Origin of the sequence: Bacillus sp. HSf4 (assembly GCF_029537375.1) — a bacterium.
Taxonomy (GTDB): Bacteria; Bacillota; Bacilli; order Bacillales; family Bacillaceae; genus Bacillus; species Bacillus sonorensis_A.
The window spans coordinates 4,011,403-4,068,868 of sequence record NZ_CP120679.1 but is presented as its reverse complement, the minus strand read 5'-3'; the positions used below and the strand labels follow the sequence as shown (position 1 = coordinate 4,068,868).

General features: G+C 45.9%; 59 protein-coding genes (2 of these 59 running past the window's edge). 40 read left to right on the top strand and 19 right to left on the bottom strand.

The genetic code is table 11. The features are described from left to right. On the top strand, nt 1-934 hold the 3' portion of the coding sequence (putP, locus tag P3X63_RS21020) for a sodium/proline symporter PutP (protein WP_277691900.1). 530 nt of this gene lie to the left of the window's left edge; 934 of the gene's 1,464 nt are visible here — the last part of the coding sequence; its start codon lies off the left edge, out of view; its stop codon occupies nt 932-934. A 160-nt stretch (nt 935-1,094) separates the two neighbouring features. On the opposite strand, the gene P3X63_RS21015 is transcribed toward putP, so the two are convergent. Continuing rightward, on the bottom strand, nt 1,095-1,778 hold the full coding sequence (locus tag P3X63_RS21015; RefSeq protein ID WP_277691899.1) for a CidB/LrgB family autolysis modulator: 684 nt from the start codon (nt 1,776-1,778) through the stop codon (nt 1,095-1,097). Beyond that, the gene (locus tag P3X63_RS21010; RefSeq protein ID WP_026589192.1) at nt 1,760-2,146 is read right to left on the bottom strand and encodes a CidA/LrgA family holin-like protein; all 387 of its coding nucleotides are present in this window, start codon (nt 2,144-2,146) and stop codon (nt 1,760-1,762) included. Before P3X63_RS21010 ends, P3X63_RS21015 begins: the two co-directional genes overlap by 19 nt. Nucleotides 2,147-2,614: 468 nt before the next feature. On the opposite strand from P3X63_RS21010, the gene P3X63_RS21005 reads away from it, so the two are divergent. The 5 genes from P3X63_RS21005 to thiE all read left to right on the top strand — a co-directional run bounded on the left by P3X63_RS21005 (nt 2,615) and on the right by thiE (nt 5,844). After that, nucleotides 2,615-3,043, top strand: a complete 429-nt coding sequence (locus tag P3X63_RS21005; RefSeq protein ID WP_026589191.1) for a YwqH-like family protein — start codon at nt 2,615-2,617, stop codon at nt 3,041-3,043. Next, the gene (locus tag P3X63_RS21000; protein WP_277691898.1) at nt 3,040-3,309 is read left to right on the top strand and encodes a YwqI/YxiC family protein; all 270 of its coding nucleotides are present in this window, start codon (nt 3,040-3,042) and stop codon (nt 3,307-3,309) included. The genes P3X63_RS21005 and P3X63_RS21000 overlap by 4 nt, the downstream gene beginning before the upstream one ends. Before the next feature lie 137 nt (nt 3,310-3,446). Beyond that, nucleotides 3,447-4,361, top strand: coding sequence for a cidABC operon transcriptional activator CidR (cidR, locus tag P3X63_RS20995; RefSeq protein WP_026589189.1), 915 nt, complete (start codon nt 3,447-3,449; stop codon nt 4,359-4,361). After that, complete coding sequence (gene thiM / locus P3X63_RS20990; protein ID WP_077736006.1) at nt 4,358-5,170, top strand: hydroxyethylthiazole kinase; 813 nt, start codon at nt 4,358-4,360, stop codon at nt 5,168-5,170. Before cidR ends, thiM begins: the two co-directional genes overlap by 4 nt. Next, nucleotides 5,170-5,844, top strand: a complete 675-nt coding sequence (gene thiE / locus P3X63_RS20985) for a thiamine phosphate synthase (RefSeq protein WP_026589187.1) — start codon at nt 5,170-5,172, stop codon at nt 5,842-5,844. The genes thiM and thiE overlap by 1 nt, the downstream gene beginning before the upstream one ends. 43 nt (nt 5,845-5,887) lie before the next feature. On the opposite strand, the gene P3X63_RS20980 is transcribed toward thiE, so the two are convergent. Next, nucleotides 5,888-7,042 (bottom strand): ROK family transcriptional regulator, encoded by a 1,155-nt coding sequence (locus P3X63_RS20980; protein ID WP_026589186.1) that lies wholly within the window; start codon nt 7,040-7,042, stop codon nt 5,888-5,890. 183 nt (nt 7,043-7,225) lie between these two features. Here P3X63_RS20980 and xylA point away from each other — a divergent pair, with 183 nt between their 5' ends. Both xylA and xylB read left to right on the top strand, forming a co-directional pair. Continuing rightward, nucleotides 7,226-8,572: a xylose isomerase gene (xylA, locus tag P3X63_RS20975; RefSeq protein WP_277691897.1), complete on the top strand. Its 1,347-nt coding sequence runs from the start codon at nt 7,226-7,228 to the stop codon at nt 8,570-8,572. Then, complete coding sequence (gene xylB, locus P3X63_RS20970) at nt 8,572-10,071, top strand: xylulokinase (RefSeq protein ID WP_277691896.1); 1,500 nt, start codon at nt 8,572-8,574, stop codon at nt 10,069-10,071. Before xylA ends, xylB begins: the two co-directional genes overlap by 1 nt. Nucleotides 10,072-10,102: 31 nt before the next feature. Here xylB and P3X63_RS20965 read toward each other — a convergent pair whose 3' ends face one another. The 4 genes from P3X63_RS20965 to P3X63_RS20950 form a co-directional block, all read right to left on the bottom strand. Beyond that, nucleotides 10,103-11,641 (bottom strand): solute symporter family protein, encoded by a 1,539-nt coding sequence (locus P3X63_RS20965; RefSeq protein ID WP_026589183.1) that lies wholly within the window; start codon nt 11,639-11,641, stop codon nt 10,103-10,105. Further along, entirely contained in the window at nt 11,638-11,952 is a 315-nt protein-coding gene (locus P3X63_RS20960; protein WP_026589182.1) for a DUF485 domain-containing protein, read from the bottom strand. The genes P3X63_RS20965 and P3X63_RS20960 overlap by 4 nt, the downstream gene beginning before the upstream one ends. A 171-nt stretch (nt 11,953-12,123) precedes the next feature. After that, nucleotides 12,124-12,687: a flavodoxin family protein gene (locus tag P3X63_RS20955; RefSeq protein WP_277691895.1), complete on the bottom strand. Its 564-nt coding sequence runs from the start codon at nt 12,685-12,687 to the stop codon at nt 12,124-12,126. Between the two features lie 505 nt (nt 12,688-13,192). After that, nucleotides 13,193-13,342: an anti-repressor SinI family protein gene (locus P3X63_RS20950; protein ID WP_035428549.1), complete on the bottom strand. Its 150-nt coding sequence runs from the start codon at nt 13,340-13,342 to the stop codon at nt 13,193-13,195. A gap of 830 nt (nt 13,343-14,172) precedes the next feature. Here P3X63_RS20950 and galE point away from each other — a divergent pair. The 5 genes from galE (at nt 14,173) to qoxD (ending at nt 19,608) form a co-directional block, all read left to right on the top strand. Then, on the top strand, nt 14,173-15,189 hold the full coding sequence (galE, locus tag P3X63_RS20945; protein WP_026589180.1) for a UDP-glucose 4-epimerase GalE: 1,017 nt from the start codon (nt 14,173-14,175) through the stop codon (nt 15,187-15,189). A 486-nt stretch (nt 15,190-15,675) separates the two neighbouring features. Continuing rightward, nucleotides 15,676-16,647 carry a cytochrome aa3 quinol oxidase subunit II gene (qoxA, locus tag P3X63_RS20940; protein WP_277692955.1) on the top strand — a complete coding sequence of 324 codons (972 nt, stop codon included), beginning with the start codon at nt 15,676-15,678 and terminating at the stop codon, nt 16,645-16,647. A gap of 17 nt (nt 16,648-16,664) precedes the next feature. Further along, nucleotides 16,665-18,614 (top strand): cytochrome aa3 quinol oxidase subunit I, encoded by a 1,950-nt coding sequence (qoxB, locus tag P3X63_RS20935; protein ID WP_026589178.1) that lies wholly within the window; start codon nt 16,665-16,667, stop codon nt 18,612-18,614. A gap of 14 nt (nt 18,615-18,628) precedes the next feature. Beyond that, on the top strand, nt 18,629-19,243 hold the full coding sequence (qoxC, locus tag P3X63_RS20930; RefSeq protein WP_026589177.1) for a cytochrome aa3 quinol oxidase subunit III: 615 nt from the start codon (nt 18,629-18,631) through the stop codon (nt 19,241-19,243). Beyond that, the gene (qoxD, locus tag P3X63_RS20925; protein WP_077736010.1) at nt 19,243-19,608 is read left to right on the top strand and encodes a cytochrome aa3 quinol oxidase subunit IV; all 366 of its coding nucleotides are present in this window, start codon (nt 19,243-19,245) and stop codon (nt 19,606-19,608) included. Before qoxC ends, qoxD begins: the two co-directional genes overlap by 1 nt. Before the next feature lie 45 nt (nt 19,609-19,653). On the opposite strand, the gene ywcE is transcribed toward qoxD, so the two are convergent. Next, nucleotides 19,654-19,914, bottom strand: coding sequence for a spore morphogenesis/germination protein YwcE (gene ywcE / locus P3X63_RS20920; RefSeq protein WP_277691890.1), 261 nt, complete (start codon nt 19,912-19,914; stop codon nt 19,654-19,656). Between the two features lie 247 nt (nt 19,915-20,161). Between ywcE and P3X63_RS20915 the strand changes: the two genes are divergently transcribed. After that, entirely contained in the window at nt 20,162-21,328 is a 1,167-nt protein-coding gene (locus P3X63_RS20915; RefSeq protein WP_277691888.1) for a GNAT family N-acetyltransferase, read from the top strand. Between the two features lie 40 nt (nt 21,329-21,368). Here P3X63_RS20915 and P3X63_RS20910 read toward each other — a convergent pair whose 3' ends face one another. Beyond that, on the bottom strand, nt 21,369-22,724 hold the full coding sequence (locus P3X63_RS20910; RefSeq protein ID WP_277691886.1) for a YjiH family protein: 1,356 nt from the start codon (nt 22,722-22,724) through the stop codon (nt 21,369-21,371). A gap of 281 nt (nt 22,725-23,005) precedes the next feature. On the opposite strand from P3X63_RS20910, the gene P3X63_RS20905 reads away from it, so the two are divergent. From P3X63_RS20905 to nfsA, 3 genes are all read left to right on the top strand, one after another. Then, nucleotides 23,006-24,190, top strand: coding sequence for an FtsW/RodA/SpoVE family cell cycle protein (locus tag P3X63_RS20905; protein ID WP_026589172.1), 1,185 nt, complete (start codon nt 23,006-23,008; stop codon nt 24,188-24,190). 118 nt (nt 24,191-24,308) lie between these two features. After that, nucleotides 24,309-25,478 carry an FtsW/RodA/SpoVE family cell cycle protein gene (locus P3X63_RS20900; RefSeq protein ID WP_277691884.1) on the top strand — a complete coding sequence of 390 codons (1,170 nt, stop codon included), beginning with the start codon at nt 24,309-24,311 and terminating at the stop codon, nt 25,476-25,478. Between the two features lie 242 nt (nt 25,479-25,720). Then, nucleotides 25,721-26,470 carry an oxygen-insensitive NADPH nitroreductase gene (gene nfsA / locus P3X63_RS20895; protein ID WP_026589170.1) on the top strand — a complete coding sequence of 250 codons (750 nt, stop codon included), beginning with the start codon at nt 25,721-25,723 and terminating at the stop codon, nt 26,468-26,470. Between the two features lie 35 nt (nt 26,471-26,505). On the opposite strand, the gene P3X63_RS20890 is transcribed toward nfsA, so the two are convergent. Continuing rightward, nucleotides 26,506-26,652 (bottom strand): hypothetical protein, encoded by a 147-nt coding sequence (locus tag P3X63_RS20890; RefSeq protein ID WP_277692961.1) that lies wholly within the window; start codon nt 26,650-26,652, stop codon nt 26,506-26,508. 83 nt (nt 26,653-26,735) lie between these two features. Here P3X63_RS20890 and P3X63_RS20885 point away from each other — a divergent pair, with 83 nt between their 5' ends. Further along, the gene (locus tag P3X63_RS20885) at nt 26,736-27,752 is read left to right on the top strand and encodes an LLM class flavin-dependent oxidoreductase (RefSeq protein WP_026589169.1); all 1,017 of its coding nucleotides are present in this window, start codon (nt 26,736-26,738) and stop codon (nt 27,750-27,752) included. On the opposite strand, the gene P3X63_RS20880 is transcribed toward P3X63_RS20885, so the two are convergent. Continuing rightward, nucleotides 27,737-27,985, bottom strand: a complete 249-nt coding sequence (locus tag P3X63_RS20880; RefSeq protein WP_026589168.1) for a hypothetical protein — start codon at nt 27,983-27,985, stop codon at nt 27,737-27,739. The genes P3X63_RS20885 and P3X63_RS20880 overlap by 16 nt on opposite strands. 133 nt (nt 27,986-28,118) lie before the next feature. Continuing rightward, nucleotides 28,119-30,524, bottom strand: coding sequence for a S8 family serine peptidase (locus tag P3X63_RS20875; protein WP_481748582.1), 2,406 nt, complete (start codon nt 30,522-30,524; stop codon nt 28,119-28,121). A 485-nt stretch (nt 30,525-31,009) separates the two neighbouring features. On the opposite strand from P3X63_RS20875, the gene P3X63_RS20870 reads away from it, so the two are divergent. The 5 genes from P3X63_RS20870 (at nt 31,010) to P3X63_RS20850 (ending at nt 35,595) form a co-directional block, all read left to right on the top strand. Then, nucleotides 31,010-31,297 carry a hypothetical protein gene (locus P3X63_RS20870; protein ID WP_026589166.1) on the top strand — a complete coding sequence of 96 codons (288 nt, stop codon included), beginning with the start codon at nt 31,010-31,012 and terminating at the stop codon, nt 31,295-31,297. Nucleotides 31,298-31,339: 42 nt separating this feature from the next. Then, nucleotides 31,340-32,170, top strand: a complete 831-nt coding sequence (locus P3X63_RS20865; protein WP_026589165.1) for a PRD domain-containing protein — start codon at nt 31,340-31,342, stop codon at nt 32,168-32,170. A gap of 245 nt (nt 32,171-32,415) precedes the next feature. Next, the gene (locus tag P3X63_RS20860) at nt 32,416-33,798 is read left to right on the top strand and encodes a sucrose-specific PTS transporter subunit IIBC (protein WP_026589164.1); all 1,383 of its coding nucleotides are present in this window, start codon (nt 32,416-32,418) and stop codon (nt 33,796-33,798) included. A gap of 12 nt (nt 33,799-33,810) precedes the next feature. Beyond that, entirely contained in the window at nt 33,811-35,250 is a 1,440-nt protein-coding gene (locus P3X63_RS20855) for a sucrose-6-phosphate hydrolase (RefSeq protein ID WP_277691878.1), read from the top strand. Between the two features lie 72 nt (nt 35,251-35,322). Continuing rightward, nucleotides 35,323-35,595: a hypothetical protein gene (locus P3X63_RS20850; protein WP_077736015.1), complete on the top strand. Its 273-nt coding sequence runs from the start codon at nt 35,323-35,325 to the stop codon at nt 35,593-35,595. 46 nt (nt 35,596-35,641) lie between these two features. Here P3X63_RS20850 and P3X63_RS20845 read toward each other — a convergent pair whose 3' ends face one another. Further along, nucleotides 35,642-36,454 (bottom strand): bifunctional hydroxymethylpyrimidine kinase/phosphomethylpyrimidine kinase, encoded by an 813-nt coding sequence (locus P3X63_RS20845; protein WP_077736016.1) that lies wholly within the window; start codon nt 36,452-36,454, stop codon nt 35,642-35,644. A gap of 146 nt (nt 36,455-36,600) precedes the next feature. Continuing rightward, complete coding sequence (locus P3X63_RS20840; RefSeq protein ID WP_026589160.1) at nt 36,601-37,281, bottom strand: DUF421 domain-containing protein; 681 nt, start codon at nt 37,279-37,281, stop codon at nt 36,601-36,603. A gap of 235 nt (nt 37,282-37,516) precedes the next feature. On the opposite strand from P3X63_RS20840, the gene P3X63_RS20835 reads away from it, so the two are divergent. The 10 genes from P3X63_RS20835 (at nt 37,517) to P3X63_RS20790 (ending at nt 46,624) form a co-directional block, all read left to right on the top strand. Beyond that, nucleotides 37,517-38,335, top strand: a complete 819-nt coding sequence (locus P3X63_RS20835; RefSeq protein ID WP_077736017.1) for a glycosyltransferase family 2 protein — start codon at nt 37,517-37,519, stop codon at nt 38,333-38,335. 14 nt (nt 38,336-38,349) lie between these two features. Further along, nucleotides 38,350-39,045: a uracil-DNA glycosylase gene (locus tag P3X63_RS20830; protein ID WP_026589158.1), complete on the top strand. Its 696-nt coding sequence runs from the start codon at nt 38,350-38,352 to the stop codon at nt 39,043-39,045. A 260-nt stretch (nt 39,046-39,305) separates the two neighbouring features. Continuing rightward, nucleotides 39,306-39,611: a YwdI family protein gene (locus P3X63_RS20825; protein ID WP_026589157.1), complete on the top strand. Its 306-nt coding sequence runs from the start codon at nt 39,306-39,308 to the stop codon at nt 39,609-39,611. Nucleotides 39,612-39,649: 38 nt separating this feature from the next. Further along, entirely contained in the window at nt 39,650-40,951 is a 1,302-nt protein-coding gene (locus P3X63_RS20820; RefSeq protein ID WP_077736019.1) for a purine/pyrimidine permease, read from the top strand. Between the two features lie 66 nt (nt 40,952-41,017). Beyond that, nucleotides 41,018-41,389 carry a DUF423 domain-containing protein gene (locus P3X63_RS20815; protein WP_026589155.1) on the top strand — a complete coding sequence of 124 codons (372 nt, stop codon included), beginning with the start codon at nt 41,018-41,020 and terminating at the stop codon, nt 41,387-41,389. A 153-nt stretch (nt 41,390-41,542) separates the two neighbouring features. Then, the gene (locus tag P3X63_RS20810; protein ID WP_026589154.1) at nt 41,543-42,187 is read left to right on the top strand and encodes a response regulator transcription factor; all 645 of its coding nucleotides are present in this window, start codon (nt 41,543-41,545) and stop codon (nt 42,185-42,187) included. A 9-nt stretch (nt 42,188-42,196) separates the two neighbouring features. Continuing rightward, complete coding sequence (locus P3X63_RS20805; RefSeq protein WP_026589153.1) at nt 42,197-43,300, top strand: sensor histidine kinase; 1,104 nt, start codon at nt 42,197-42,199, stop codon at nt 43,298-43,300. A gap of 110 nt (nt 43,301-43,410) precedes the next feature. After that, complete coding sequence (locus tag P3X63_RS20800) at nt 43,411-44,349, top strand: ABC transporter ATP-binding protein (protein WP_026589152.1); 939 nt, start codon at nt 43,411-43,413, stop codon at nt 44,347-44,349. A 13-nt stretch (nt 44,350-44,362) separates the two neighbouring features. Next, nucleotides 44,363-45,484 carry an ABC transporter permease gene (locus P3X63_RS20795; protein ID WP_277691868.1) on the top strand — a complete coding sequence of 374 codons (1,122 nt, stop codon included), beginning with the start codon at nt 44,363-44,365 and terminating at the stop codon, nt 45,482-45,484. After that, the gene (locus P3X63_RS20790) at nt 45,485-46,624 is read left to right on the top strand and encodes an ABC transporter permease (RefSeq protein ID WP_026589150.1); all 1,140 of its coding nucleotides are present in this window, start codon (nt 45,485-45,487) and stop codon (nt 46,622-46,624) included. It abuts the gene before it with no gap. A gap of 45 nt (nt 46,625-46,669) precedes the next feature. Here P3X63_RS20790 and gerQ read toward each other — a convergent pair whose 3' ends face one another. Beyond that, the gene (gerQ, locus tag P3X63_RS20785) at nt 46,670-47,197 is read right to left on the bottom strand and encodes a spore coat protein GerQ (RefSeq protein ID WP_026589149.1); all 528 of its coding nucleotides are present in this window, start codon (nt 47,195-47,197) and stop codon (nt 46,670-46,672) included. 179 nt (nt 47,198-47,376) lie between these two features. Next, nucleotides 47,377-48,726 carry a TrkH family potassium uptake protein gene (locus P3X63_RS20780; protein ID WP_277691864.1) on the bottom strand — a complete coding sequence of 450 codons (1,350 nt, stop codon included), beginning with the start codon at nt 48,724-48,726 and terminating at the stop codon, nt 47,377-47,379. 385 nt (nt 48,727-49,111) lie between these two features. Here P3X63_RS20780 and bslA point away from each other — a divergent pair, with 385 nt between their 5' ends. After that, nucleotides 49,112-49,654, top strand: coding sequence for a biofilm surface layer hydrophobin BslA (bslA, locus tag P3X63_RS20775; protein ID WP_026589147.1), 543 nt, complete (start codon nt 49,112-49,114; stop codon nt 49,652-49,654). Nucleotides 49,655-49,694: 40 nt separating this feature from the next. On the opposite strand, the gene hemQ is transcribed toward bslA, so the two are convergent. Beyond that, entirely contained in the window at nt 49,695-50,459 is a 765-nt protein-coding gene (gene hemQ, locus P3X63_RS20770; protein WP_277691862.1) for a hydrogen peroxide-dependent heme synthase, read from the bottom strand. Nucleotides 50,460-50,795: 336 nt separating this feature from the next. Between hemQ and pta the strand changes: the two genes are divergently transcribed. Beyond that, the gene (gene pta / locus P3X63_RS20765; RefSeq protein ID WP_026589145.1) at nt 50,796-51,767 is read left to right on the top strand and encodes a phosphate acetyltransferase; all 972 of its coding nucleotides are present in this window, start codon (nt 50,796-50,798) and stop codon (nt 51,765-51,767) included. A gap of 40 nt (nt 51,768-51,807) precedes the next feature. Here pta and P3X63_RS20760 read toward each other — a convergent pair whose 3' ends face one another. Both P3X63_RS20760 and P3X63_RS20755 read right to left on the bottom strand, forming a co-directional pair. Further along, nucleotides 51,808-52,758 carry an amidohydrolase family protein gene (locus P3X63_RS20760; RefSeq protein WP_026589144.1) on the bottom strand — a complete coding sequence of 317 codons (951 nt, stop codon included), beginning with the start codon at nt 52,756-52,758 and terminating at the stop codon, nt 51,808-51,810. Between the two features lie 25 nt (nt 52,759-52,783). Beyond that, nucleotides 52,784-53,557, bottom strand: a complete 774-nt coding sequence (locus tag P3X63_RS20755; protein WP_277692954.1) for an IclR family transcriptional regulator — start codon at nt 53,555-53,557, stop codon at nt 52,784-52,786. 198 nt (nt 53,558-53,755) lie between these two features. Here P3X63_RS20755 and P3X63_RS20750 point away from each other — a divergent pair, with 198 nt between their 5' ends. The 5 genes in view from P3X63_RS20750 to P3X63_RS20730 are tightly spaced (at most 29 nt apart) and all read left to right on the top strand, a layout consistent with a single transcriptional unit that may run on beyond the window. Next, entirely contained in the window at nt 53,756-55,231 is a 1,476-nt protein-coding gene (locus P3X63_RS20750; RefSeq protein ID WP_026589142.1) for an aldehyde dehydrogenase, read from the top strand. A 15-nt stretch (nt 55,232-55,246) separates the two neighbouring features. Then, nucleotides 55,247-56,029 (top strand): 2-keto-4-pentenoate hydratase, encoded by a 783-nt coding sequence (locus P3X63_RS20745; protein ID WP_026589141.1) that lies wholly within the window; start codon nt 55,247-55,249, stop codon nt 56,027-56,029. Between the two features lie 17 nt (nt 56,030-56,046). After that, nucleotides 56,047-56,238: a 4-oxalocrotonate tautomerase gene (locus tag P3X63_RS20740; RefSeq protein ID WP_026589140.1), complete on the top strand. Its 192-nt coding sequence runs from the start codon at nt 56,047-56,049 to the stop codon at nt 56,236-56,238. 24 nt (nt 56,239-56,262) lie between these two features. Continuing rightward, nucleotides 56,263-57,114 carry a DODA-type extradiol aromatic ring-opening family dioxygenase gene (locus tag P3X63_RS20735; RefSeq protein WP_026589139.1) on the top strand — a complete coding sequence of 284 codons (852 nt, stop codon included), beginning with the start codon at nt 56,263-56,265 and terminating at the stop codon, nt 57,112-57,114. A 29-nt stretch (nt 57,115-57,143) separates the two neighbouring features. After that, on the top strand, nt 57,144-57,466 hold the beginning of the coding sequence (locus tag P3X63_RS20730) for an MFS transporter (protein WP_026589138.1). It continues 1,048 nt past the right edge of the window; only the first 323 of its 1,371 coding nucleotides appear in the window; its start codon is at nt 57,144-57,146; its stop codon lies beyond the right edge, outside the window.

The following is a 57,466-nucleotide window of genomic DNA, read 5'->3' as shown; positions in this document are numbered from 1 at the left end:
TTTTTTGGCGGTCAGTTGGACGGATTTTGTCCAAGGAACCATTATGTTTATCGCGCTCATCTTAATGCCGATTGTCGTTTTTGTTCAATTGGGCGGAGTCGCACCCGCGTTTTCGGAAGTTCGTTCTGTGGACCCCGGCCTGCTGCAGCCGTTCAAGGGAACGACCGCGGTCGGGATCCTGTCGCTGTTGGCATGGGGGCTCGGTTATTTCGGACAGCCCCATATCATTGTCAGGTTCATGGCGATTTCAAGTGTGAAAGAGATGAAAAGAGCGCGGAGAATCGGGATGGGCTGGATGATATTTTCAATCTGCGGAGCGATGTTTACGGGACTCGTCGGCATCGCTTATTTCAGTGCGAACCATTTAACATTAAAGAATCCCGAAACGATCTTTATCGTACTTTCCGAGCTTTTGTTTCCTTCAATGATCACCGGGTTTTTGCTGGCATCGATTTTGGCGGCCGTCATGAGCACGATTTCATCACAGCTTCTTGTGACATCAAGCGCCCTGACAGAAGACTTCTATAAAGCATTTATCCGGAAAGGTGCATCTGATAAAGAACTCGTTCTTGTCGGAAGGCTGTCTGTTCTCGCGATTTCGCTGATCGCCCTCATTATGGCGCTCAACCCGAATGAAACGATACTGAACCTTGTCGGCTATGCATGGGCCGGCTTCGGCGCTGCATTCGGTCCGGTCGTCCTGTTGAGCCTGTATTGGAAGAGGATGACAAAATGGGGCGCGCTTCTAGGAATGCTCTCCGGCGCGCTGACCGTGATCGCCTGGGAACAAGTGGACGCTTTTGCCCCTGTCTATGAAATGATTCCAGGGTTCATTGTTTGTACGGCGGTCATTATTGCCGTCAGCCTGTTGACGAAAAAACCGGCGGCAGTGATTGAAGAAGAGTTTGATAGGGCAGTTAGAAAAGTTAAATAGTAATCAAAAAAGCCATTTCAAACAATAAAATGGCTTTTTACTAGTAAATTGGGTGAAAACTGAAATGATTTTCACCCAATTTACGATTTAACGATCTGGAAAAATATTTATGATATTTTGTCTTCGATAAACAATTCCCCTAAATTGATATTTGACGGGTTCAAACTGTAATAAGCGAAATCAAAAACGGTGCCGCGCAAAGCGTAATGATCGCCGCCAAAATCATGGATACGCTGGAGATGGTTCCGGACACTGAACTCAGCTCAAACGCTTTTGACGTGCCGGCTCCGTGGGCGCTTGTTCCAAGGAGAACGCCTCTTGCGATTTCATTGTCGATCCGGAAATAGCGGATGACCATCGGTCCGATCACTGAGCCGAACAAAGCGGTCAAAATGACAAATACGGCGGTGACCGGAGGCATGCCGCCGATCATTTCCGACACGCTCATCGCGATCGGAGTCGTCACCGATCTTGGCACGAGGCTCTCGATCAGGTCTCCATTCAGCTTGAACAGCTTTGCGATGAAGGCTGTTGACAGGATCGCGATGCAGCAGCCGATGGTTACATTAATCATGATTTCAACAGCGTATTTTTTTAGGATCGGAAAGTATTTGTAGAGCGGAATCGCAAAAGCCACGGTAGCAGGCTGCAGCATATCGGTCAACAGCCGTCCGCCGGCGTTGTATGCTTCAAAAGGTACATTAATCAAAAGCAGAAGGCCGACCAAGATCAGCGGCGTGATCAATAAAGGTGAAGCATATACCTTTGGATGCCGGGTATATATCGCCTTCGCCCCCATATAAATCAAGACTGTAGCAATCAGGCTTATGCATCCGATGAGCATGTTTTTTTCCTTTCCTTTCTTTTAGCAATCATTTGGGTCAGCATTCCTGTCGATACCATGACGACAAAAGTGCTGAGAAGAACGACGAGCATAATGCTTGTTCCAAATTCCTTGAGAATATCTCCGTAATTTATGATCCCCACAGCGGAAGGGACAAAGAACAGAAGAAGCTCCGCAAGAAGCCACAATGCGCCGATTTCAATCCATTCGAGCTTAATAACCTTGAAATGGAGAAGCGCAAAGATCACGACGATACCAATTATACTTCCGGGTATTTTTATATGAAGAACCTCGACAATCAGATTCATCAAACGCGCAAATAAAAATAAAAGAGCGACCTGACCTAATCCTTTAATGAATGTTTTCATGTCATTATCCCCCTTTCTAAACAAGAGTGTACAGGAGAATGAGGTATAGGTAAAATACATATACAGAATAGTCATTATTCATTTTGTCTATATGAAAAAAGCAAAAACCAGGGCGAAAGAAACAGTTTATTTACTAAAATTAGAAAACGACTGTCTGAATGGACCGGGATGATTTCTGTGACAATCAAACCTCTCAGTCCCCATGCCATTGGACTTGTCCCGACAAGCGGAGCCCTCTGATTGACTCAGGAAAGAACGGTCATAATCCATTGAATCCTCAAAAGGGTGGGCGAGATGCTGTGTACAAATCCCTAAAAACAGTATTTAAAGCCTATTCAACATCCATGCTTTTCGACTTAAACTATAAATATTGGAAATGTGCGCAAAGTCAAGTAAAAGATGTGAATCTATGTAAAAGATGGTTTAACAGCCCGAAAATCAATACTGCAATTTCAGAGGTGACAAACAATGGACTACTCAGGCACGCTGGAAAAAATACACGGTGTCCTCTCGCATAAAGCGGCCGAGCTGGAAGAACAAATTTCCCGGCTTAAGAAGGCAAAGCGGGAAGTTGAAAAGGAACAAAACCTCGGCATTGAAGAAATCAGACAGATTTTGCGTCCGAGCCTTGACAAATCGTGGACCGGAAGCCGGGCAGCCGATTTCGATGAAGCACGTCATGAAGCGCACACGGTGATGTACAGAATATTTAACGATGATTATGAACGGTATATTCATAAAATCGATTTAAAGATATTTGCTTTGGACGCTGAAAAAGGAGCGGTTGATGCCGCGAGCTGGTCGGCGGACCGGGCGGACTTTCTGCTTGAAAAGGGAGAGGAAGCCGTCGATGCGCTGCACAGTACAATCAATGGTTTAAAAGGGTGGTTGAAATGAGTAAGACAATTAAACTGAATCATGCAGCGGTCATGAAACAGCTGGATCAAGTGAAAAGCGCGCTTGACTCCCTTTCTCTAAAAGGCCCGTCAGCCGGGGATCTCGGCCAAAACAACCTTGACTTTACAAAAAAATGGCTTGAACGGGAAGGCACCATACACGACATGGTCAAGCAATACAAAGAAGCTGTTGATAAAAATATTGAAGACACCCGCTCAAATGTGGATAGCTTGAAGGAACAAGATCAAGCGATTGCCAGAAAATAAGCGCTGCCGGTTTGCCGGCGGCGTTTTTTTATATGGCAGTGGCAAGGGGACGGGGGTGCAGAAAATATGAAATTTGGTTTAAAATATGAGATAAATGAAAAACAAGCATCGAAAAGCTCTGAAAGGATGTCAAACGAATGGACATACGCCACCTAACCTACTTTTTAGAGGTCGCCCGTCTGAAAAGCTTTACAAAAGCCGCTCAGTCCTTATACATCTCACAGCCGACGATTTCAAAAATGATCAAAAATCTTGAAGAAGAGCTCGGAATTGAGCTGTTTTACAGGCGCGGACGGCAGATCGAACTGACGGATGCCGGCCAAAGCATGTATGTGCAGGCCCAGGAGATCACCAAGTCGTTTCAAAATTTAACTTCAGAGCTGAATGATTTAATGGATGTCAAAAAAGGACATGTGCGAATCGGGTTGCCGCCGATGATCGGCTCCGGTTTTTTCCCGAAAGTCATCGGGGATTTCAGAGACAAATATCCGAATGTCACCTTTCAGCTTGTCGAGCACGGGTCTGTGAAAGTGCAGGAAGGTGTGGAAGATGGCTCGCTTGACATCGGCGTCGTTGTCCTGCCGGCAAAGGAAGAAATTTTTCATTCATTTACAATTGTAAAAGAAAACCTGATGCTGATCGTTCATCCTTCACACCGTTTTGCTGATGCAAAAGAAATCGAGCTTCAACAATTGAGCGAAGAACCGTTTATTTTTTTTCGGGAAGACTTTGTCCTTCACGAACGGATCATTACAGCATGTTTGAAAGCGGGCTTTCAGCCGAATGTGATTTATGAAACATCACAATGGGATTTTATCAGTGAAATGGTCTCGGCGAATCTTGGAATCGGGCTTCTGCCTGAAAGAATCTGCCGGGATCTTGATCCGGAAAGGGTGAAGATCATTCCCCTGATCAGGCCTTCCATTCCGTGGCACGTCGCTGTCATCTGGAGAAAGGACCGCTACCTTTCATTCGCGGCCAGGGCTTGGATTGACCATACAAAATCGTATATATGGAGTCATTCAGAAGCAGAAAGGGATGAAGCAAAATGAATCAACAAGATGCCGCAAAAGGAATAGAACGAGTCAGAAAACAAAAGCCGCTCGTTCACAACATGACCAACAATGTCGTCACAAACTTTACAGCAAACGGCCTGCTGTCTCTCGGCGCCTCACCGGTGATGGCTTATGCGAGGGAAGAGGCGGCGGACATGGCGAAGATCGCCGGCGCTCTTGTGCTGAATATCGGTACGCTCAGCCTGGAGTCTGTCGAATCGATGATCATTGCGGGCCAATCTGCAAATGAACATGGGGTTCCCGTCATTCTTGATCCTGTCGGAGCGGGGGCGACGCCGTTCCGAACGTCATCTGCTCAGCGGATCATGCGCAAGGTAAACGTTTCTCTCATCAGGGGCAACGCTGCGGAAATCGCCAATACACTTGGTGAAGACTGGGCGATAAAAGGAGTGGACGCCGGAGAAGATGGCGGCGACAGGATCGGCCTGGCAAAAAAGGCGGCTAAAGCCTGGAACACGGTCGTAGTCATGACCGGTGCGGAGGATGTCGTGACCGACGGGGCAAGGGTCTATACAGTGGGCAATGGCCATGAGCTTCTGACAAAGGTAACAGGAACAGGGTGTCTGTTCACCTCTGTCATTGGTGCCTTTTGCGCGGTTGAAAAGGATCATTGCAAGGCCGCTGTAGCAGCTGCCGCTTTCTATGGCCTGGCCGCGGAGTTGGCGGCGGAAAAAACCGCTCATCAAGGGCCGGGAAGCTTCCAGATTGAATTTTTAAACCAGCTTGCTGCTGTAGTCTCGAAAGACATCGAGCAGCGGGCGATCATCAGAGAGGTGAAATCGTGATGGCACAAGTGGCAAGGCAAACGATGAAAGATCTTCTTTCTGTCTATTTTATAATGGGCTCCAATAATACGGAGAAGGACCCTTTAACAGTGATCGAATCTGCTTTAAAAGGCGGGGCCACTCTTTTTCAATTTCGAGAAAAAGGAAAAGGAGCGCTGCAAGGCGAAGATCGAAAGGCTTTTGCCCGACAAGTCCAGGCGATTTGCCGCAAGGCCGGCGTCCCGTTTATCATCAACGATGATGTCGATCTCGCCCTTGAGCTTGGTGCCGATGGTGTGCACATCGGCCAGGATGACGAAAAGGCCGCCGACGTCCGCGCCCGCATCGGGGACAAAATTCTCGGCGTGTCCGCTCATACCATCGAAGAAGTCATCAAAGCCGAACAAGACGGCGCCGATTACATCGGTGCAGGGCCGGTTTATCAGACGGAAACGAAGCTTGACGCCAAAGCCGTTCAGGGCGTCAAGCTGATCAGCGAAATCCAGAGACAAGGCATTGAAATTCCTGTGGTCGCTATCGGCGGCATCACGATAGAAAACTGTGCACCAGTTATAGAAGCCGGCGCCGACGGCATCAGCATCATCAGCGCCATCAGCAAGGCCGCCGATCCAAAAGCGGCTGCCGAAGCGTTGCATGCAAAAGTGAAATCCGTCAAAAAAAGCGCAAATTCCTAGCCGGGGATTTGCGCTTTTTGCATGAAGCCGCCGTCAAAAGCTTTCATTCATAAACCGTTTCCAGAAAGCGTTCGATGACAATCGATGATACGCCCAGGGAGGAGGCGATGCGGCCGAGTGAGGAGATTTGTAAGCGATAGCCGGTCAGCGCCTCTTTTTTGCTTCGAGATGAAATGGTTTTCTTAATCGAGTCGACAATCTCCGGATGGGATTCAACAATCGTATTTCGCAAAATAATGGTGTCGGGATTCAGCGTTTTGATGATATTGAGCAGTCCCACACCGATATAGAACCCGAAGGTTTCGAACGTCTTCAGGATGTTCGGGTCCCGGCGCCCGGCGAGCTCTTTGACCGTTTGATAGAGCGGTGTCTCTCCATTTTTGAGGTAGGGTGAAAAAACGGCTTTTTCTGACGCGTATAACTCCCAGCAGCCTTTGTTTCCACATCGGCACGCCGGACCATTAAAGTCGATCGACATGTGCCCCGCTTCTCCGGAAAACCCTTCAACACCTCGAAAGAGCCTGCCGTTCATCAAAATCCCCAGCCCGATGCCGGCATTGATACTCACAAAAATCGCATGTTTCAAATCTCCTGCTTCACCATACTCTTTTTCACCAACGGCTCCCGCGTTTGCTTCATTTTCGATCAAAACAGGAACATCGAAATGTTCTTCCAGCAGCCTCTTCAATTCAATCAGATGTATCGGTTTATTTGGCGTGAACACCACACGCTCGTCATTGTCAACCAAGCCGGGAACACAGACGCCGATCCCCGTCAGGCCGTATGGGGAGGGCGGCATCTTGTCAATGGCCAAACCGATCAGTTCGATCAGCGCCTGTTCTGTCGCCGTTATGTCTTCTTCATCGAGAACCCGTTCATACTGTTCGATAATGTTACCTTCAAGGTCAGTTAATACGACGATGATGTAGTCCGTGCCGATATCGACGCCGACCGCAAACCCCGCTTTGCGGTTGAATTTCAGCATCACAGGCCGTCTGCCGCCGCTCGATTCTCCGCGGCCGGTTTCAAAAATGATGTCCTTTTGCAGCAGGGAAGATACCTGGGAGGAAACGGTTGCCTTATTTAACCCCGTTATTTCCGAAAGCTTTGCCCTTGAAATGGGGGCATTGGCGATGATCTGTTCAAGAATCAGCGCTTTATTCATTTTTTTGACAAGGGCTTGGTCCGCGGTATTCAATGACGATCACTCTCTTTTGCAATGGTATGTATCTTTTTTATTATAGTATAACAAATTTTAAAAACTCAATTTTTTCTAACATTACCAATTGAAAGCGTTTAATTTATCTTGTAAGATAAAAGTGTAAAAGTTAGTTTAATGGGTAAACAAACTTCCGGAGGAAAAATAAGGGGGAGATCGGACATGTTTTTTAAAGAGGTAGGCAAGGTCAAATATGAAGGCGCAGATTCGGAGCATCCATACGCGTATAAGTATTACAATCCTGAAGAACGTGTCGGCGGCAAAACGATGGAAGAACATCTCCGTTTTGCTGTTGCCTATTGGCATACGTTTGCTGCGGACGGGAAGGACCCTTTCGGCGATGCGACGATGAGCCGTTCGTGGAACCGGCTGACACATCCTTTAGATAAAGCAAAGGCCCGGGCTGAAGCGGCTTTTGAATTTTTTGAGAAGCTCGGCGTTCCCTATTTCTGTTTTCATGATGTGGATGTCGTTGATGAAGGCGATTCCTTGCGGGAAACGTTTATATACTTGGATAAAATGACTTCCTTTTTAAAAGAAATGATGGAGTCAACCGGTGTTAAATTGTTGTGGAATACAGCCAATATGTTTACACATCCAAGGTATGTCCATGGCGCGGCAACCTCCTGCAATGCGGATGTTTATGCACGCGCCGCGGCAATGGTGAAAAAAGGGCTGGAGATCGCCAAAGAGCTCGGCGCGGAAAATTATGTGTTCTGGGGCGGCAGGGAAGGCTATGAAACATTGCTCAATACAGATATGAAGCGTGAGCTGGATCATTTGGCGCACTTTTACAGAATGGCGGTTGATTATGCTGAAGAAATCGGTTTTAACGGCCAATTTTTGATTGAGCCAAAGCCGAAAGAGCCGACAAAGCATCAATACGATTTTGACGCGGCAACATCGATTGCTTTTCTGGAAACGTATGATTTAAAAGACCATTTCAAATTGAATTTGGAAGCGAATCACGCCACATTGGCAGGACATACGTTTGAGCATGAGCTCAGAGTGGCTGCGCTTCACGACATGTTCGGCTCGATTGATGCGAATCAGGGGGATCTGCTTTTGGGCTGGGATACTGATGAATTCCCGACGGATTTGTACTCTGCTGTTTTGGCGATGTATGAAATACTGAAAGCGGGAGGCTTCAAAACAGGGGGCATCAATTTTGACGCCAAGGTAAGGCGGGCCTCATTTGCGGATGAAGATCTATTTCTCGGCCACATTGCCGGGATGGATACGTATGCGATCGGACTGAAAGTCGCTCACCGGCTTTTGGAGGACAAAGTTCTCGAACGGATGGTCGAAAAGCGCTACAACAGTTATACGGATGGCATCGGTCTGGACATTGCAGAAGGACGGGCCGATCTAAAAAAGCTTGCCGCATATGCGCTTGAGAATGATCGGATTGAAAACCTATCCGGCCGCCAGGAACATTTGAAAGCGACAGTTAACCGCTATTTATTAAACGTTTTGCGCGAAACGCCGGCAGGAAAGGAGAAACAGTAGTGGAATATGTCATCGGGGCCGATCTTGGCACAAGCGCGGTAAAAGTCATACTTGTCAATCAAATCGGAGAATTGTGTGGAGAGGCCTCAAGGCCGTTTTCAATCATACAGCCGCATTCAGGCTGCTCTGAACAGGACCCAAACGAATGGACGGAAAAAACGAAGGAAGCCATTAAGGAATTGGTCGAAAAGTCCAGCGTTGAAGCAGAGCAGATTAAAGGCATCAGCTTTTCCGGACAGATGCACGGTTTGGTCCTTTTAAACCGGGAAGGAAAAGTATTGCGAAACGCGATTTTATGGAATGACACCCGGACGACAGAGCAATGCCGGCAGATTGAAGATGTGATCGGAAAAGAGCGGCTGCTGAAGCTTGTCAAAAATCCGGCCCTTGAAGGATTCACCCTTCCGAAGCTCTTGTGGGTAAAGGAACACGAAAAGGAACTGTTTGAAAAGGCAGCCGTCTTTTTGTTGCCGAAGGATTATGTCAGATTCAGAATGACGGGCCGCATTCACAGCGAATATTCAGATGCTGCCGGGACGCTTCTGCTTGATGTAAAGCATAAAACATGGAGCAAAGAGATTTGCAGCGGGCTTGGAATACCCGAATCCATTTGTCCCGAGCTGGTGGAATCGGGCGCCTTCGTCGGCTGTCTCACTCCTGAATTTGCAGCGGAGACCGGGCTTTCAAGCCATACTAAAGTGTTCGCCGGCGGGGCGGACAATGCCTGCGGAGCCGTTGGCGCCGGAATTTTAAAGGAAGGTGATGCTTTGTGCAGCATCGGCACATCAGGGGTCGTCCTCACCTATGAAAGTGACCCGGTGCAAGAGTTTAACGGGAATATACACTTTTTTAATCACGCTGCTCCCAAGGCGTATTATTCAATGGGAGTGACGCTTTCAGCCGGTCAGAGCCTCAGCTGGTTCAAGGATGTATTCGCTGAACACCTGTCATTTGATTCCTTAATCAGCGAACTGGATGACTCACAACCGGGAGCAGGGGGACTGTTGTTTACGCCATATCTTTCCGGAGAAAGAACTCCTCATGCAGACGCTGATATTCGCGCCAGCTTCATCGGGATGGACAGTTCTCATAAGAGGGCAGATTTTGTCAGGGCCGTCATTGAAGGGATTACATTTTCCCTCCATGAGAGCATTGAGCAATTTCGTGCAGGCGGTAAAGAAATCAGCCGCATCATTTCCATCGGCGGAGGCGCGAAAAGCGAAAAATGGCTGCAAATTCAAGCCGACATTTTTAATGCCGAGATCATCAGACTGACAAGCGAACAAGGACCGGCTTTTGGGGCGGCGATGCTCGCCGCGGTCGGGTGCGGCTGGTTTCCGACACTTGAATCATGCGCCGGACAATTTGTTCATGTCAAAGAGACGTTTACCCCCCGCAGAGCATTCAGCGGGCGGTATCAGGAGCTGTTTCAAATTTACCGGGATGTCTATCGAAAGACAAAATCATTGAATGAGCGGCTGGCGCGCTTTCGGATGTAGCCGAAAACCTGCGGCCGGGCCGCTCAAATGTTTACGACCGGTCCATATGGATACCAGTATGCGCTTTAACCTTGATCTCTTCAAATGCATCCTGATCAGAGGCTTTGGAAGATAAAACGGTTCCGAGATAAGCTCCTAAAAAGCCGAGCGGAATCGAGATAATTCCCGGATTTGAAATCGGGATCAGCGGGTCGCCGATAAAGATGGCATTTCCGGCCGGATCCCAAACACTCGGGCTGATGGAGACGAGAATCAGCGCGCTCAGAAGACCGGTCAAACTTCCAGTTAAAGCACCGGCCGTATTGAATCGCTTCCAGAAAACAGTGAAAACAATCAGCGGGAGGTTGGCGCTTGCCGCCACCGCGAACGCCAGTGATACAAGAAACGCGACATTCAGCGACTGAGCAAAGACAGCCAGCAGGATCGAAAGCACAGATACACCGATGGAGGCCCACCTTGCGGCGATCATTTGCTCTTTTTCCGTCGCTGCCCCTTTTCTAATAATCTGGCTGTAGATATCATGGGCAAAGGCGGACGCCGCCGAAAGCACCAATCCTGTGACAACCGCTAAAATCGTGGCGAAGGCGATCGCTGAGATAAAGGCGAACAAGAAATCTCCTCCAAGCGCCTGAGCCAAGAGCGGCGCAGCCATATTCCCCGCTTTATCCGCAGCTAAAATGTTTTCAAAACCGACAAATGCGGCAGCACCAAAACCGAGAAACACCGTCATAATATAAAATATACCGATAATCCATGTAGCGGAAATAACCGATTTTCTTGCCGTTTTGGCATCTTTCACCGTATAAAACCGGATGAGGATGTGGGGAAGCCCCGCCGTGCCGAGAACGAGCGCCAAGTTGAGAGAAAGCGTTTCAAGAGGAACCTTGTATTTATTCCCCGGATTTAAGAAATCCGCACCGAGCGGCGTGGCCGTTTTCATGTGCTCAAACATGTTTGTGAGGCTGAATCCGAATTTTGAGAAAACGAGTATCGATATGATGAGTGTTCCGGCCATTAAAAGGACCGCTTTAATGATCTGCACCCAGCTTGTCGCGATCATTCCTCCGAATACAACGTATATCGTCATTAAAACGCCGACAATGCAGACGGCAAGCGTATAGTCGATGCCAAGCAGAAGCTTGATGAGTGCTCCGGCGCCGACAAGCTGTGCGATCATATAGAATGTTGAGATGGCAATCGTGTTCAATGCTGCGACACCCCGGATTTTCTTTTGCTTGAACCGGGAGGCGATCATATCAGCCATCGTAAATTTCCCGAGGTTTCTAAGTGGCTCGGCCACGATATAAAGAACAACTAGATAAGCGACAAGAAATCCGATGCTGTAAAAAAATCCGTCAAAGCCGTTCAGCGCAATCATTCCCGCGATTCCAAGAAAAGAAGCCGCCGACATATAATCTCCAGCAATGGCCAGTCCGTTTTGAAGACCGGTCAGTCCCCCTCCTGCTGTATAAAACTCATTTGCCGTTTTGGTCCGCTTCGCCGCAAAATATGTGATGACAAGGGTGAGACCTACAATCGCAAGAAACAAAATAAAGGCCGTGCTGCTCATGATTCAACTCCTCCAAATTCCTTTTTAAAGTCTTCAGCCATCTTGTCAAACCGATCGGCTTTTTTCATGTAGAGAGTACAGAGCGTCCAGGTCATGGCAAACTGGGCAATCGCAAACACCCACGCCCAGGTAATGGCACCCACCGCAGGACGATTCAAAAATGTAAAATAGGATGTCATGATCGGCAGAAGAAAATAAAAGAGCAGAAAGAAAATCGTCATCGGCACGATAAAAGCCCGCTTTTGCTTTAACAGCTGCTGGAACGCGGGAGAAGCCGCAGCTCTGCTGTAATCTATTTCGGCTTTTTTCATTGTTGCATCCTCCTTCATAATTGTCTGAAAAGATACAACAAAGGTATGTAACAAGCTCTGGTTTTATTCTTCGAATTTCACATGCCCCTTATTTATATAAGATGAAAGACCTGACGATTTCCATGAAATATTTCCTCCATAAAGCGCTGCGGCTCTTCGGTTGTTCTCTTTTCATTCCATCTCCCTCTTTGTTGTTTCCATCAGCTTTTGCCGAAGCTCGTTTGCGGAAAAAAGTGCGGCAGAATCGTTCAAAACGGCGCCGGGGCGATTTCCTTTGCCGATGATATAACCGCCAAATGCCATGCCCATAAAATCAAAAATATATTGAAATTGCTGAATGAGAGGAAGCCCTTTGATGTGAGGCTCATCATCACCGACAGCAATGACATATGCCGTTTTCGCCGACATTTGCTGTTTGAACTGATCTCTTCCCATTTCAATTAATGTTTGTGACCAGCGGTCAATGAAATATTTCATCCGCCCTGACATGCCGAACCAGTAGATTGGAGTGGCGAAAACGACGATGTCATTTTCCAAAACTTTGTTGATCAGCTCTCTGTAGTCGTCGTCAGGATAAAACGGCCGCGCTTCAACATGCCTGTAATCCTGTACACTCTCGATATGGTAGTCGTGCAAACAGATCTTGTCGGCATCAAGGCCGTCTATTAACAGATCAACAAGCGCTTCGGTATTTCCGCCTTTACGCGAACTTCCGCAGATGACTGCAATCCCCATATAAACTTACCTCCTGTTGTGAATTCTATTTCAGTTTATAATGAGGACTTACAATCAGTAAAATTGATATTTTAGATTTTTATCATCGAAAAATCCGATTTTAATGTGTGATTAAGGATTTCTCCAAAACTCTGGGTCCGGTTTAGGGAGATTGCTTTTTCGGCAATGTGGAGAATACAATCGGTGAGGTGCAGCAAGAGCGGGCATGCCGCATGTTACAGAGGGCAGTAAGAGCTGCGGCCTCCCGGCATCCCTTTAGAATGGAGAGGGCCAGCATTGACAGTGAGTGCCCTTTGAGGCGTACTATCAATGCTTTAATGAAGTGCAGCTGAAAAAGCCAGCTGTTCTTTTTTATATCAAATACAAACTGATGCACATGCATCAGTTGTGCTTGTAAACATACGTCGTTATCAAATTTTTAAACACTCTTTGAAAACAGCCGGCTGGATCATCTCGAAAATTTCAAGATTCTACAGAACCGCCTGTTTTGTGGATTGGTAAAGCCCTACTGTCTCAGCTTTCTGTCAGCTTCTCCTTGTTTGCGCTGAGCGCGAAGAAAATCTTTAACATCTTCGACATGCAGCCCCAGTTTTTTCGCCTCCTTCATCAAAATCACCCAATCTTTGTCCAGCTTGTGTTTCGTTTGAGTATTCATAGATTCCTCCAATATGATAAGACGTTGTTCATCCCAAGGAAAACCTTATTTTTGCCTTGAGATGTATCAAAGTTATAAAACAACACCCATGTGAAAACAATGACAAATTTCATAAAAAGTTCACAAAGGCAGATCGATTCAACCTACCTATTCCCTAAATAACTGACTAAAAAAACCAAAAAATCTTAGATTCTTACTTATAATAATAAACAATCAATTACTGACTGGATAGTATTCAAATAAAAATGATTACTTTTCCCTATTAAGAATTTCTCAATTGCAGCCGAGTATCCTTTGAATATTCAAAAAATAATAGTGAAAAAAGAGCTGAAAAAGATCAATTTAATAGAGGTAAATCCACAAGCAGCAAGGGATTAAGAGATTCAGGCAGCGATTTGGCGAAAGGGTTCTTTTTGCTTATATGAGAAGTGGGATCAAAAGAGGGTAATCCGATCATACTACTTTAAATGATCATTAAGTGGAAAAAAAGAACTTTGTTTTCAAAACGAGAGAGAAAAGTATAGAATTTGGACAAAAACAAGCTTCTTTTCCAAGGGTGTTACTCGATTTTGGAGGAAAATCCGAACTATTCTAACAGAGTAATAAATTGGAACCAGCGAAGACGGGTGTTGTTTTCTGTGAAAATATTTTGACAACAAAGGCTGGAAAAGCTGGAAAATGGTAAAATGAAGTCGCCTGGTTTTTAACGATATGTATATGTTTGCTTGGAAATCGAATTCTCTGAAAATGAAGTGTTTGATCTATTGCGGGGAGAATCATAGGCATGCCATATTTAAGACAAAGTTTGAACTGAAAAGGAGAGAGAGAAGTTGGCAATTTTAGTATGCGGAGGTGCGGGCTACATCGGCAGTCATGCTGTGGCAGAGCTGTTGGAGCGCGGTGAGGAAGTCGTCATTATCGATAATCTGCAAACAGGGCATGAGGAGGCGGCGCTTTCCGGAGCCGCTTTTTATAAAGGAGATTTGCGTGATAAAGCGTTTCTGAAAAACGTGTTTCAGGAAAACGAGATCGAAGCGGTCATGCATTTTGCCGCCGACTCATTGGTTGGGGAAAGCGTGACAGAACCGCTCAAATATTACGATAACAATGTTTACGGAGCTGTCTGCCTGCTTGAGGTGATGAGGGCGTTTGATGTGAAGAAAATCGTCTTTTCATCAACTGCCGCTACATACGGGGAGCCTGACCGGGTTCCCATTATGGAGACGGACGTGACAGATCCGACAAATCCGTATGGAGAAACAAAGCTCGCCATTGAAAAAATGCTCAAGTGGTCGGAAAAAGCGTACGGCATCCGTCATGTTGTACTGCGCTATTTCAACGTAGCCGGGGCCCATCTCAAGGGGCTGATTGGAGAAGACCATCAGCCTGAAACACACCTCATCCCGATCATTCTTCAGGTTGCACTGGGCAAACGGGACAAAATCATGATCTTCGGGGACGACTATCCGACGCCGGACGGGACGTGTATCAGGGATTATATCCATGTGATGGATTTGGTCGATGCGCATATCCTTGCGGTGGAAAGGCTCCGTGACGGCGGCGAAAGCGCTGTTTACAACCTGGGAAACGGCACGGGCTTTTCGGTCAAAGAAGTCGTCGAGACGGCCCGCAAAGTAACAGGCTGCCGGATTCCGGCCGAGATTGCCGAACGGCGCGCTGGCGATCCGGCACAGCTTATCGCCTCTTCAGAGAAAGCGATGGACGAACTTGAGTGGAAGCCGAAGTACGCCGATTTGGAAACGATTATTGAAAGCGCGTGGAATTGGTTTAAAGAACACCCCGACGGCTACCGGTCCAAAAAAGAAGCGGTGTCGGACGGCAAGTAAGCGGTTTTTAAATCTAGGGCAAAAAGCGCTCTGCAATTCTCGCATTTGTTGAAGAGTCAATCAGTTTTAAGAGCTTTCAAACTTGAAAGCTCTTTTTTGTTTGTGGAAATGAACATGCGGGAATGTGAAAGAAGGATGGTCATGAATCCAGAAATGGTTTAACATGATTAAATCAATGATAAACCAAACTTTTTTATTTTGATAAACCTAAATTTGACAGATCGCCCCCGTTGGAAACCAATTACCAATGCTTGCTTTCTATGTAAAAAGAACTAAAAAATTACCAACAAATTTCCTCCGTTATTCATATTATTATGGACAAAATTTGACGATTTTATGACATTTGGGTGAAAAAAAGGTGAACTTTCGAAAAAAATAAGGCTAATTGGTGAAGATTTTGATAGCATAGCAAGGTAGAAGAAAAAGTTTCAGAATCCTTTTATTTAGATATTCTGACCAAATTTTATGCATCATTAAGGAAGGATGGTGATCCTCTTGTTCAGAGCATTCAAGCCACTGATTCTGCTTGCACTGCTTTCATCTGTATTTTTATTGGGTGGCTGCAGTCAAATTGCGGTATTAGATCCTAAGGGGCCGGTTGCTTCACAGCAAAGAGATCTTATTTTATTATCGATTGGATTTATGCTGTTTATCGTAGCGGTCGTTTTTGTCCTTTTTACGGTCATGATCGTCAAATACCGTGAACGCAAAGACCGAAAGTCACCATACAGTCCGGAAGTGGAAGGCAATACGTTTTTAGAAATTGTCTGGACAGTGGTTCCGATTTTAATTGTCATTGCGCTGTCTGTGCCGACAGTTCAAACAATTTATTCTCTAGAAGAGGCTCCAAAAGCATCAAAGGATAAAGAACCTTTGGTTGTTTATGCTACATCTGTCGATTGGAAATGGGTATTCAGCTATCCTGAACAGGATATTGAAACGGTCAACTACTTGAATATCCCGACAGACCGACCGATTTTGTTTAAAATTTCATCTGCCGATTCTATGGCATCACTATGGATTCCGCAGCTTGGCGGACAGAAATATGCGATGTCCGGAATGGAAATGGAGCAATACCTGCAGGCAGATCATGAAGGAACATATAAAGGCCGCAACGCAAACTTCACAGGCGAAGGGTTTGCGGAACAGACATTTGACGTCAAAGCGGTATCTCAAAGCGACTTCAATGAGTGGGTGCAGAAAACGCAAAAAGAAGCTCCAAAGCTGACGAAGAGCAAGTATGATGAACTGATGCTTCCTCAGAATGTGGATGAGATGACGTTTTCATCTACGCATCTGAAATACGTCAATCATGGAAATGATGCGGAATACGCCGTAAAAGCACGCGAAAGATTAGGCTGGGAGCCGAAATCTCCGCACTCCAAATCAGATCCGTTTGAAAATGTGAAGACAGAAGACAATCAAAAACAATCTGAGCACTTTAATGATTCTCACTAGGAAAGGAGGAAGCTTGCATGCATTTGAAATGGGACGAATTCATAATTACAGGTGACCCATTAATTCTCGGCGCGCAGATTTCCATTTTGCTAACATCTCTTGCAATCGTATTTGTGCTGACATATTTTAAAAAGTGGAAATGGCTTTGGAGAGAATGGATTACCACCGTCGACCATAAACGACTAGGGATTATGTACATTCTTGCCGCAGTGATTATGTTTTTCCGCGGCGGTGTCGATGGATTAATGATGCGTGCCCAGCTCACGCTTCCTAATAACAGCTTTTTAGATTCAAATCACTACAATGAAGTATTTACGACTCACGGTACGATCATGATCATCTTCATGGCGATGCCGTTTCTTATTGGATTAATGAACGTTGTCGTACCTCTTCAAATCGGTGCACGCGATGTTGCATTTCCGTATTTGAACAACTTAAGCTTCTGGACCTTCATGGTCGGAGCGATGCTGTTTAATATTTCGTTCGTGATCGGCGGATCACCGAATGCAGGATGGACCGCATACATGCCTCTTGCAGGCAATGAACTGAGTCCTGGACCTGGGCAGAACTATTACTTGCTCGGTCTTCAGATCGCCGGTATCGGTACGCTGCTCACCGGGATCAACTTTATGGTCACCATCCTGAAAATGCGCACAAAAGGCATGACCCTCTGGCGGATGCCGATGTTCACTTGGACAACGCTGATCACTTGTGTAATTATCATTTTCGCCTTCCCTGTCTTGACAGTGGCTTTGGCGCTGATGACATTTGACCGCTTGTTCGGAACAGCCTTTTTCACGTTGGCAAACGGCGGTATGCCGATGCTTTGGGCGAACCTTTTCTGGATTTGGGGACACCCTGAGGTTTATATCGTTATTTTGCCCGCTTTCGGTATTTTTTCAGAAATTATTGCGACATTTGCAAGAAAGCAGCTGTTCGGCTATAAAGCAATGGTTTATTCGATTGTTGCCATTTCGGTTCTCAGCTTCGTCGTTTGGCTGCACCACTTTTTCACAATGGGCAACAGCGCGGCGGTCAACTCGTTCTTCTCGATTACGACGATGGCGATATCCGTACCGACCGGTGTTAAAATCTTTAACTGGCTGTTGACGCTGCATCGAGGCAGAATCAAAATCACAACTCCGATGCTGTGGTCGCTCGCATTTATTCCTAACTTCGTCATCGGCGGGGTTACGGGCGTTATGCTGGCGATGGCTGCTGCGGATTATCAATATCACAACACATACTTCCTCGTATCGCACTTTCACTATGTGCTGATTGCGGGTACTGTGTTTGCTTGTTTTGCCGGATTTATCTTCTGGTATCCGAAAATGTTCGGCCACAAACTGAACGAACGCATCGGAAAATGGTTCTTCTGGCTGTTTATGACCGGCTTTAACATCTGTTTCTTCCCGATGTATTTCCTGGGATTGCAGGGAATGCCGCGCCGTATTTACACATACGGAGCAGAAGACGGCTGGACTGCATTGAACATGATTGCGACATTTGGCGCATTGCTGATGGCCGCAGGGTTCATCGTTCTCTGCTACAACATTTTCTACAGCTTCCGTCATGCAAAACGCGAGGAATCAGGAGATGCTTGGGGAATGGGTCGTACGCTTGAATGGGCTACGTCATCTGCGATCCCGCCGCACTACAACTTTGCGGTTCTGCCTGAAGTTACATCACCTGATGCTTTTGCGCAAATGAAGGAAGACAAAGTCGATATTCATCCTGAAAGCAAGTTTAAAAAGATTCATATGCCGAGCAATTCAGGACGTCCGTTTATCATGTCGCTATGCTTCGGTTTTGCAGGATTCGGACTTGTCTTTGAATGGTATTGGATGGGAATCGTCGGTCTGATCGGTGTATTCCTCTGTATGATTCTTCGTTCATTTGAATATGACGACGGCTACTATGTAAGTGTTGAGGAAATAAAAGAGACTGAACGAAAGAATGCCAAGTAAAGGAGGCGTGACTGATGGAACATGCAGAACATAGCAATTCAAACGCTCCTATGGAATATCGGTCTGAGATAGGAAGATTGAACATCCTTGGCTTTTGGATCTTTCTTGGAGCGGAAATTGCGTTATTCTCTACGCTGTTTTCGACCTATGCTGTTCTTCATAACCGGACAGCAGGAGGCGTATTGCCGGCAGAGCTGTTTGACGCCAAGCTTGTCTTAATCATGACGTTCCTGCTGTTAACGAGCAGTTTTACATGCGGTATTGCCGTTCATGAAATGAGACGCGGAAGCTTAAAAGGTGTGATGATTTGGATGATCATTACACTCCTGCTTGGTGCAGGCTTTGTATTCTATGAGATTACGGAGTTCACACATTATGTGCATGAAGGTGCCACTTTATCAACAAGTGCTTTCTGGTCGGCGTTCTTCGTCCTGCTTGGAACGCACGGACTGCACGTGTCGATCGGTATCTTCTGGATCATCGGTATTTTACTGCAGACGAAAAAGCGCGGTCTGACGCCGCAAACTTCTGCTAAATTGTTTATTTCAAGCTTATATTGGCACTTTTTAGACGTGGTATGGATCTTCATCTTTACCGGAGTCTATTTGATAGGGTTGGTGAATGTATAATGGCGGCAAAACAATCGGCTGAACACAGCCACTTTCCTTGGAAGCATATTGTCGGGTTCGTAATGTCCATTGTGCTCACCTTATTGGCCCTATGGGTGATCTATACCGATTTAAGCATGACTGCAAAGCTGTGGATTATTTTTGGCTTTGCTATCATCCAGGCTGCACTTCAGCTCTTGATGTTTATGCATATGACTGAAAGTGACAGCGGAAATATCCAAGTCGGAAACACGCTCTTTGCTGCATTTATTGCAATTGCTATTGTAGTCGGTTCTATTTGGATCTTCGCGGCTCATACTCATCACGGAGACAATCCTGAAGGCGGATCTCCGGGTGAACATCACTCTGAGCATAGCGGACATTAATCAAATCAAGCAAAACCCTCTTGGAAACAAGAGGGTTTTTTCGTATTATCGGCTCATGTGTTTTCGAATCAATGGAAGTCCGTAAATGAAGAAGGCGGCGACATGGGCAATGATGACGTTGAGAATGAAGAGTGCGATCATGAGAGAGTGTCCTGTAGGAGAAAGACTGCTTGTCATGTAGAAAAAGAAGAATACCCACATTAAAATGATTGGCGGTATAGACGAAAGTGCGACCTTTTTGTTATCCAGCCATAAAAACAGTGGAGTGGCGCTTGCGATCAGCAAGTAAGCGAAAAACATATCCATACGTTTTCAGCCCCTTTCAATAATGATAACGCTGTCAAAACAAGCGGGTTAAATATGAATTTGTGTCTAACTGAAGAATATTTTGTGAACATTCTGTTACATTTATTATACCACGTTATTCGAAAAATGATACATAATGGAAAACATTTTCCGCTCCAACTAACGGCTCAATTTTTGCGTCAGCTCAGTAGGAAATAAAGGGCAGAAAAGAGAATATATTGTGGAATAAATATACCTTAGGAGGCTGATGATGCGAAGGTTGGCCGAATTGACGTCAGAGGCGGATATTCTGGAAGCGATCCGCCTTTCAGAATATGCTTTTCAGAGAAAGCTTTCCGAAAAAGAACTGGCAAAAGCAAAACAACTTTATCAAAAGCATGAAGTGATTGGCATCAAAGAGGGCGGAAAACTTCTTTCAAAGCTGAATATCATTCCGTTTAAAGCTCAAATCGAGCATCTCGATATGGATATGGGAGGGATTGCAGGTGTCGCGGCTTGGCCTGAGGAACGCCGAAAGGGAACGGTCAGACAGCTATTGGTGGAGTCTTTGAAAAGAATGAGGGAGAATCAGCAGACCATCAGCTTTTTACACCCTTTTAAAATCGCTTTTTACCGCAAGTTTGGCTGGGAATTGGCGTTTTATCAAAAGGTTTATCGGCTGAAGCGTGAACATCTCACACCTTTTGAACAAACGGACGGCTTTGTCAGAAGGCTGGAAAAAGCCGAAGGACAGGCTGCAGCGGGACTGCTATATGATCAGTTCCGAAGCCGCCATAATGGTTTGTTAAGGCGGGAGGCAGACTATTGGATGACAGATATTTTGGAAGATTCCGTGGTAACTGCTGTATATTATTCAAAGGAAGGCGTCCCGCTCGGCTATATGCTCTACACAATCGAAAATCGCAAAATGACGATTGATGAGCTGATTTGCATTCGGCATGAAGCGCGGATGGGACTATGGAATTTCATTTGCCAGCATGACTCGATGATCGAAGAGCTTGAAATGACAGTCCAGCCTGAAGATGGTCTCGATTATCACCTTGATGAGCCAAAAATCAAGCAGGAAATTCAGCCCTACGCGATGGCGAGAATCACCGATATCGGTTCTTTTCTGGAGCAATACCCGCTCAGACGGCGAATTGAAGAGCCGTTCATTTTTCAGGTCAAGGACAACGCGGCTCCATGGAATAACCGAACATTCAAGGTTGATAAACAGGGTGTTGAAGCCGCAGATGAAAAAAGAGATGCGGGTTGTCTCACCGGCGATATCGCGGCTCTCACGGCGTTTTTCCTTGGTGCGCGAAGCGCCCGGTTTTTATATGAGTCCGGCAGACTGACGGGAAGCGAAAAGGAAGTGATGCGGCTGGATGACACGATCAGGCCGCGGAGTCCTTGGATCAATGACTTTTTCTGAATGAAAAAGCCCTTGGAATGGAAACCAAGGGCCGTTTACTTTAAAAAATAAAGTGGGCGCACAAGACAATGATAGGCAGTGTAATCAGCGTTCGAACGATAAAAATCAAGACCAGGTCGATAAATGTCACCGGGATTTTCGAACCGAGCAGAAGGCCGCCGACTTCAGACATATAGATTAATTGAGTGACGGATACACAGGCGATGATGAAACGCGTCATATCGCTCTCAATGCCGCTTCCAAGCACAGACGGAAGGAACATGTCGGCAAAGCCGACGACAAGCGTCTGTGAGGCTTCTGCGGCTTCAGGGACCTGCAGCAGCTGAAGCAGCGGGATAAACGGCAGACCAAGCCACTTGAATACAGGCGTGTACTCGGCGACAATCAGTGCAGCCGTGCCGAGCGCCATGACGACGGGAGCCACGCCCATCCACATATCGAGTACATTTTTGGTCCCATCCTGCAAAAATTCTTTGACGCTTGAATTCTGCTTCGCCTTGGCGACAGCCTGGGTGAGACCCCATTTGAACGGTGTGAACCCTTCCGGAATCTGCTCATGGTCCTGATCTTTCTGATCTGTAATATACGTATCAGCCTTTCTTGATAAAGGCGGAATACGAGGACTGACCACGGCCGCAACGGCTCCGGCCAGCAGTATGGTCAAATAAAATGGAACAAACATATGGCCCAAGCCCACCTGCGAAATAATCACGAGGCAGAATGTGATGGAGACGACGGAGAAAGTCGTGCCGATGATGGCGGCCTCACGCTTTGTATAAAATCCGTCTTCGTATTGTTTGCTTGTGAGGAGAACGCCGATCGTTCCGTCTCCAAGCCATGAGGCCATACAATCAATGGAAGACCGCCCGGGCAGCCTGAAGACAGGCCTCATCAGTTTTTTCATCAGCGCCCCGCACAATTCCAACAGACCGAAATTCAGCAGAAAAGGCAGGAAAAGACCTGCGAAAAAAAAGACGGAAAAGAGAACCGGAAGCAGATCAAACAATAATGTTCCACCCGTGCTGTCGGCATACACGGCTTCAGGTCCAAACTTAAAATATGTCATCACTGCGAAAATCATCCCGAACAAACGGACGATGTACCAGAATAAAGATACATTCAGCAGCTTATAGAAAAATTCGCTTTTCTTGATGAAAGACGGATGGAAGGTTTTCGTGATAAAGGTTAAGATAAATGTTACGGTGACGATCAACATCATAATGAACGGCAGCTGCCGGTGAAGCAGTTCCTGCAGTGCATTAGAAAAAATCGCAATCGGAATCGTTAAATCTCCTGCAATCTGAACGGGAATCATAAATAAAATAATTCCGATAAGCGAAGGGATCAAAAACTTTATCAGATCAAGCCGTTTACGCTTTTGAAGTGCTTTATCCAAATTAAAAACTCCTTATGGTTATGCTTTCGTCAGCCCATGAATATTTGCCGACAAAAATTTAATTTTATGCAACATTACTCATTTTAATACAAATCAATCAAAAATCAATGACTTTATCAAATTCGACAATAGTTGGAAGAATCCTTTAAAATGAAGAAGGAATTTTTTTGTGTATGTTTCATTCGAAACATTTTGGTTTTTTGTACGTCATATCATTTGTGAGGAAGTTGATACTGTCTTCACTATATTGCATTGTGTCAGAAATAAGGGCGGGATTTTGAATGAGTCAGAGAAAAAACATATCAAATCCCTTTTATCAAGGCGATTTGATCTTCGTATTTATAGTCTTTTTTATCATCAGCATTGTGGCGGTATACGCCGCTCAGCAATTTAACCAATACAATGAGCCGTTTGCGATGAAGCAGTCCCTGTACTATTTGCTGGGAGCGCTCATCGTCATTCTGTTTCTATACTTTGATTTGGAGCAGCTTGAAAAGCTCAGCTTTTATTTTTACATACTCGGCATCCTGATGCTGATTGTGTTAAAATTCAGCCCCTCTTATATAGGGTCTTACAGGTTTGCTCCGGTTATCAATGGCGCAAAAAGCTGGTTTATGCTTCCCGGCTTTACATTGCAGCCGTCTGAGTTTATGAAAATCGGCTTGATCATGTATTTAGCATCGTTTATGTCCAAACATAGTCCAACCGGAAAGCGGACGTTAAAAGAGGATTGGATCTTTTTATTGAAAATCTTCGGCATCGTCATTTTGCCGGCGGGGCTGATTTTAGAACAGGACACAGGTACGGCCGGGATCGTCATGTTTGTGATTCTTGTGATGATCTTCCTTTCAGGTGTCAACTGGAAGCTCATTTCACTGATCTTCTTATCAGGCCTCAGCGTAGCCGTTTTAATATTGTATGTCATCATCAAATTCCCGGATGTTGCGGGTGCGGTCGGAATTGAGAAATACCAGATTAACCGGGTTATGACCTGGGTTAATCCGAGCGAACAAACTGCAGATGACAAAATGCAGGTCGACAGGGCGCAAATGGCGATCGGTTCAGGAAAAGTGTTCGGCAACGGTGTAAACGATCTGCAAGTATATGTCCCCGAAGCCCAAACAGACTTTATTTTTGCCGTCATTGGCGAGAGCTTCGGTTTTACCGGCTGCACCTTTGTCGTCATCATGTTTTTCTTTTTCATTTACCGGCTTGTCGTTTTAATAGACCGAATACATCCGTTCAGCAAATTTGCCTCATTTTTCTGTGCAGGTTTTACGGCGTTGATCGTCATCCATACCTTTCAAAACATCGGCATGAACATTGGAATTATGCCTGTCACAGGTGTTCCCCTGCTGTTGGTCAGCTATGGGGGGAGCTCCATCGTCGCTACTTTAATCGGGTTTGCGATCGTCTATAATGCAAGCTGCCAATTAACGAGATACCAAAGCTATATGTTTAAATAACAGCCTGTACATTCAGGCTGTTATTTTTATGGGAAGCACCCCCTTTTCGTGTATTCTTCGATACTGTTCATGTATAATGAAAGATAGTGTTTTTGATGAAGGAATAAGGCGGGGTATCATGGGTCATAAGAAAAATGAGACAAGTCCCTATTATCAGGGTGATTTGATTTTTATATTAAGTGTGTTCTTTATCATCAGCGTGATTGCTGTTTATGCAGCACAGCCGTCATTCGCTTTAAACGGCTATCCGGCAAAGCAGCTGATCTATTATTTGCTCGGCATTGCCGTGGTCGTCGGTTTTCTTTATTTTGATTTGGAGCAGCTCGAAAAGTTCAGCGTGTATATATTTGTATTTGGCATCCTGTCATTGATCATTTTGAAATTCAGTCCCGAGTCGATTGCACCGGTTAAAAAAGGGGCGAAGAGCTGGTTTCAATTTGGAACGGTGACATTGCAGCCGTCTGAGTTTATGAAAATCGGTTTGATCATGATGCTGGCTTCCGTGATTTCAAAAGCGAGTCCAAAGGGTTCTCGCACCTTGCGGGAGGATGTTCACCTTTTGCTGAAAATCGCGGCTGTATCAGCGGTTCCGATCGGCTTGATTTTGATGCAGGACGCGGGGACGGCTGGAATCTGCATGTTCTTTGTCGCCGTCATGGTGTTTTTGTCGGGAATCAATTGGAAACTGATTTTTATCATCGTCGGCAGCGGCGTTTCGCTTGTTTTGCTCGTTTTATTTCTGGTGATCCATTTTCCCGAGTTTTCGCGGAATACACTGCATATTAAGGAGTACCAGATCAACAGGGTGATGACATGGGTTGATTCTGACCAGCAGACCGCCAATGACACTTATCAGACAGAAAAAGCCGTTATGGCGATTGGATCAGGAGAAATATTCGGCACTGGTATGAACAATATGAAAGTCCATGTTCCTGAAGGCCAAACCGACTTTATCTTCGCCGTCATCGGCGAAAGCTTTGGCTTTATCGGCTGTACTTTTGTCGTGCTGATATTTTTCTTTCTCATTTACCGGCTTGTCGTTCTGATCGATAAAATACATCGGTATAATCGGTTTGCCGCTTTTTTCTGTGTCGGGTATACCGCGCTGATTGTGATTCACACGTTCCAAAACATCGGGATGAACATCGGGCTGATGCCTGTCACAGGTGTTCCTCTGCTGTTGGTCAGCTATGGGGGCAGCTCTATTTTGTCGGCCCTTATCGGCTATGCCATCGTCTATAATGCAAGCTGCCAGCTAAGCAAATATCAAGGCTATATGTTTAAATAAACGCCAAAAAAAGACAGCCGATCCGGCTGTCTTTAATTTGTATTCGGCAGCGGCCGCCACATGGAGGGTGTGAACTTCTTCTCCAAACAAAACTGTCCGGTGTTCCATCAGCACAAAAGCCCGCTGTATGCGCGTCATCTTTCTTTCGATTCAATTTATACCGCTTCCTTTCCCCGGAGAAACCGTTTCGCTTTAGAGATCATCAGATTTTGGATATGATAAAGTCATGAGGAGGTATAGCAATGAATCAAACGATTGAAACCATTTTAAATCACCGTTCGATCCGGTCCTTTACGGACCAGCCGCTGACAAAAGAAGAGGTGCATTTGCTTGTAGAAAGCGCGCAAAGCGCATCAACTTCCAGCTATATTCAAGCTTATTCGATTATCGGAGTAACCGACCAAACGAAGAAGCGCGAGCTTGCTGCTTTGGCTGGCGATCAGCCGTATGTTGAAAAAAACGGCCATTTGTTTGTGTTCTGTGCAGATCTTTACCGGCATCAGAAAATGGCCGGAGAAAAAGGGGAAGACATCCAGGGCTCTCTTGAAAGCACTGAAACGTTTATGGTCAGTGTCATCGATGCCGCTCTTGCCGCACAAAACATGTCGATTGCCGCTGAATCGATGGGGCTGGGCATCTGCTATATCGGCGGCATTCGCAACGCTCTGAACAAGGTGGCAGAGGTACTGGGTACACCTGAATATGTCCTTCCGCTGTTCGGGCTTGTCGTCGGTCATCCGGCCAATCCGTCCGCTCAAAAGCCAAGATTGCCGCTTGAGCATATTTACCACGAAAATACTTATGATATAGATGACGAAAGGTTTCACAAACAATTGCACGCGTATGACGAAACCATTTCAAATTACTATCAAAACAGAACAAACGGCAAAAGGAAAGACAAATGGACAGAGCAGATCGTCCAAAGCCTGAAGGAGCCGAAGCGAACGTATATGCATGATTTCGTAAAAGAAAAAGGGTTTAATAAAAGGTAAAGAAAAGCCCCTTCCAACAGGGGCTTCTTTCATGTTTATATCGACATGACGTGTTTCAGGAAAAAATAAAACAAGATCCAGAATGGAAGGCTGAAAAGGATTCCGAATAAACAGCCTTTGGCAAAGTTTTCTTGTACGGCTGGAGGATGCGGTTTTTGTTTCGGCTTTTGCTCATTCATCAATCCTGGTGCTCCTTTAATGATTACATGATACTATTATTTCTTTTTACGGCTAAAAAGTAAACGAAGAAATTGGAGGGAAGACGATGTTGTCGTTAAGTATACTGGATCAGTCGCCTGTTTCCGAAGGGAGCACTCCTGAAACAGCTCTCAGACAGACGGCCGAGCTTGCTCAAATGGCAGAGAAGCTTGGGTACAGGAGATTTTGGGTGTCTGAGCACCATTTTTCGAGAAATCTGGCGGGGTCAAGCCCTGAGGTTTTGCTTGGGTTTATCGCCGCGAAAACAGCAAAGATTCGTCTGGGGTCAGGAGGGGTTATGCTCCCCCACTACAGCGCTTATAAGGTGGCTGAAAACTTTCGCGTTCTGGAAGGACTTGCACCAGGCAGGATTGACGCGGGGATCGGCCGGGCGCCCGGGGGTATGCCGATCGCTTCAATGGCTCTTCAAAACGGCGGCAGGCGTCAGACGGATCAATATCCGGATCAGATTCATGATCTTGTCACATATCTGTACGATCTGGCCGATGAACACCACCGCTTTCCGCATTTAACCGCATCACCGACTGTCAGTTCCGCTCCGGAGGTGTGGCTGCTTGGTTCCTCTGGGGAAAGCGCCAGACTGGCTGCGCAAATCGGTGCGGCCTATACCTTTGCCCAATTTATCAATGGAGAGGGAGGAGCTGAAGCGGCCAGGCAATATAAGGAACGATTCCAACCTTCGGTGCTGGGCGACAAACCGAAAGTGATTGTCGCTGTATTTGTGATTTGCGCGGACACTGAAGAAGAGGCAGAACACCTCGCCAAGAGCCTTGATTTTTCTTTATTGGCAAATGAACAGGGGCTGGTAACAGACGGCTTCCCATCTTTTGAAACGGCGCAGTCATATGAATATTCATCATATGAAAAGAGAAGAATCAACGATAATCGAAATCGCATGGTGATCGGTACACAACGACAGGTGAAACAACAGCTGCTTGCTTTGGCGGACGCTTATGGAACGGATGAAGTCATGGCGGTCACAATCACACACAATTTCCAGGATAAGCTGAAATCATACCGCCTTTTAGCGGAGGCGTTTGCAGACCATCAGCGTTTTTGCTGAAAAACATTCATTAGACTGCGGATGGGGAGAAGGATGAGCAGGACCCCTATGTATACGGCGGTAAACAGCCAGCTGAGCGGCACGAGAATGATCGTGTCTACCGTATGCTCCGCCGCTTTCTGAAAAGGGTGTCGTTCGTTTGTTTGCAGGTTGAGGGTGAAATACAATACCGTGAAAAAGATAAAGCAGACCGACATGAAGGATAAGCCGAATAATACGAGAAATGAAAGCATATAAGCGAAATCCTCCGATTGGATTTTTTCGCGTTTTAAAGAGAAGGGCTTCTCCTGTGAACGCGAGGGGGTTTGATTATCCGTATTTTAACATAAAAAAGCCTTGTTGAGTGACTCTCAACAAGGCTTCCCATTATTCGACGATAAACGGCTCCTCTGTCAGCACATAGCTTGATTTTCCTTTAGAAGAGGCGTAAGCGAGCATATGATATTTGTCCGGTTTAAGGGCGGTTGTATCATTGATCTTTCCGTTCCATTGATATGTTTGATACCCTTTTCCTTGGTTTTTATAAACCCCTGCCTGTCCGATGAATTCAAGGTTTTCGTCATACACAAGAAATGCCAGTTCTTCTGCCCCTCCTGGAAGATAAGCTTCGACCGTATATGTCCCCTCTTTTGTTCCCGGTTCAACGGTTACGGATGTGACGCGCGGGTAGTCGGGCTCTTTGACAATCAAAAGGGTCGGAATTTCGGCCACTTTTCTGCTGCCGTCGCGGACATACACTGTGCCCTCATATGTTCCGGCTTTTGTTTTCGCAGCGTTGACGGTCACCTTCACATTCGCTTTACCGGTTTTCTTGGCAGGAATGACGACCCGCTGTGTTCCTTTTACAGATATGCCTTGCCCTTTGAAAGAGTACTCAAGCTGATAGGCTTTTCTGTACGATGAAAGGTTTTCGATCGTAAGTGCTTGTTTTTTCGTTTGCTTTCCTTTGTTTTTCATATAGGTGCCGAATGAATGGCTGCCAGGGCTCACAATAGATGAAGCTTTGAGAGCGTCCATGATCCGGATGCTGCCTGCGCCTTGCGTATTGTGCGGATAGGGTTTGCCGTTTTCATCCGTTAGTTTTTCGGCCGTGTTCATAAGGACGGCCTTGATTTGCTCAGGCGCCCAGTCGGGCTTGGCCTGTTTTAAAATGGCAGCGGTTCCTGCAACGTGTGGCGAAGCCATGCTGGTTCCTTGCATAGAGGCATAGCCGTAAGGGTTTTGCGGATCATGTGTAGGAACCGTACTGACAATATTGACGCCTGGTGCTGAAACGTCAGGCTTGATCATCCAAGTATCCATGACAGGGCCCCGGGATGAGAAGGATGCGATGGTTTCACCGAGCTTTTTATCCAACTTAAAAGAAAAGACAGCAGTGTGCTTCCCTTCTTTCATCTGCTGGACAAGCTTTTCTCCCTCTTCTTTCGACAGTTTGACGGTCGGTACGGCCATACCCGTCACGTTGGGCTCGATTTCTCCGGATACATTATTGTAGATCACAGCTCCAATCGCACCGGCTTTTTTCGCATTTTCGGCTTTATCCACAAACGGGAGGACACCTCTTTGGATCACCGCGACTTTTCCTTTCACATCTTTTCCTGCAAAATCGTCAGCTTGCCCAATTCCTGCTTCAACAAGCTCAACCTCTTGATTGTTCAAGGTCTGAATGTCTTTTTCTTCGTCATAGCCCATCACTTTGGCGGTCGAATAAGAGTCAAACGTTACGGAATACTCGTTATAAGGGAGCTGTGAAGCACCGACGGAAATCGCTTCCCTTGAGGTTCCGGGCGATCCGACGGTCCAGTTCTCAGGTCCGCTGTTGCCGTTGGATGTCACCGCGGTTACACCTTCTGACATCGCCCAGTCAAGCGCAATGCTCGTCGCATAGTCAGGGCTGTTGAGTGAATTTCCGAGGGAGAGGTTCATAACGTCCGCTCCGTCGGCGACGGCTTTTTCTATCCCTGCGATGACGTTTTCAGTCGTTCCCGATCCGCCTGGTCCGAGTACACGGTAGGCGAGAAGTGTCGCATCAGGCGCAACCCCTTTGATCTGTCCATTTGCGGCGACTGTGCCTGCAACATGTGTACCATGTTCAGTTGCTTCTCCGCGCGGGTCGCCGGCAGGTGTTTCCTGCGGATCATAGTCGTTGTCCACAAAGTCATATCCTTTGTATGGCCCGAAGTTTTTCTTTAAGTCAGGATGTGTGTAATCAACACCTGTGTCAATGACGGCCACCTTGATGCCTTTACCGGTATAGCCCGATTTCCAGGCCTGGTCCGCTCCGATGTAAGGCGCGCTTTTATCCATCTGTGGATGAAACGCGTCTGCGGCAATTGTCACGTCTTTACCTTTTACACGGTCAGGTTTGTATGTCACATTTGGATAAACCGCTTTAACTTCTTTAACGGAAAGGAGCTTTGGAATTTCACTCGCCGGCAGCTTCATGGAAAATCCCGAAAAAACACGATCATACTCCCGTTTGATTTTCGCCTTTTTGATTGTTTTTTTCGCTTTATTTTTCGCTTTGCTGCGTTCGGCTTTTAATGAAGCTTTTGTTTGTTTTTTTCCTTCCGCTTTTGCCTCTGCCAATGATTCCTCTTTCAATTCAACGATGACTGTTGTCTGTTTATCTGATGTTACATCAATATCTCCGTAAACTTCCGCCTTCTTCAGTTCCGGAGATTGTTTTTCAGCAGCTGTTTTTGCCTGCACTCCGGAAAGGCATGTGGATAATGTGAATAATAAAATAAATACAAAAACGGCAGAACGCATAAGACGTTTTTTCAATATGTCTTCCCCCTTATGGATCAGTATTGTTTAGAGTTTCGAACTTTTAAAATATTCTCTCATTTAAAAAGAAATCCTTCTAAATATAGAAATAATTTTCAAAGATTCAATGTATTGGCCCCATCGATACATACTTATACACAATTTTCTGTGTATAAGTTGATAAAATTGTGTATAGATATAGTAGGGAATATGTGTTCTTATACTAAATATTGAATGATTATGTGGATATGTGGATATACGCTGTGGGTAATATGTGTTTATCCTTAGGATAAGCTGTGAATAAACCTCTGATACTTTATTTTGTCCACATTTGTGGCCTGTTCCAGCAGTATTCAACAAAACTTCTAAAAACTAGAATCATTTTTCACACACATTGTGACAAACATTTTCATTTTGCCGCGATAAGATAGAGCCAGAAAGTTTAATAGAGTTGCTAGGATTCAAAATTGAAATCAGGAGGGATTGTTGTGAAAAGCTTTGTTTCATTTTTGAAATTATGGGCAGTGATGCTGCTGAATGGGCTGATGCCCGTACGGCAGAGCCAGGTCACCGTTTTAACTTCGGCCGGTGCTACATATCAACAAGCTGAACGGTTTTTAGACGGCTTTTCTGACACAGCTGTGGAGAAAAAAGAACGGACTTCAAAAGATCAGAGAGTGATTGCCGGCGCGTGGCGGAAAGAGAGGAACCTGGACGTCTATAAAAAAGCGGTGAAAAGGGTGAGAGCCGGACCTGAACTTTACATGTGCGCATAAACAAGGTAAAATCCCACACATAACGGGAAGTGGGTGACAGCCTTGAAAATATACAAAGTATTAAACAACAATGCGGCAATTATAAAGGAGGATGGTCAAGAGAAAATTGTCATGGGGCCGGGAATCGCTTTTCAAAAAGGTAAAAATGACACCATTTTGAGACAGAAGGTAGAAAAGATTTTTACCATTCATGAAGAAAATGAGAAATTTAAACAAATCCTCGAAACACTTCCGGAAGAACATATTGAAGCTGCCGAAGAGATTATCAGCTATGCGGAAGGGCAGCTGTCCGCACCGCTGAGCGACCATATCCACATCGCCCTTGTGGATCATTTATCATTTGCAATTGAACGAATCCGTAAAGGATTTGTCATTCAAAATAAATTATTAAACGAAATTAAAGCGCTTTATAAAAAAGAATATGAGATCGGTCTCTGGGCAATCGATTTGATCAAAGAGAAATTGGACATCGATTTGCCGGACGATGAAGCGGGTTATATTGCACTGCATATTCACACAGCCAAAATGGATGCGGAGAACATGCAGAAAACCCTTAAATACACGACGATCATCAAAGAGATGATCGAAAAGATCGAATGTTGCTTCAATCGGACGATCGATGAGAACAGCATCTCTTATCAACGTCTTGTCACACATCTGAGGTATGCGATTAATCGGCTGGAATCAGATGAAGCGTTTCACGTGATGGACGATGACATGCTTTATTTCATCCAGCAAAAGTATCCTGAAAGCTACCGGTGTGCGGCAGGGCTGGCGGATTACGTAAAAACCGAATATGATCTTCATCTCCCGGAATCGGAGATTGGCTATATTACGCTGCATGTCCAGCGTTTAAACGATTCCCATATATAAAACCGCCTGATACTCCCGCGATCAGGCTTTTTTAGGTCAAATTTCATATAAATATAAAAAACTAGTTGACGAAAGCGTTATCACATAATAAAATGAAAGCGTGTTAAAAAATAAATACTGGGGATTGTGACTGGTAAAGCAGGCAAGACCTAAAATTTGCTCAGATGAATGGGGAGAATGTGTCCTTTATTCGTTGGCGAATTTTAGGTCTTTTCTGCTTTTTTTTAAAAAAAGGAGGAGTCATCATGAATCACAAAGAAATTGCCGAACGACTCATTCAGCTGCTCGGCGGAGAAGATAATATCATCAGTGCGGCTCATTGCGCTACACGGCTGCGGTTGGTCATTCAAGATGAAGCGAAAATCGACCAGGAAAAGGTTGAAGAGCTTGATGGTGTAAAAGGGGCATTTTCCAGCTCCGGACAGTATCAAATTATTTTTGGTACAGGACTCGTCAACAAAGTGTATGAACAATTTGCTAATACACTTCAGCTTGATCAAAAAGAAACAGTTCAGCACAGTGAGGCAGCGAAGCAAAAAATGAACCCTTTGGCGCGTTTTGCGAAAACGCTGTCAAATATATTTGTGCCGATTATTCCGGCGATTGTTGCAAGCGGTTTACTAATGGGACTCTTGGGAATGATGAAAGCGTTCCAATGGGTCAGTCCTGATACAGCGCTGTTTAAACTTCTTGATATGTTTTCAAGCGCCGCCTTTATCATTCTCCCGATTCTGATCGGTATCAGCGCGGCGAAGGAATTTGGTGGAAACCCGTATCTTGGGGCTGTCATCGGGGGGATTTTGATTCACCCGAGCCTGCTGAATCCTTGGGGACTCACTGAAGCAAAACCTGAGGTTATGGATTTCTTCGGCCTTCCGATTGAACTGCTGGGCTATCAGGGAACAGTCATTCCGATTCTTTTGGCCGTCTATGTGATGAGTAAAATTGAGAAGTGGACGAGAAAATTTGTACCGAATGCGATCGACCTTTTGGTAACACCGTTTTTGACCATTATTTCAACAGGATTTATCGCGTTTATTGCAATCGGGCCATTAGGAAGAGCCCTCGGTTCCGGCATCACGAATGTTTTGACCTTTGTTTACGATCATGCAGGACCGGTTGCGGGATTGATTTTTGGCGGGACATACTCCCTTATCGTGTTAACCGGAGTTCATCACAGCTTTCATGCGATTGAGGCCGGTCTTATCGCCGATATCGGACGCAACTATCTGCTTCCAATCTGGTCGATGGCCAATGTCGCCCAAGGCGGCGCCGGACTCGCCGTATTCTTCCTGTCAAAACGGGCAAAGACAAAAGAGATCGCATTACCGGCGGCTTTCTCAGCGTTTCTCGGCATTACCGAGCCGGTTATTTTCGGAGTCAATCTTCGGTACCGCAAGCCGTTCATCGGTGCGATGGTCGGCGGAGCGCTCGGCGGAGCCTATGTCGTCTTTACCAATGTCGCCGCAAACGCTTACGGCCTGACAGGCATTCCGATGATCGCGATCGCCGCGCCATTCGGAACGGCCAACCTCATCAACTATTTAATCGGAATGGCTATCGCTGTTATTGCGGCATTTATCACAGCCTATTTCTTAGGGATTAAAGAAGATGAAAAGAAGAACTAAGGAGGCTAGCTTATGAATCTGCGGGACAAGGAACTTCGCGAACAAGCCATTGACCGGGTTGAAAAATATCAAACCGTTGTCAATCAGGATCCTTATCGTCTCCATTATCACATCATGCCGCCTGTCGGACTGCTGAACGATCCAAACGGGTTCATTCATTGGAAAGGGACATACCACCTCTTTTATCAATGGATGCCTTTTAAGACGGGGCACGGGGCCAAGTTTTGGGGGCATTATGCTTCCCGTGATCTTGTCCGCTGGCGTCATGAAGAGATCGCCCTTACACCGAGCGATTGGTATGACAAAAATGGATGCTACTCAGGAAGTGCGATTGTTGAGAATGATTTGCTCCATGTTTTCTATACGGGGAATGTCAGGAACGATGAAGGAGACCGCGAAACCTACCAATGCCTCGCCGTCTCAAAAGATGGCATTTCTTTTGAAAAACAGGGGGTTGTCGCAAGGCTTCCGAAAGGTTATACGGCTCATTTCCGCGATCCGAAAGTCTGGAAAAAGAACGGGCGCTGGTACATGGTACTCGGTGCCCAGACTGAGCGTCTTGAAGGAAGGGCTGTGCTCTTTACTTCAGACAATTTGAGGGATTGGTCGTTTCTCGGCGACATAACCGGCTCGAATACGGATCAGCTTGATGAGTTTGGATATATGTGGGAATGTCCGGATATGATATCGCTTGGCGGCAAAGATGTTTTAATCGTCTGCCCGCAAGGCTTAAAAGCAGATGGTTTCCGCTATCAAAACGTTTATCAGTCAGGTTATTTTGTCGGTGAACTAGATGAAGGGAAGCCGGAATTCAAGCATGGAGAATTTACAGAGCTTGATCAGGGCTTTGATTTTTATGCACCGCAGACGACATTAGATGAATCAGGGCGGCGGATTTTAATCGCCTGGATGGGGGTTCCCGACCAGGATGAACAGCAACATCCGACCATCCCGAATCAATGGGTTCACTGCATGACATTGCCAAGGGAATTGACATTAAAAGAAAACAAGCTCATTCAAAAACCGGTTCAAGAACTTAAAACGTTGCGAAGGGAACAAAAAACGGTTGAGGTTTCACTTCGCCAGGCCGCAGAACAATTGGACCTCGACCATCCCGACAGCGCTGAGCTGTACATTGAACCGTCGCATATTGAGGAAGGCTTTGAAATCTCATTCAGGGGAGCGGCTCGTCTTATATACAGCAAAGCGGACGGCGTCCTCACCCTGGAAAGAAACAGCTGTGTTGACGGAAGAGAGGAATCAAGGCATTGCAGTTTAAACGAACTCCGCGATTTAAACGTCTTTTTAGACTCGTCTTCAATCGAAATTTTCGTCAACGGCGGTGAAGAAGTATTTTCAGCGAGATACTTTCCTTACCCGGGAAATAATGATGTATCGATTAGCGGCAGAAAAGAAACCGTCATGAAAGTTACATCATGGACGATGTCCTGATCCTATTTTCTGTACAATCCCTTTATGATATGCTTTTTTTAGATACTGTGCAGTTGTAAAGGAGTTGTTTGCTTGGATCAGAACCAACAAAAGTCGACAGCCATGCGGTTGAAAAAAATAGCAGATCATATTGAGGATACGAGGGAAGAGTATCAACATTTGCTCCTTCAGGTGAAGCAAATGATCAGAGACATCGAAGATAAAACAATTTCGAATGATGAAGAAGCGCAAAAAAAGCTTTCAAGCACTTATGAACAAATGAAGGAATATGCGCTTTTTGTGGAATCGATCGAGTCTTTTTTAAAATCCTCGGCGAGAAATATCAAAACAAAGCGGGAAAGCTGATAAAACCCCTTTTACTTGTTTAAAAGTAAGAGGGGTTCTTTTTGTTTTATTTTCCGTTAAGCCGCCAGGCGGAGTGTTTTGTTGGACCGACGTATTGATTTAATCGGAAAGATCCGCGTATGGCTTCGGTAATGAAATCTTTTGCCGAGTAAATGGCATCCTTCACACCGGCTCCTTTTGCAAGCTCAGCCGTGACCGCCGCTGAGTAGGTGCAGCCCGCTCCGTGGGTGTACGGGGTGTCAATTCTCTCCCCTTCCAAAACTTCTGCTGTCTGACCGTCATATAAAACATCGACTGCTTTTTCGTGGGCCAGTTTGCCGCCTCCTGTAATGAGGACGTATTTGGCGCCAAGGTCATGAATAGCTTTGGCAGCATCCTTCATTTGTTCAACGGTTTTAATTTCTCCGAGACCGCTGAGCTGTCCGGCTTCAAAAAGGTTTGGCGTAATCACCGTTGCAAGGGGAGCAAGAAGTTCCCGCAATGCCTTGGCATGTTCCGGATACAGCACTTCATTCGCTCCTTTGCAGACCATGACGGGGTCGATGACGACGTTTTTCATGTTGTGCTCTTTGATCGTTTTCGCCGTCAGCTCTATAATCTCAACGGTCGGAAGCATGCCGGTTTTCATGGCGTCTACTCCGATCCCGTTTACGATCGTGGACAGCTGGGCGCGAATGACATTGGTCTCAATTGGGAATACCTGGTGATTCCAGCTGTTGTCGGGGTCCATGGCGACGACAACCGTAAGGGCCGTCATGCCGTATACATTCTTTTCCTGGAAGGTTTTTAAATCGGCTTGAATACCAGCTCCTCCGCTTGAATCTGAGCCGGCAATTGTGAGCGCTTTGTGCATTGTCATGTTCAGTCAATCCTCCACCTTAAAAAATTCCATCTATAGATTGGTTTAGTTTTTATTATAGACAGCTTTTCAAATGATCACAAATCATGGAGACCGGCGGTCATGCCCGCCTGGTTCTGGCGATGGAATGACTGATCAGCAAAAAATTATTTGAAAGTCTGCACAAAAAGTCCGTCACCTTCCAGCCACTCAGCTAAAAAAATATTTTTATAGTCAGTCGGAACGCCTTGAGATCTGATTTGCGTTTTTAACCAGGCTTCATTAAAACCCAGATCGTTTAATTCATCCCATAAGACTTTGCCGTCGCGTATGAGCGTGACAGGTACATAAACGGATTTTGCAGGCATATTGAAGTCTTCCTGGGTCGTTTTTTGATATTTTGCTTTTTTTAAGATGCTGATCGAACCGTTCGCCTCTAAATAACAAAAAGCAACTTCCCGAATGGAAAACGTTTCGCTTTGCCGAAGCAGGCTTTGCAGCTGATTGATATTCATGCGGTTTTTCTTCAATTCTTCGCGATCGACCTTCCCATTTTTGATAAGTGCGGACGGTTTTCCTTCAAATAATCCGCGAAAAGACAGGAACTTTTGTGTCAGAAATTCGGCCGCAAAAATCATTAATCCCCATAACGCCATGGAGTAAAGAATATATAAAACTCCTGTTTGCTTGTCATATAAAGCATTTCCCAGCAATTCTCCCAATACGATAGACGCGATAAAAGTGAAGGGTGTAATTTGATCGATGATCTTCTTACCGACAAATTTAACGATGAGAAAAAGAAAGATAAATCCTGTTAGCAGTTCAATCGTAAGATCGATGATGTTCATATGTAGAAATGCCCCTATCTGCTCATCTGTTATGATTAACTTTTATATTTCCAAATGCCCATCCTTTTCATGCATCATCATCTTCTGTGGGTCTGGGAGGAAATCGATCCTAAAGCCCATATGCAGGAAAAAAGAGGGGAATGGAAAAATGTCCGACTTTTGTTCATATCAAATCGTTCGTTTTGTGATTTATAATGGAAAAGTAAATTTGAAAAAGGAGCGCTCATAGCAAATCATGAACATTTCGATCGTTATCGTAACCCACAATCGGATTTCCCCATTGTGTGAGTTGCTTGAATCCATTGCAAAACAGTCCATCAAACCATTTGAAATCATTATTGTCAATGATGCGGGGGAGCCGGTCGACATTGTTCAGCGGCTCTATTCAGACCTGCCGATCAAGGTGCTTCACCTGACTGAGAATGTCAAGCATGTGAAAGCGAGAAACATAGGGGTGAAAGAAGCGTCAGGAGATGTTATCATGCTGTGTGATGACGATGATTTTTTCACTCCATGCCATATGGAAAGAATGGCAAAAGCGCTGGAAACGGCAGATTTTGTGTATTCCGATGCTGAGATTGTGTCTTTTAAAGAGGAAGAAGACACAAGAATCCCAAAAAACCGGCATCTTTTCGCTTATACGTTTGACTTAGAGGAGATGAGGAAATTTTCTACATATGTTCCTTCGGGAAGCATGTATAAACGTTCGCTTCACATTGAAATCGGTTATTTTGATCCCGGTGTTCATAATTATTGGGACTGGGACTTTTTTCTGCGTGCAGCCGAACAGTTTCGCGTGAAAAGAGTTCCTGCCGCAAGCGTGATCTACGCATTTTCAGAACAAGGCGACAATCAGTCCAGCAACCTTGACGGCAAGAGGCAGTACTATTTAGATATCTTGAGTGAAAAGCATCAGCTTGGAAAGCTGCCGACGAAAAACTTTTTTGTGCTTCTTGAAGAACCTGCTATGAAGAAGAGGGAGGCCGAAAGCAAAATTGTATGGGACGGCGAACCTGTCGTTTCCAGGCTTGTTCGCGAAAGGCAATTTAGTTAAAGGAGGCTGAACCATTGAAACAGATTTTGAATGACAGCTGGTGGGAGCAGCTGAAAAATGAATTCGCAAAGCCCTATTATCAAGAGTTGAGAGAAATGCTGAAAAGAGAGTATGTCGAGCATACGGTGTATCCTGAACCCAACGATATTTACAATGCTTTTCACTACACTTCCTATGAAAAAGTCAAGGTCGTCATCCTTGGTCAGGATCCGTACCACGGACCGGGTCAGGCGCACGGCTTAAGCTTTTCCGTAAAGCCGGGGGTGAATCCGCCGCCATCTTTGAAAAATATTTTCATAGAATTGCAAAGTGACATTGGCGCAGACATCCCCAATCACGGTTCACTTGTCAGCTGGGCCAAGCAGGGGGTCCTCCTCTTAAACACCGTTTTGACCGTGCGTCGGGGACAGGCGAATTCACATAAAGGAAAGGGCTGGGAGCAGCTGACGGACAGTGTTATCGATGTTTTGAACAAAAGGGAGAAGCCGGTGGTCTTTATTCTTTGGGGCCGCCATGCCCAAGCGAAGAAAGAAAGGATCGACACTTCAAAGCATTTTATTATTCAGTCGCCTCACCCAAGTCCTTTCTCGGCAAGAAACGGATTTTTTGGAAGCAGGCCGTTTTCCAGAGCAAACCAATGTTTGCAAAAAATCAATGAAGAACCCATCGACTGGTCAATTCCCAATTTGGAAAATCTGGAGAACCGCTAAACTCAGGATGGCGGTTCTCGGTTTGTTTTTTCTTGCATTATGCGTGAACTCACGTTCGCCCGTCAACTCTTAAGGTGAAAGAAAAAAGGATTTTAGGCTGAGTTGATGCTCGCTTTTTGTTTTTTGAATTGGAAAACAAGGACCTGCTGTTTCGAAAAATATCCTTTTGGGATTGAAAAATCGGAAAGTGCTTTCAGCACGAGAGAATGTAATTTGTTAAAATGAAATGGAAAATCGAAACGGTTTGGAGGATCGAATGGATGAACATACATATATCAAGCTTGCTGGAAAAGATGGAGGATGAATTAAAAAAAGCGAAGGACAGCGCCCATGAGAACGAGTTAAAAATGCATGTGGCGGTCATTCGTTCCCTCTGCGACGTCATCGTTGAACAGCAGAGACCGACAGCTCAGCCGTCCCCATATCTTCAGCCGGCAAAAAAATCTTCGAGCGACCAGCTGATGCTGGAAAAAATGATGGGAGCCGCCGGAGCTGAACAGTATCAAAAAAAAGAGAAACAAAAACATGAGGAAGACGCTAACGGGGACTCAATTTTTGATTTCTAGGAGCCGTTTGCTTTTTTGAAAAAGAGAGGTTGATAAACTTGAAACTGCTTTTTGGGGCTTTACAATGGACGGCATTTATTATCGCTTCCGCCATCGTGGTGCCCATTGCGATCGGGCAGTCATTTGAGCTGAATCAGACGGAGACGGCGGGGCTGATTCAAAGCACGTTTTTCGTGTTGGGGACAACGGCATTCATCCAAACATTGCTGGGCCACCGTCTGCCGATTAATGAGAGCCCTGCCGGCCTTTGGTGGGGAGTATACACGATTTATGCGGGACTGACCGGAACCGTGTTCGCCGCTTATGGTGAAACGCTTCAGGCGCTTCAGGGGGCAATGCTTCTAAGTGCGGTCTTCTTTTTTATTTTTAGCCTATTTAAAGTCATCGACAAGCTGGCTGTCATGTTTACGCCTGTTGTGACGGGCGTTTATCTCTTGCTCTTGGTCATTCAGCTTTCCGAGCCGATTGTGAAAGGAGTCATGGGGATCGGCTACCGCCAAAACGATCTTGATGTTCCTGTCTTTTTGCTTGCGGCCGTTATTATGCTGACAACATTTCTGATGAGCAAATCGAATGTTCCGTTTCTTAAACAATACTCGATTTTGATAGCGCTTATTGGCGGCTGGATTCTGTTTGCCGTGTTTGGCGTCGCAAAGCCGCCGGAACATGCGGATAAGCTTTTTCATCTGCCCGATATCTTTCCGTTCGGCGTTCCGCTGTTTGACAGCGGTTTAATCGTCACATCCTTGTTTATTACGGTGTTATTGATTGTCAACATGCTGGCCAGCATCCGGGTGGTTGAAGGGGCCGTCAAACAGTTTGAAAAGCTTGAAGAAAGGAAGCGGGCCCGACCGGCGGGCTTCATCGCCTCAGTCAGCCATTTGCTGAGCGGTTTGCTCGGCGCTGTAGGGACGGTGCCGATTTCCGGAGCGGCCGGGTTTATTCAAACGACGCGGGTCTCTTCGAAGAAACCTTTTTTACTCGGAAGTCTGATTGTGATTTTCATCAGCTTTTTTCCGTATATCATGAACGTATTTGCGAGCCTCCCGTCTCCGGTTGGTTTTGCCGTTAATTTTGTCGTGTTTTCGACGATGGTCGGTATGGCTTTCGCTGAATTTGACGCTTATGGGAAGAACGAGGCCGGCCGCGTCCGCTTTGTTACAGGAATTGCACTTCTGGCGGGCGTCGGTGTGATGTTTGTTCCTGAAAGCGCCTTGGCGGGGATGCACCCTGTTGTTGTCTCCCTTTTAAGCAATGGTCTTGTACTGGGGACGGTCATAGCGATTGCGGTGGAACAGATCCAGCTTAGAAAAAAGAAATTTGACAATCTTGTGTCATGAGGTTCAGTCAGTTGAAATCTTGAGTTTGTACGCTATGATGAGAGGAGAAAGGCGGGCGAAAATATCATGAAATTATTCCTCATTTTAGGTTCGATAAACGCAATGATTGCGGTTGCTCTAGGGGCGTTTGGGGCTCATGGGCTTGAAGGGAAGATCCCTGAAAAATATCTTCAAATCTGGCAGACTGGTGTTCAATATCATATGTACCATGCACTTGGGCTGATCGCCGTCGCCCTGATTGCCGGAAAGCTTACAGGCGCGGGGAGCGTGACGGCTGCGGGCTGGCTGATGTTTGCCGGCATCGTCTTATTTTCCGGCAGCTTATATGTCCTCAGCCTCACGCAAATCAGCGTCCTCGGCGCCATCACTCCGCTCGGCGGCGTGGCTTTCATCGCAGCGTGGATCATGGTTGTTGTATCTGCGGTAAAATACCTCTAATCGTTAAAAATCCAATCCTTTAGAAGGATTGGATTTTTTTATTTTAACAGTCCCGTTTTCATGATAAATTAAATGGTATTAACCGGTTCGGCCTTTTTTATTAAAGAAGGGATGTGCACATGCGGAGAATCCGGTCTCCGTGTAAACAAAGCGATGAAAATAAAAGTGATCATAGCGGATGATAACTCATTTATAAGAGAAGGCATGAAAATTATTTTGAGCACTTACGATGAATTTGAAGTGATGGCAACTGTCGGGGACGGCCGCGAAGCTGTTGATTACTGCATGGCCCATCAAGTGGATGTTGCTTTGCTCGATGTCCGCATGCCGGATATGAACGGGGTTGAGGCTGCCAAGCTGATTTCCACACAAACGCAGGCTGCTCCGTTCATCTTAACGACGTTTGATGATGATGAATATATTTTGGCCTCCATCCAAAACGGAGCGAAGGGCTATTTGCTAAAAAACACTGAACCGGAACGGATCAGAGATGCGATTAAAAGTGTATACCACGGCCATACCGTCATGCAGGATGTTGTGCTTGACAAAATCAAGTCAAATTTAAAAAGCAATCAAGAGCCGGAACTCAAAATCGATAAGAGCCTGTTCACTGAAAGGGAGCTGCAAATTATGGCTTTAATCGCCAGAGGATGTTCAAATAAAGAGATTGCCAAAGAGCTGTTTATATCAGAAGGAACGATTGCCAATTATATATCTTCGATTTTAGGGAAGACGGGGCTTGAGCATCGAACGCAAATCGCCATCTATTATCTAACCGGAAAAACCGATTTGAGCTGAGGAATGATCATGGAACTTTGGGTCATTATCATCAAACTGATTCTGCTTGGATACATTTCGTTCAACTGCATCCTATCACCTGTCAGCAGCTTAAGCTGGGTTGTTTTTTATATCGTCCTTTATTTCTCCATCAATATCCTGGCTGCCATCTTACAGCAAGAAGCGCTTAAAAAGACAACTATCGCCGTATCGATCTTCATGACGCTTGTATTCTGCCGGCATGAGCCTTTATTTATTTTATTATTGCCATTAAACGTGTACGAATTGTTGTTTGATTATCTTCGTAACAAGTGGCTGATTTTGGCCGTTTCGCTTTTACCTGCTCTGTCTCTCGATACGTCATGGCTGCCTGTATACGGTCTCACTGTTTCCTTTACGTTTCTTATGTTTACGGTCGCCAAACAATATTCAGCGCGGATTAGATCGCTGGAAGACAAAATTGATGAAACAAGAAAAGCGATGCAGACATTAACGAAGGCGCTTCATAACAACAAGGAATATATCAGACAATCTGAATATACCTTTAAATTGGAGGAACGCAACAGGCTTTCCCAGGAAATACATGATAAAATCGGCCATTCGATGACTGGCGCGCTCATCCAGCTGGAAGCGGCGAAACGGCTGCTTGATATCGATAAAAACAAGGCGTCCGAGCTGCTGCAAAATGCGATCAATATTTCTAAAGACGGAATCGAAAAAATCAGACTGACATTGAAAAATATAAAACCGCCGAAAGAGCAGATGGGCATCCATAGGTTGAAGCTGTTTATCGATGAATGTTCGACACGTCATCAGATGAATATTTCTTTTCTGTATAAAGGCGATTTGGATGTAATTTCTCATATTCAATGGAAAATCATGTTTGAAAATATAACGGAGGCGCTGACCAATTCTGTGAAGTATGCCGAAGCGACGCACGCTTCGATCGAAATCCACGTCTTGAACAAACTCATTAAAGCCGAAGTGAAAGACAATGGAAAAGGACAGGAGAAGATCAAAAAAGGCATGGGAATCATCGGAATGGAAGAGCGGGCTGCTTCTGTCAACGGCAAGGTCATTGTCGACGGTTCAAATGGATTTTCGGTGACAACGCTGTTGCCGAAGCATGAATGAGTTCATCGTTAAAACGTGAATAATCTCATGTGAAAAAGGTGAATTGCTGCACTGCCGCGGCATTCATCTTTTTTTTATAATGACATCGTAAAGCAAAATGAGGTGAAAACATGAATGTATTGGAAATCAAAAATCTGACCAAAAAGTTTGGGGATTTTGTTGCTGTTGATCATATATCACTATCGATAGCCGAGGGTGAAATATTCGGACTTCTCGGGGCAAACGGCGCCGGCAAAAGCACAACCATCAATATGATCTCAAGTTTATTGAGAAGCAATGAGGGCGAGATTTTCATTCTTGGAAAAAACATCGCGAAAAACCGGAAAAACGCTAAAATGAACATCGGCATCGTTCCTCAGGATCTGGCGATTTATGAGGATTTAACCGCATATGAAAACGTGAAATTTTTTGCGGGACTCTACGGACTGCGAGGGGCCCATCTGCATGAGCGCGTTGAAGAGGCATTGCGCTTTGTCGGATTGAGCGATAAGCACAAAAGCTTTCCGAAAAACTTTTCCGGCGGGATGAAAAGAAGGCTCAACATCGCCTGTGCGATCGCACACAGGCCAAAGCTGATCATCATGGACGAACCGACGGTGGGAATTGATCCGCACTCCAGAAATTATATATTGGAGTCAGTCAAAAAGCTGAATGAGATGGGCTGTACGATTATTTATACGAGCCATTATATGGAGGAAGTGGAGGAAATCTGTTCGCGGATTGCCATCGTCGATCACGGAAAAATCATTGCGGAAGGGACAAAGGAGCAGCTAAAGGCGATCATCACGGATACGAAAGATATTTGGATTCATGTCAAATCAGCTGACAATATCGATATTGACGGGCTAAAAACGATCAGCGGAGTCGAGACGGTTTCGCTGGAAGAAAATATGATGAAAATCAACTCGGATGCGGGCGTCAATAATTTAAACCAGATCATTGAACGACTGCTGGCAGAAGGTGTTGAAATCCGTTCATTGGAAGAAAAAGCGCCGAACTTGGAGACCGTGTTTCTGACCTTGACCGGAAGAAATTTACGGGATTCGTAAGGGGGACATCAGCTTGAATACATTCATCATAGCAAAAAAAGAAATCATATCAGCTTTTCGGGATAAACGAACACTTGCCTTCATGCTGGCGTTTCCAATTGTGCTGATCATGATTTTGGGAACCGCGCTGACAAATGCTTTTGATCATGAAGTTTCCGTCGGTAAAATCCATGTTTTATACAAAGACAAGTCTGATGGGGAGTTCTCGCAAGGGTTTAAAACATTTGCGAAAGAAGCGAAAACGTCCGGTGTCTATTTTGAAAAAGTGTTAAGTGATATGGACGCAAAAACAGAAGTCAAAAAAGGACATTATGATGCTTATCTTGAGGTCACCGGCAGCGGAATGAAGTTTTATAAAATGGAGAAAAACAGTGTGAAAAACAGCATCATTCAAGGGATGCTGACAGCGTTTGCCAACCGGTATCATGCGGTGGCGGAGATTGTAAAAGTCAGCCCGAAGCAAGCAGGCGAGGCGTTTGTAAACAGCTCTCATGACGATTATATTAAAGAAACGTCTCTCAACTCTGATAAAAAACCGGGTTCCATGGACTATTACGCGGTGACGATGACCACGCTGATCGCGCTTTACTCGGCAATACACGCCAGTTATTTAATCCGCGGGGAAAGGCTTAGAAAGACGGCGGACCGGCTGGTTGCCGCCCCCGTTCATAAGGCTGAGATTTTTGCCGGAAAATTGATTGGCGGCCTTGGGGCAAATCTGCTTTGCATCTTGATCGTCATCGCCGTCAGCATGTTTTTATTCAAAGCCAACTGGGGAGAGCACCTTTGGCTTGTGCTTGTTGTGGTGCTCACCGTTGTGTTGTTTGCCGTCAGCTTTGGCCTTGGGATCAGCTATTTGACGAACACAGGAGAAGCTGGGGTTGCCACCATTAATGTACTGATCCCGCTGGTCGCTTTTTTTGGCGGCGCTTATTTTCCCGTTGAGGATGTGCAAGGTGCTTTAGTTGTCATCAAAGATCTTTCCCCGCTCACTTGGACGAACGAAGCCATTATCAAAATCATATATACAAATGATTTAGCGGCGGGATGGCCCGCGATCTCTCTGAACGTAGGCTTATCTGTATTATTCCTGCTGATCGCCGTTGTCTCAATGAGAAGAAGGGAAGGGCTGTAAATGAAAGAAATGCTTTGGTTAGTCAAAAATACATTGAATGTCACGTTTCGAAAAAAGATCAATATTTTCTTGTTTATGATTCTTCCGCTGATTGGAATCTTTGTCTCGCTGTTAACCGGTACTGATGAACAGGGGGATTTGCGCATTGGGGTGGTCGATCATGACAAAGGGGAAATCGCGGCGGATACGGCCCGCTTTTTGAAAGGTATTGACGATATTAAGGTTGTGAATGTCAGCAAGTCAAAAGCGGACAGCCAAATCGCCTCGGGAGAGCTTGACGGCGCCATTACGTTTGATCAAGGATTTTCCCAAAGCGTGCGCGGCGGAAAACCCGGCCATATCGAAATCGCCTCTGTCAAAGGTGCTGAAATCACAGGCTTTGTGAAGTCATATTTATATCATTACATTGACAATATTGCGGCGCTCGGTCAATCTGCCAATGGAGATCAGCAATTTCAGACGATGTATAAAAACTACCAGAACTCAAAAGTTCCCCTTACGGCTCACAAGCTTGAAGATTCGGCGCAAAGCAAAAACATGACGGACCGGACGGTTGGTTTTCTGCTGATGGCCATGCTCTTTTCGGCGGGAAGTTTAACCGAACTACTGGTGAAAGAAAAGGAGAACAGAACCTATTTCAGGCTTTTGACAACACCGATTACCGCAAAGCAGTACGTCTTGGCAAATATTGTGGTAAGCATGCTTGTCATCACATTCCAAGTCTTTTTTACACTCGTGATGGCAACATATGTTTTTCATATTGAAACAGGCATTTCCTTTTGGGAAATGGCGGCGGTGTTGCTGATATTTGCGTTAAGCGCCGTCGGACTGGCGTTAATCACGGTTGTCTTTGCGAACAGTTCCAAAGCTGCGGGAGCATTGAAGAATTTAATCTTCATGCCGACGATTATGCTCTCCGGATGTTTTTGGCCGATTGAAATTATGCCGTCATTCGTGCAGAAAATCGCTGATTTTCTTCCGCAAACATGGGTTTTGGAAACATTGGCGAAACTTCAGGAAGGCCAGCATCTTCACAATCTGTATTTGAATATCTTGATATTGTTTGCTTTTGCGGCAGCCTTTTTCTTAATCGTTATTTATAAATTCAGCCGCAACAATGAGGCGAGAAATTTCGCCTAATTCTTTAGGAACAAAAAAAGGGTTCGGTTTCGCAAACCGAACCTTTTATCTTGGGGTATAGGAGGCCATTGAATACGGATAATCGTAAGCAATCGGTTCATCAAAGGTAATGTAATCAAGGTAGACCATCAAAAGCAAATAGCGGGTGCCCGTTTTTCTGTCGCTTAAAATGATATGATCGCGCCCGGCAGCTTCAATTTCTCCCCGAAAGACTTTTGCATTCCACTCCGGATTGTTTTCAAATGTCATGTAGACGGTCGCAACCTTTCCGCGGTTGAGACGCAAAATATTTTCAATATACGATTGCTCAAGCGGCAGCATGCCGGGAATGCTCGGGGAAGGCACCTGCGCTGTAGGCATTTGCGGAACCTGAACTCCCGCCGGCTGCGGCTGGGTCAGCTGTACGGAAGGCTGCTGATAGGTTTGCTGCCCGCCCATTTGCGTTTGTGTATACGGCTGCATTTGCTGCTGATACATGTGCCCGCCCATCTGTGGATAAGGGTTGGCGCTTGCCCGAAAATCCGGCATTTCAAGCTCTTGGAGCGGCTGAAATTGATTTTTTTTAGGTTTCATTTCGTTCCTCCTCATTTCTTAACGTCAAGAAATTATACTCCAATACATGTATGGCATTGAAAACACGATTGCTGGAAGATCTACATATACCTTATCCCTTTAACAGTATGTGGATGCCATGTTTAATATGACGAGAAAGAAAAAAACAGACCGCTCTATGGGAGCGGTCTTTCAGCCGTTTATCCTGTTATGACTTCATCTTCCGGATGACGGATCGGCGCTTTTTTAGGTTTTGCCAAGGTGAATGCCATGGTCAGCGGACCGACCCGGCCGATGAACATCATCACCATGATGACGGCTTTGCCGACGGTTGTTAAATCAGGCGTCAGTCCCATTGACAAGCCGACAGTCCCAAATGCGGAAACCACTTCAAAGACGATGTCCAAAAATGGAGCATTTTTTTCTGTAATGGTTAAAATAAACATTGTGACAAGCACAAATAAAAAGCTGATGACGATGATGGCCAACGCTCGCAAAATGGTTTTCATTTTAATGGCCCGATGAAACACGACCGTCTCGCTTTTTCCTCTTAAAAAGGTAATCGTTGCTAAAATCATCACAATAAAGGTTGTCAGTTTAATTCCGCTTCCCGTTGATGCACTGCCTGCGCCAATAAACATCAGTACGATGGTGATGAGCAGGGAAGGGGTTGTCATATGTGCGATATCCAGTGTGTTAAAGCCGGCAGTTCTAGGTGTGACACCTTGAAAATAAGCGCCCCATATTTTGTCTGCCAAAGGCAGTCCTCCCAAGGTATCGGGGTTGGCATACTCCAATATAAAAATCATCAGTGCGGACACTATGTTGATGATCAATGTTCCGACAATCATTAATTTGGAGTGGAGCGACAATTTGTGAAAGTTTCGTTTGGTCCATAAATCCAAAAGAACGGTAAACCCGATTCCTCCGGTGATAAACAGACCTGTAATGACTAAATTGACGATCGGATCGCCCACATATTGCGACAAGCTGTCCGACCAAAGGGAAAAGCCTGCGTTATTGAAGGCTGAAATCGTGTTAAACAAACTATGAAACAAGCCTTTCTGCAAGCCGTATTCAGGCACCCATCTGATCGAGAGAATCAAAAAGGCGACAAACTCAATAACGATCGTGAAAATAAACAAGTGCTTGACTAAACGGACAAGCCCGCCCAAAGATGTCTGGTTAAAAGCCTCCTGAACGAGAATCCGCTGCTGCAGGCCGATTTTTTTGCCGATCATCATAACGACGAGAACGGCAAACGTCATCAAGCCCAATCCCCCGATCTGAATCAGGCACATGATGACGGTTTGTCCAAAAACCGTATAATCCGTTCCGGTATCGACGACAACCAATCCTGTTACAGTTGTTGCCGAGGTTGCTGTGAACAGAGCGTCCACCCACGAGATATAGGTGGTGGAGGCGATCGGCAGCTTTAATAAACAAGCGCCGGCCGCGATGATGATTAAAAAGCTGAGCGCCAGTGTCTGCGGCGGATTGATGTTGAGCATCTTTCCTTTTACAAGATTTGTAGAACCCAATTTAGGCATGTTTTCTATATCCTTTCTTCACATATGCAAAGCTATAGATTTCACCAGATTCTGATAGATGAAATAATGTCAATAATGTACTGTCATATGCCTGGTTTGTCAACATCAAAACATACGTTTTTCCGGGTGTTGGAAACCCGAAAGTAGGGCATTAGGCCTTTATTGGCTCTGATCGGAAAAAATCAAGAGGAACGGCGCATAGTTAAATTCTATTATTTTGAATTAAATTTAAAAATATCCCATGGAAAACATTTACTATCATTTTGAAAAATGGTAGTTTTTAAGAGAAATGATGTTGGAAGGAGGCGTTGCCTTTCTATTGCGTCTAATGTTGTCCGCTGCCGTGCTGTTTACAATTTGAAAATGATGAGTAGGGGGAATTGCTATGTTAAAAAGTGTGTTTCGTTTTAAATTCTCGGTCTTGACGGCCGCTCTCGTGATCATGGCTTCGGTTTTTCTGCCGTCGCTTCATGCCGATGCCCAAACGGTTAAAACGGAATCTGTGAACCGTCCGGCTGCAAAGGCCTCATTGTATTCGATCATCACAGGGGACAGCAAACAGGAGTGGTCATACTCCGATATTGAGCTTACATACAGACCAAATTCCATTTTGGCGCTGGGAACGGTTGAATTCACATTGCCGTCCGGGTTTTCCGCGACAACGACAGACACGGTTAATGGAAGGGCGTTGACAACCGGTCAAATCTTGAACAACGGAAGAACGGTCAGACTACCGCTGACGATCGATTTATTGGGAATCGCGGAGTTCAAGCTGAAGTTGAATCATAAAACCTTGCCGGCCGCCGGAAAATATACATTCAGAGCGGAAAACAGAGTGCTGGGCCTTGGATCCACATTCTATGCCGAGTCCTCCATTGAGGTGCTGAAAAGACCGACTCCGCCTACACCGCCATGCGGCTGTAATTAAAAGCAGAAGCTCCAAAGATCGTCTTTGGAGCCTCTTTCTTTTATACGTATAAAAATGCGGGCAGCTGTTCATTGGAGAGACGGTTGCCGACAAAGAACGAACCGAATTCTCCGTAACGTGCGCTGACTTCGTCAAAGCGCATTTCATAGACAAGCTTTTTGAACTGGAGCACATCATCGGAGAAAAGTGTTACACCCCATTCGTAATCGTCAAAGCCGATGGAACCCGTAATGATCTGCTTGACTTTGCCTGCATAGCCGCGTCCGATCATGCCGTGGCTGCGCATTAAGTTTCGCCGCTCTTCCATGGACAGCATGTACCAGTTATCATTGCCCGATCTTCTTTTATCCATCGGATAGAAGCAGACATACTTGGCATCAGGCAGTTCCGGATAGAGGCGGGCGCGCACCTGCGGATTTTCATAAGGATCTCCGTCACCGCTTCCCATATAGTTGCTGAGCTCGACGACAGATACGTATGAATAAGCAGGAATGGTAAATTCCGCCAGTTTTGATTTATTGAATTCAAGTTCGATCTCGTTTAATTCCTCCATCGTCGGACGCAAAATCATCAGCATGAAATCGGCTTTCTGGCCGACGATGCTGTACAATGTGTGGCTTCCGTTTCCTTCTTTTTGCACCGCGCCCCATTTTTCAAGGAGACCGGTAAATTCGCTGATGATGATCTGGCGTTCGTCGCTTGAAAGCAGCTTCCATGCAGACCAGTCCATCGTTCGGAAATCGTGAAGGGCATACCAGCCGTCAAGCGTTTGTGCGGCTTCATTCGTTTTCTGCTGTTCGCTCATTTTGCATTCACTCCCAATTTATATGTAATTGATTTCATCATATCATAGTTTGCCCTATTTCATCTGTTTCAAGGTCCTCGAATAAAAACTGCGGCACCCTGAGGCAGCCCCGTATAAGCGGAGAAGGCTGTTGCATAATAATAACGAATACGTACTAAGGCAAGGTACTGAATCTCCATTTTCCATTGACTACATGAAAATATTTCCGCTTAATTTAATTAAAAAAAAGCGTTTTTAATATGTAAGCGTTATAATTGAGGCTGAAGGATTGAATTTATATCTCAAAAGAGTATGCTAAATAGAGAAGTTTTTTGCAATCTTCAAGGAGGGTATATAGTGGCAGATTTATTTACAACAGTGCAGGAAAAAGTAGCAGGAAAAGGAGTTAAAATTGTATTTCCGGAAGGCTTGGATGAACGCATCCTGACAGCGGTCAACAATTTGGCCGGAAATAACGTCTTAAAGCCGATCCTCGTCGGAAACAAAGAGGACATTACGGAGAAAGCAAAAGGATTGAACTTAACACTTGATGGTGTTGATATATATGATCCTCATACATATGAAGGAATGGAAGAGCTTGTGCAGGCTTTCGTTGAGCGCCGTAAAGGAAAAGCGACGGAAGAGCAGGCGCGCCAAATTCTTTTAGATGAAAACTATTTTGGAACGATGCTTGTTTATAAAGGACTTGCCGACGGTCTTGTCAGCGGTGCGGCTCATTCAACAGCGGATACGGTCCGCCCGGCGCTGCAGATTATTAAAACAAAAGAAGGCGTCAAAAAAACATCCGGAGTTTTCATCATGGCTCGCGGCGAAGAGCAGTATGTGTTCGCAGACTGCGCGATCAACATTGCGCCTGACAGCGAGGATCTTGCCGAAATTGCAATCGAAAGCGCCAATACAGCGAAAATGTTCGACATTGAGCCGCGCGTGGCGATGCTCAGCTTCTCAACAAAAGGATCGGCTAAATCTGATGAGACTGAAAAGGTGGCCAACGCTGTAGCCATTGCCAAAGAAAAAGCGCCTGAGCTTACGCTTGACGGTGAATTCCAATTTGATGCGGCATTTGTTCCGTCTGTCGCTGAGAAAAAAGCGCCGGACTCCGTTATTAAAGGCGATGCAAATGTGTTTGTATTCCCAAGCCTGGAAGCAGGAAACATCGGCTACAAAATCGCGCAGCGCCTCGGCAATTTTGAGGCGGTCGGACCGATCTTGCAAGGTCTGAACATGCCTGTGAACGATCTGTCCAGAGGCTGCAACGCAGAAGATGTTTACAACCTTGCCCTTATTACGGCAGCACAAGCGCTATAATATTGCCAGAAAGGTGGACCTTATCCAAGGTCCACTTTTTTTATGCTTTCACTTTTACATTCAGCAAAGCTTCAGCACCTTTTTGCCCGATGTCGGCAGGCGGCCATTCGCAAAGGTCAAAAGGAAAGTCGGAACCTGGTACGATCCGTTCTTCTCCGACAAGCTTTATTAAATATGCCGCACTCTCTTTGTTCCATAGCACACTGTCAAACCAAAAGCTGGGCAAATATTCCTCCGGCGCGGCCGAGATCGAAGCGGAAACATCTGTCCACTTTTCATACCCTTTGTTCAGGCGGCCGATTTGATATGGCAGATAGCCCCCTCCATGAGCCAAAAGGATTTTTACATTTGGAAATCGGTCTGTAACACCGCTGAGCAGCAAGTCAGCCGCACAGACAGTCGTTTCCCAAGGAACACCGATTAAATTTGGCATCATTTTCCGGCGCAGCCGCGGATCTTCAGAAAGAAGGGGATGGATAAATATGATCGCTTTTCGTCTGTTGGCTTCTTCCCAAAGCGGTGTAAAAACTTCATCTGAGAGAAGCCTGCCGGATGCGCCCGGTCCGATGATCGCGCCTTTGAGCCCAAGATCCATCGCCTCACCTAAACGCTGGCAAGCCTTCAGCGGACTGTTGAGCGGAATGGTCCCGAGACCTGAAAGACGATGACTGTTGTGTTTTGTCCATATGGACAGCGCATTGTTATAGACAGAAGATAATTCATCTGTTATCTCCTCGGGAAGATCGTAAAGAAAAAGCTGGGGGACAGGAGATGCGAGCGAATGGGAGACACCGGCTTTTTTTTGCGCCTCCAAATATAAGGTTTCTTTAAAAAACAACTCTTTTAATTCAAATCCCCATTTGCGGTTGACTGTCAAAAACGCTGCTTGATCAGGCGATCTTTTTTCCCAGACGGCGCCGACCGCGTTTTGATTGTCTTTCAGCCATTGCAGGACATCGTCCGGGATGAAGTGTGTATGAAGATCAAACAAAGCGGATTCCCCCATTTCTTTGGCATCATTTCCAATATCCGAGTTTTTCTGAAATGTCGCGGGCAGCTTCTTTCACTTTATGTATGATTTTAGCTTGTGAGGCCTTCATGCGTTTGGTTGGGCCGACGACGCTGACGGCATACATGACATGACCGAGATAGTTTCTGACAGGAGCGGAAACCGATGTTACGCCATCGATGAATTCTCCGTGGCTGACGTCAAATCCGTCCGCTTTTACAGCTTCAAGCTCGCCCTTCAGCTTTTTTTCATCTGTAATCGTTTGCTTTGTCACGCTTTTCAAGCCATGTTTGAGATAGCATTCCAACAGCCCGTCCCTGTCATAAGCGAGCAGCACCTTTCCGGAGCTCGTACAGTGCATGGGATTTTGCCGGCCGATGTAAGACAGGATTTCAACAGGACGCGGGGATTCCGTCCGATTGATGTAGACGACGCTGAATCCCCTGCGCATGGCGATGTGGGATGTTTCACCGGTATCATCTGTCAGCCTTTCGAGTACCGGCTGGGATTCCTTGTTGATTTCAAGGGTGGAGTTGACAATGGTGTTTAACTGTAAGACGGACAATCCTAGCTTATATCTTTTCGATTCCGGATCCTTCATGACAAATCCTTCGCTCTCCAGTGTGTTCAGGAGCCTCCAGACCGTGCTTTTTCCAAGGCCGAGCGATAAGGCGAGCTCGGTTACCTTCTTTTCCGGTGAATCCAAGGTAAACGATTGAAGCAGCCGAAGCGCATTTTTAACCGAATTGAGCAGATCTGGCTGCTTTGTCTCAACAGTCATTGATTCCTCAACTCTTTCCATTGGATTTGTTTCCTTTTATTACATAATATAACACGAATTTGAATTAAAGAACGAAAAATATCAAATTTTCGGAAAAAATATCCGGTTTGTTCCGCATAGAGGAACAATGCTGTTTTCAAGTGATTGAAAATCCTTTAATTTAATGGAAAGGATTTGAAAAGGAGGCTGTTTATTGATATGAGTGTTCACACCCCGTCGGCTAAAATTGTAAAACCGTTTGACTGCCGTCATTTTATCAACGGCAGATCTTTCTCCTCGGAAAACGGGAGAACGTTTGACAACATCAATCCAGCTACACAGGAAGTGATCGGAAAAGTAGCCGAGGGAGGGCAAAAAGAGGTGGATCTGGCTGTCGCGGCTGCAAGGCGCGCACTAAATGGACGCTGGAAAAACATGACCGCTGATGAAAGAATTCATATCATCCGCAAGGTCGGCGACATCATTCTTCAGCGAAAGGATGAACTGGCAAGGCTTGAGACATTGGATACCGGAAAGCCGCTTTCACTCTCAAGCACTTTGGATATTCCCCGGTCTGCTTTCAACTTTCATTTCTTTGCCGATTTTATGAGGGGAGTCGGGACGGAAGCCTATCAGACGGATGATGCTGCAATCAATTATGCGATCCGCCGCCCGGTCGGTGTCGTCGGATTGATCAATCCCTGGAATTTGCCGCTTCTTTTACTGACGTGGAAATTAGCGCCATGCTTGGCAGCGGGGAATACCGCCGTCATCAAACCGGCCGAACTGACGCCGATGACGGCCACGCTTCTCGGGGAAATCTGCCGTGATGCAGGTGTTCCTGATGGTGTCGTCAATATCGTCCACGGATTTGGACCTGATTCCGCCGGTGCGGCACTATCTGCACATCCGGATGTTGATGCGATTTCCTTCACTGGAGAAACGGCAACCGGAAAAGTCATTATGGAAGCCGCCTCCAAAACATTAAAAAAGCTCTCATTTGAATTGGGAGGGAAAAACCCAAATATCATTTTTGCCGATGCCGACATGGATGAAGCGGTCAATACCACATTGAAATCAAGCTTTATCAACCAAGGCGAAGTATGTATGTGCGGTTCCCGCATCTATATTGAACGGGAAGCGTATGATGAGTTTTTGGACAAGTTTATTCATAAGACAAAGGAACTTAAGGTCGGCGACCCTTTTGATCCGAATACGAATATCGGAGCCTTGATTTCGGCGGAACATACTGAGCGGGTGCTGAACTACATCGCATTGGCGAAAACCGAAGGCGGCGATATTTTAACAGGAGGTAAGCGTTCTGAAGGCCAGGCTTCCGGATGTTATCTTGAACCGACAATCATCACGGGGATCTCCCGGAGCTCGAGGGTTGTCAAAGAAGAAATCTTCGGGCCGGTTGTGACGGTGATTCCATTTGATGATGAAGATGAAGTCATCGCACAAGCAAATGACACCCATTACGGGTTAAGTGCAACCGTATGGACGAACGACCTGCGCCGGGCACACCGTGTTGCCGGACAAATTGAATCGGGAATGGTTTGGGTCAACACCTGGTTTCTCCGCGATTTGCGGACGCCGTTCGGCGGCATGAAGCAAAGCGGGCTTGGCCGTGAAGGAGGCATTCACAGTTTCGAGTTTTTCAGTGAATTATCAAATATTTGCATCAAGCTGTAAGGGGGAAGAATTGCGATGAACGCGACAGCACTCAAGGAAACGGCTCATCTGCTTTATCTCGCTGAAGTAGAAAAGCGGGAAATCGAAAGAATCACAAAAGACCATCCGGAGCTGACGGTTGAAGATGCCTATGAAATACAAAAAGAGTTGATTTTGCTGAAAGCAAAGCAGGGCAGCGGGATTATCGGTCCGAAAATGGGCTTGACGAGCCGGGCGAAAATGCAGCAAATGAATGTGGAAGAACCGATCTACGGATATATTTTTGAAGATATGCTCGTGCCCAATGGCGGGGCGCTCCAAATGGAACAGCTGATCCACCCAAAAGTCGAAGCTGAGATTGCCTTTTTGCTGGGGGAGGATATAGAAGGTCCAGGTGTTACAGGTGAGCAAATCCTCGCCGCGACCGATTTTTTTCTTCCCGCTCTTGAAGTGATTGACAGCCGCTATGAAAATTTTTCTTTTACCCTGCCAGATGTTATAGCGGATAATGCGTCATCTTCCAGAGTCGTGTTTGGTGAAAAAATCAGAAAACCGGACGGTCTAAGGCTCGATTCGGTAAAAGTCTCATTAATGATCAACGGCGAGGTCAAAGAGCAGGGGACAGGCGCTGCAGTCGTGGGACACCCCGCCAATTCGGCAGCGATGCTCGCCGATATGCTCGCCCGGAAAAACGAAAAGCTGAAAGCGGGAAGCATCATTTTGACCGGCGGTGTTACGGGAGCTGTCATGCTGCATCGCGGGGACCGTGTTTCAGCACATGTTGAAGGTCTTGGCGATGTTTCGTTTACAGCCTGTTGAAAATGGAGGAGATAGGTTTGCCGATTATTCACATTCAAATATTAGAAGGCCGGCCGCCGGAAAAAGTGGAGGAAGTCATTCAGCATGTGACAGATGCGGTCAGCACCACGTTGGATGCGCCTAAAGAAAATGTCCGTGTTCTTGTTACAGAGATTCCGAAAACACACTGGGGCATAGGCGGCAAGCCGGCTTCAAAAGCGAAGCCGTAAAAATTAGGGTTGGGAGGAATATACATGTCGATTGAATTGGCGGCACTTGTTCCGCATACACCGAGAATGTGCTTTGAAGAAAGAACGCCTGAGTTTCAAAAGGAGCTTGTCAAAGGCATGAAGCGGCTTTCCGGAATGATTGAACGAATTCAGCCTGACGCGATTGTCATCATTTCCTGCCACTGGACGTCAAGCTTTGACCATCTTGTCGATGCGGCCCCGGAACATCGAGGTGTGTTGACGGCGCTGGAATGCCCGAATTTAATATCAGATGTTCCGTATTCCTATCCAGGAGATACCGAGTTGGCAATTGAATTGGCGGAAGCGGGCATCAATGGAGGGCTGCCCGTTATTCCCGTCAATGACCCGGTATATTGCTGGGATTACGGTACAGTCGTTCCACTTCGTTATCTCGTGCCAAACGGCGATATTCCGGTGATCGATTTATCGGTTACATTAGCCGCCAATTTAGAGGAAACGTATTTGTGGGGCCAGCTGGCCGGAAGAGTGCTGAAAGAAAGCGGGAAAAAAACCGTATTTATCGCCAGCGGGGCTCTCAGCCATCATTTGGTGAGGGGGCCGGAATGCATGCCAACCCTTGCAGAGCAGGCGCTTGACGGGCAGTTCTTAACGTATCTGACAGACAATGATTTGGTATCCGCAAAGCTCATGCTTCCTCAATACGCGAAAAACGCCGGTCTTGAAGCAGGCGGCCGGCATATTGCCATGCTGCTGGGCGTGCTGGAGGATGGCTGTAAAAGCACGTATTACGGATATGGCCAATCATCAGGCAGCTCCAATGTTGTCATGGCTTTTGAACCGATGTGTTCAGCGACCCGGTCCGCCAGGCTCACTGAAAAAAACACTGTGCGTTAATATCAATCGATCTGGAGGCGGAGGAATAAATGATAAATCGTTCAGTTGATCCCGGAGAAGTCATGGCGAGAAGCAAATGGAATAAAGTGCATATGACCGTTTTCTTCTGGTGTTTTTTCGCCGTCGCCTTTGATGGCTATGATATTGCCATGTACGGTGTCAGCCTTCCGTGGCTGATGGAGGAATGGAACTTAACAGCGATTCAGGCCGGAGCGATCGGCAGCTACACATTGGTCGGCATGATGCTGGGCGCGCTGATCTTGTCACCTTTCGCCGATAAGTTTGGCCGCAAAAAAATGCTTGGCCTTTGCATCCTTCTGTTCAGTCTGTTTACCGGCGCATCCGGAATGGT

What these genes read in the sequence shown, in the direction of transcription:
- P3X63_RS21015 (WP_277691899.1), bottom strand. Translation starts at nt 1,778, where the DNA reads ATGCTCATCGGATGCATAAGCCTGATTGCTACAGTCTTGATTTATATG.
- thiM (WP_077736006.1), top strand. Translation starts at nt 4,358, where the DNA reads ATGAATCAACAAGATGCCGCAAAAGGAATAGAACGAGTCAGAAAACAA.
- P3X63_RS20805 (WP_026589153.1), top strand. Translation starts at nt 42,197, where the DNA reads ATGGAACTTTGGGTCATTATCATCAAACTGATTCTGCTTGGATACATT.
- P3X63_RS20835 (WP_077736017.1), top strand. Translation starts at nt 37,517, where the DNA reads ATGAACATTTCGATCGTTATCGTAACCCACAATCGGATTTCCCCATTG.
- cidR (WP_026589189.1), top strand. Translation starts at nt 3,447, where the DNA reads ATGGACATACGCCACCTAACCTACTTTTTAGAGGTCGCCCGTCTGAAA.
- P3X63_RS20735 (WP_026589139.1), top strand. Translation starts at nt 56,263, where the DNA reads ATGTCGATTGAATTGGCGGCACTTGTTCCGCATACACCGAGAATGTGC.
- P3X63_RS20905 (WP_026589172.1), top strand. Translation starts at nt 23,006, where the DNA reads ATGAGTCAGAGAAAAAACATATCAAATCCCTTTTATCAAGGCGATTTG.
- P3X63_RS20880 (WP_026589168.1), bottom strand. Translation starts at nt 27,985, where the DNA reads ATGCTTTCATTTCTCGTATTATTCGGCTTATCCTTCATGTCGGTCTGC.
- thiE (WP_026589187.1), top strand. Translation starts at nt 5,170, where the DNA reads ATGGCACAAGTGGCAAGGCAAACGATGAAAGATCTTCTTTCTGTCTAT.
- P3X63_RS20875 (WP_481748582.1), bottom strand. Translation starts at nt 30,524, where the DNA reads ATGCGTTCTGCCGTTTTTGTATTTATTTTATTATTCACATTATCCACA.
- gerQ (WP_026589149.1), bottom strand. Translation starts at nt 47,197, where the DNA reads ATGAAACCTAAAAAAAATCAATTTCAGCCGCTCCAAGAGCTTGAAATG.
- P3X63_RS20915 (WP_277691888.1), top strand. Translation starts at nt 20,162, where the DNA reads ATGATGCGAAGGTTGGCCGAATTGACGTCAGAGGCGGATATTCTGGAA.
- P3X63_RS20885 (WP_026589169.1), top strand. Translation starts at nt 26,736, where the DNA reads ATGTTGTCGTTAAGTATACTGGATCAGTCGCCTGTTTCCGAAGGGAGC.
- P3X63_RS20950 (WP_035428549.1), bottom strand. Translation starts at nt 13,342, where the DNA reads ATGAATACTCAAACGAAACACAAGCTGGACAAAGATTGGGTGATTTTG.
- P3X63_RS20900 (WP_277691884.1), top strand. Translation starts at nt 24,309, where the DNA reads ATGGGTCATAAGAAAAATGAGACAAGTCCCTATTATCAGGGTGATTTG.
- P3X63_RS20855 (WP_277691878.1), top strand. Translation starts at nt 33,811, where the DNA reads ATGAATCTGCGGGACAAGGAACTTCGCGAACAAGCCATTGACCGGGTT.
- P3X63_RS20965 (WP_026589183.1), bottom strand. Translation starts at nt 11,641, where the DNA reads ATGAGCAGCACGGCCTTTATTTTGTTTCTTGCGATTGTAGGTCTCACC.
- nfsA (WP_026589170.1), top strand. Translation starts at nt 25,721, where the DNA reads ATGAATCAAACGATTGAAACCATTTTAAATCACCGTTCGATCCGGTCC.
- P3X63_RS20860 (WP_026589164.1), top strand. Translation starts at nt 32,416, where the DNA reads ATGAATCACAAAGAAATTGCCGAACGACTCATTCAGCTGCTCGGCGGA.
- P3X63_RS20780 (WP_277691864.1), bottom strand. Translation starts at nt 48,726, where the DNA reads ATGCCTAAATTGGGTTCTACAAATCTTGTAAAAGGAAAGATGCTCAAC.
- ywcE (WP_277691890.1), bottom strand. Translation starts at nt 19,914, where the DNA reads ATGGATATGTTTTTCGCTTACTTGCTGATCGCAAGCGCCACTCCACTG.
- P3X63_RS20800 (WP_026589152.1), top strand. Translation starts at nt 43,411, where the DNA reads ATGAATGTATTGGAAATCAAAAATCTGACCAAAAAGTTTGGGGATTTT.
- P3X63_RS20745 (WP_026589141.1), top strand. Translation starts at nt 55,247, where the DNA reads ATGAACGCGACAGCACTCAAGGAAACGGCTCATCTGCTTTATCTCGCT.
- qoxD (WP_077736010.1), top strand. Translation starts at nt 19,243, where the DNA reads ATGGCGGCAAAACAATCGGCTGAACACAGCCACTTTCCTTGGAAGCAT.
- P3X63_RS20755 (WP_277692954.1), bottom strand. Translation starts at nt 53,557, where the DNA reads ATGACTGTTGAGACAAAGCAGCCAGATCTGCTCAATTCGGTTAAAAAT.
- P3X63_RS21000 (WP_277691898.1), top strand. Translation starts at nt 3,040, where the DNA reads ATGAGTAAGACAATTAAACTGAATCATGCAGCGGTCATGAAACAGCTG.
- bslA (WP_026589147.1), top strand. Translation starts at nt 49,112, where the DNA reads ATGTTAAAAAGTGTGTTTCGTTTTAAATTCTCGGTCTTGACGGCCGCT.
- P3X63_RS21005 (WP_026589191.1), top strand. Translation starts at nt 2,615, where the DNA reads ATGGACTACTCAGGCACGCTGGAAAAAATACACGGTGTCCTCTCGCAT.
- P3X63_RS20845 (WP_077736016.1), bottom strand. Translation starts at nt 36,454, where the DNA reads ATGACAATGCACAAAGCGCTCACAATTGCCGGCTCAGATTCAAGCGGA.
- P3X63_RS20810 (WP_026589154.1), top strand. Translation starts at nt 41,543, where the DNA reads ATGAAAATAAAAGTGATCATAGCGGATGATAACTCATTTATAAGAGAA.
- P3X63_RS21010 (WP_026589192.1), bottom strand. Translation starts at nt 2,146, where the DNA reads ATGAAAACATTCATTAAAGGATTAGGTCAGGTCGCTCTTTTATTTTTA.
- qoxC (WP_026589177.1), top strand. Translation starts at nt 18,629, where the DNA reads ATGGAACATGCAGAACATAGCAATTCAAACGCTCCTATGGAATATCGG.
- P3X63_RS20815 (WP_026589155.1), top strand. Translation starts at nt 41,018, where the DNA reads ATGAAATTATTCCTCATTTTAGGTTCGATAAACGCAATGATTGCGGTT.
- P3X63_RS20750 (WP_026589142.1), top strand. Translation starts at nt 53,756, where the DNA reads ATGAGTGTTCACACCCCGTCGGCTAAAATTGTAAAACCGTTTGACTGC.
- P3X63_RS20825 (WP_026589157.1), top strand. Translation starts at nt 39,306, where the DNA reads ATGAACATACATATATCAAGCTTGCTGGAAAAGATGGAGGATGAATTA.
- hemQ (WP_277691862.1), bottom strand. Translation starts at nt 50,459, where the DNA reads ATGAGCGAACAGCAGAAAACGAATGAAGCCGCACAAACGCTTGACGGC.
- P3X63_RS20840 (WP_026589160.1), bottom strand. Translation starts at nt 37,281, where the DNA reads ATGAACATCATCGATCTTACGATTGAACTGCTAACAGGATTTATCTTT.
- P3X63_RS20955 (WP_277691895.1), bottom strand. Translation starts at nt 12,687, where the DNA reads ATGGGGATTGCAGTCATCTGCGGAAGTTCGCGTAAAGGCGGAAATACC.
- P3X63_RS20790 (WP_026589150.1), top strand. Translation starts at nt 45,485, where the DNA reads ATGAAAGAAATGCTTTGGTTAGTCAAAAATACATTGAATGTCACGTTT.
- qoxB (WP_026589178.1), top strand. Translation starts at nt 16,665, where the DNA reads ATGCATTTGAAATGGGACGAATTCATAATTACAGGTGACCCATTAATT.
- P3X63_RS20960 (WP_026589182.1), bottom strand. Translation starts at nt 11,952, where the DNA reads ATGAAAAAAGCCGAAATAGATTACAGCAGAGCTGCGGCTTCTCCCGCG.
- xylA (WP_277691897.1), top strand. Translation starts at nt 7,226, where the DNA reads ATGTTTTTTAAAGAGGTAGGCAAGGTCAAATATGAAGGCGCAGATTCG.